Consider the following 55755-nt stretch of genomic DNA (forward strand, 5'->3'; position numbering starts at 1 on the left):
TGTCGGCTCTGGTTTTTATGCCCGCTACATCACTTCCCGCCTGAGGCTCGGTGTAGCAGGCTGCGCAGATTTTCTCTCCCTTGGCAAGTGGTGGGAGGTATTTCTTCTTCTGCTCCTCGTTGCCGAAAGCTAAAATCTGTTCTGAGCCGAAAGTAGTCGAGAGCATCTGTCCCAATCCGCCATCAACCCTCCAGAATTCTTCCACTACAAGGCATGAGTCCAGAACACCCATCCCCTGCCCGCCGTATTCTTCCGGGATCGACATTCCGATAAACCCGAGCTGGGCTGCCTTCTTCCAGAGCTCGAACGGGAACTTCTCCTCTCTGTCGCACTCCTCGGCATAGTTCGGAAACTCCTTCTCTGCAAACTCTCTCGCCGCCTCTTTTATCGCTTTCTGGTCCTCGCTCAGAATGAATTCCGATAGCATAAATCATGTGGTTAGTGGTGGGTATAAACCTTTCGAATTTTGTCAGAATTTCTGGTTGAACTTTATACATGATTTTCCGGTATTCGGTAAAAATTTCGTGTATTAAGAAATGCTTTTGATCTCTTCGTAGAGCTCATCCAGAGCTCGTACAAAATCAACCTCTCCCTTCTCAACCGCATCCATTCTGTTCTCAAGGTCTCTGGTTCTCTTTTCCGAAACAAACTGCGAGTACCTGTCCATGAGGTATGTGTAAACATCAACACCGAGTTTTGTCGGAATGACTCTGCCATATCTGTCCTTCACATAATTACGGGCAAAGAGTCTGTCAACTATCGTGGCGTAGGTGGATGGTCGGCCTATTCCTCTCTCCTTCATCATCTGAATTATTTCCGCCTGAGTTAGGGGATGTGCTTTTGGGACCCTCCTAATTTCAGCCCTGACGACGAATTCTCCTGTGGGTAAATCCTTCCTGACCCAAACCGACCTGTAGAGATCGTACGCTCTACCTCTGGCCTCCACAATCCTTTCTTCCTGCACACTCCTTCCGTCAAACTCTATAACGTACTCCTTTACCCTCACTGTGAAGGGCTTGGACTGTGAGGCCATAAATCTGCGAAAAATTAAGTCATACAGGGCGAAGTGCTCCCAACCAAGTCCTTCAGCAACTATAACACCTTCGTGGATAAGTCTGCGAAGGCCATCCTTGTCGAGGGGTCTTGTTGGTCTTATACATTCGTGTGCCCCCCCTTCTCCCCATCCTCTACCCGAAAATTCTTTTCCGAGATACTCTCTTGCTATCATCTGTCCAGCATCGCTAACCCTTGTTGAATCCGTCCTGTGGTAGGTGATAAGACCGTTCTCAAATAAATCCTGGGCAACCTGCATCGTTTGCTTCACAGAAAGCTTTAATATCCTGTTTGAATCGCTCAGCAGGGTCTCAGTTGTGTACGGTGGTAGTGGAATCCTCAGCTCCTCCCTTTCGCCTTTCAGTTTGATTTTCAATTCAAACTCTTCCCTATCATGCTCAAGAACCAGATCAAGGTCTCTGACAATGGCAATAGTCTTCTTCTCCTTTGAATCCCTGTATCTCTCTATTATCCATCCGAGGACTGGAGTCTGCGCTCTTCCGGCAGACAGGTTGCGATTGTTAAACCTGTTCCACAGCTTCTGACTCAGCACAAAACCTATCCACCTGTCCTCAACCCTCCTCACAATCTGAGCCCTCACGAGATCTTCGTTGATTTCCCTGAGTGAATCAAAAGCTTCGAGAACAGCTTTTCTTGTCACCTCATGAAACTCTGCTCTTTTCACCTCTCCACACCCTGAGAGCAAATTTTTCAGATCCCATGCAATTTTCTCACCCTCGGTATCGGGATCCGTGCCTATTATGATGAACCCGGCATCATGGGCAAGCTTCCTGATGGCGTTGATCCTATCCTTTGAATCGTCAATATCATCGCTGCTGCACTTCGGACAGCTTTTCCTCTCCTCGGTGAACTGGTATCCGCAATTCCGGCATCTTTTGATTGAGGCATAGATGGGTACGAATTTTCCATTCACAACCACTCCATGAAAACCCCTGTTCGTTATGAGGTCTGTGATGTGACCGATGCTCGCCGTGACCATGAGAACATACCTCTCCATTGGCACCTCATAAACAACCGCACCGTTCAGGATCTTAACACTCGGTCTGCCGAAAAAGCGGGAAATCTGTCTGGCCTTCGTGGGACTCTCCACAATGAAAAGAGCTGGTTTTACAAGATCAAACTCTTCTTTCCTCCTGTACCTCTCTCTGCTTTCGTCAACCTCTTTCACGAGAGCATCAAAATCGACTTCTTCAATTTTTTTGAATTCTATGTCATAGTACCTGGCCCTCTCAATGAAAGCTGACAGAAGCTCCGTGTCGTTTTCAAGAAGAAAGGACGCTCCCTTCGTCAGACCACCAGCAAAGAGTCTTGAGGTTCTACCGGAACCCTGAATGTACGTTCTGATATCCGGAAACAGTATTTCATTTTTCCTCACCACCACATCTTTTGCGTCTGGCCTGTAGTTCTCCATTGCCTCTTTCACCAGTTCTCTCAGCTCCTCCCGGGATATTTTTTCTATATACGGCAGAATCCTCTCAATTTCGGGATGACTGCGGTAGATCATGGCCAGAATCCTGAGCATTGGAAGACTGAGAGAATCGAGGTCTCCAACTCTGACTTTAAAGGTGGGACAGCCCACAAAAACGGCATATCTTACTCTTTCAGGGAGATCCAGACCTCTAACCAATTTTCCGTAATAATGAGCGGTACCTATCAGGTAATCGACCTCCCCTCTGGCAAATCTATCAAAATCATCAGATTTTTCGGCAACAACGATTCCAGTTTTGAACCTGTCTTTCAACCTCTCGTATATCGATCTGGCATCCTCTGCACTTCTCGCGTAGATTAATCCACCTGTCCCCATTTTTCCGAGAATATACTCTATCTCCTGTATGCTCTCCTCGTTCACGGCCACATCCTCAATATTTCTGACAGTCAATCTTGATGAACCAATATCAAAGTTAAGAAGGGTTCTGAAAAGTTCAGCCTTTTTTCCTTTTTTCGCAGTTGCAGTTGACACCATGAGAGATCCTTTTGCCTCACCTTTCCAGCTCCTTGTTTTTTCGTTATAATGGAAACCGAGAAGTGCCAGAATTCGGTCAATGTTCTTCGATGCCTTTAGAATTGCGTCCACATCATCAACGAAAATGAAATTGAAGGTTCCCAGACCGGCATAATGCTTTGATAGAAACTGTGTTGTGGTGATAAGAATTTGGAATCTATCCAGGTTATCAAAAAAAGCCTCTTTTTCCTTCTTACCAAGCCTGGCGTGGTAATATCCGATATTAATACCCTCACCAAACTCATTAACGGAAATTTCAAGCTGTGCTTTTTCCGCAAACCCGGAAATTGTTTCCAAAGCCTGATTCACAAGCAATGAAGTTGGAAAAATAAGATAACATCTCTTACCCTTCAAGGCCAGAAAGAGGGAGACAGCTATGCCGAACGATGTTTTGCCGATACCCGTGGGAGCTGTTGCAGCAAAACTCTCACCTCTGAGAACTCTTTTCGCCCAGAGTTTCTGAATCGATCTCGGCTTTCCGACACATTTCTCGAAAAACGATACGAACCTTGCTACCTCATCATCCTCCTCTCTCCTGCAAAGTTCCCCCTTCTTTGCAGTACATACAGCATGCTCGATTTCATCTGAGCTTAAATCACCGCCACAAACGGGGCAGAGATTTGCGTAAAGGACGTCGGGCATGTAATATGGTGACCTTAAAAATATATATTTCGTCCCCAACTTCTGCTGTGAAAACCCTTATTGTGGGTGGTGGACCGGCCGGGTCGCTCACAGCCATAATGCTCGGCAAAAAGTCGGATGTTGTGATTGCCGAGGATCACCAGAGTCCAGGATACCCTGTCCAGTGTGCAGGTCTGATTAGCGACATCTGTTACAAAAAGTACGGAGAGTTTTGCAAAATTAAGAAAGCCATGGAGAACGAGATAAAGGGAGCTTTCTTCTTTTCACCATCCGGGAACCACATTGAAGCTAGGGGAAAGGCGTATGTCGTTGAAAGAAAGATTCTTGACGCCATGCTGTTTGAAAAGGCATCGGAAAAAGCAGATGTTTTTATTAAATCAAAGGTTCGGTTTAATGGCAGGAAGGCTGTAATTGGGAATTCAGAAATTGTGGCAGATATAATAGTGGGCGCAGATGGAATAGGTTCTGCGGTGGCAAAGAACTTTGGGTTCGAACAACCAGGAGTATTTACAGCCGTTCAGGCAGAGATGAAGTTCGAACCCCTCGATGATGGTTTTGTGGAGCTCTATTTCGGCTGGTCTGATTTCTTCGCCTACGCAATACCCCTCGGAGATACGGCCAGAATCGGAGTAATAAGCAGAAACGATCCTTACAAACTCTTCAAAAATCTTATTGAGAAGCATCCATCCGTTTCAGAAAGAATTAAAGGAAGTGTCATCGAGTTAAACGCCGGAGGATTTCCGGACAGACTTGTAAATTTCGTAAAAGGGAATGTGGCACTTATCGGCGACTCTGCAGGAATGGTAAAACCCTACACCGGGGGAGGGCTGTACTATCTGCTTGTTGCCGCAGAAACACTGAATGAGACCTTCCCAAATCTCGAGCTTTACAGGCAACTATACCTGAAAAGACTGGGAAGAGAATACAGGTTCGGAGAGAGAATAAGAAGGCTCTACTCCCTTGACAACAGAAGTATGGAGGAGCTTTTCAGACTGATGCGGGACTTTGATTTCAGGGGTGTGCATATGGACAGTCCGTCAACTCTGCTGGCCTCAACCTTCAAAATCCTCCTGCGACTCTTGAAGAATCCCGGAATTGCTTTTTCTGTAATCAGACTCTTATTATAACAAACTCTCCATCCTCAACAGATCTGCCAACCACCTTCCCATTCTCAATTCTGATTCTCAAAAAATCGCCCGACACTAACCTGTTTATAAGGCCCTCATAGAACTCGTAGTACTCGACAATTTCTCTGCCTCTCTTTGTTAAAATCGTCCTCCCACCTTTGCTTCCACCCTTCGAACTGCTAACCACCGGCCCCACAACCTTTTCCATTTTTTTTATATACCCCCACACATACCTGTAGGACATCCCGAGTTTCTTACATGCGGCAGAAATCGAACCCTCAGTTTCTATGGCTCTCAAAATTTTTGCCCCACCCTTCCCGATCACATGCTCGCCTTCCTTCTCAATCCATATTCTAAATTGAACATTCATAAAGTATTTTTGGGGCCTCGGATTATAATTCGGTTTCTGTGTGGCTTCCTGAAAAACTGAAGAGTGAAAGCTACAGTCCCCTCATCCATTCGGGTTTAAGAACGTCAGGGTGAGAGATAGCATAGTCTATCGCTTTCAGAAGCTCATTTTTATCATCGGGCAGATTCCCCTTCAGGGGAAGATAATTGGACGCATGGTTGCACCTGAAGATCGTTCTTGCCTCGATCCTCTCGACCATCCACCTGAGTTCGAACAGATTTTCAACTGCGTTCGGCAGGATAAACTCCCCCCTTTTTATCTTAACATACAGGGGTGTGTTGGGAACTGGCATGTAGGTGAGGACCCCGGTGTATTCAGGATTGATTCTGTTAAGAAGTTTTGCAGTATTTCTTGCGTTCTCGTAACTCCTCTCTTTCCCGCCAATTCCTGTCATAACAGTTACTGACAGATCAAAACCGCATTCATGGCCTTTCTGACAGGCTTCAGCTATTTCATCTGAAGTTACACCTTTGCGAATTTTTTCGAGAATTGTATCGTCTCCACTCTCAACTCCAACATAAAGAAGTTTGATTCCGGCTTTCCTCAATTTCAAAAGCTCGGATTTACTTTTCTCCAGCAAATCCTGCGGTGTTGCATAACAGCTTATCCTCTCCAGATCGAAAAGCGAATTTGCATACTTTGCGATATCCAGAAGGAAATCCGTGTCAGCAGCCAGAGCGTTGCCATCGGCCAGAAATATTCTGCTAACGTTTCCGTAAATCTTTTTGGCCATTTTGAAATCTTCCTTCACTTCATCACTGTCTCTAACCCTGAACTTTTTCATTTTGTACATCCCGCAAAACGTACATCTGTTCCACGAACACCCGATGGTTGCCTGAACTATAAGGCTGAACGCTTCACTCGGTGGCCGGAATACCGGTTCCTCATATCTCATCAATCATCCAATGACGGAACTAAATAAGACTCTTTCCCAGACAGACGATCTCCTTAAAATGATCGGGGACAAATTTTTCCGCATCGATTCCAGCGGCAATGCTGAACTGATAGACCATTATATAGCCTGCAAGATGGAAAGGTGCCTCCCTAAGCTCTACATCCCTGTCCATGCTCGCCATGCATGGATAGGCGCATTGATGCTGGTGTATTTCTTTCCAAAATTCATTTAGACTATCAATAATAAATCCGCTCATTCTCTTTGCCACATAGAAAGCTGAGCCGCAGGGATCGCTTCTCAAAACCTCGATCCTCTCAATTCTTTTTTCGTTCATTTCAACTCTGAACTCAGGCCTTCCAACACCGAACTCGTTGCAAAATCTGGATATGACCTTTCCTTCAGGGGTTAGCGCACAAAAAGGCTTAGGTGACGAGAACTCAATTCCCTGCTCTTCACATTTCTCTTTCAACTGCTTCCTCAACCCCGGCAGGCACCAGTTCTGGTTGCAGGCGGGAACGATCATGGCCTTAAATTCTCCTATTTCCGGAAGAGAAACAAGAATGTCGGGATGGACATTTATCGCAACAACAACATCACATTCAAAGGGCTCAACAAATTTCTCAGGTTCCTCAATGTAAAGGCCGAGGTCCTGACTGAGTTCCCTCACATAAACAATTTTTGAGCTGTAGTCATGTCTCTTGCAGTAATCACATCCATTGATTCCACACGCCCCGAAAGTCGGGCAGAGATACGGATATGCAAGGTTGCTTACAAATCTTCTTCCAAAGTCACCGCTGTAAACGACCCCGAGACGCACGTTGGTTTTTAGCCTGTGCGGTAATATTGTTTTTGGTGCACATTAGTTTTAAACTCCTGACGTTCAAAATATCCTGACATGAAGGTATTAGTCGAAAGGGTCGGGAATTATGATAGCACTAAAAATTTTGTAGAGAGAGCCTTTGAAACTTTCAATTTCAGGGCAAAATACCTCAAGCCAAACTTTCTCAAACACGACAGTCCTGAAAAAGGATGTATAACTCATCCCGAGTTGATAAGGGCGACAGTTGATGTGGCACGTGAATACGGAATGGATCTGACGATAATCGAAGGAGGGTTCTACAAAAAATCTTCTGAGAAATGCTTCGAGTATTTCGGGTTACGGAAGATTGCTGAATGTGTCAACCTCAACACAGATGAATTCATCGAAGTAAAAATCGGTGGCAAAGTCCTGAAGAAGATAAAGATTGCCAAAACTGCGTTTAAAGCGAAAAAGGAAGGTTACATATCTGTCCCCAAGCTCAAGGTTCATCACCTGACAAAGGTCACACTGGGGATCAAGAATAACATGGGGTTTTTGAAGAAGCCCGCTGTTTATATGCATCCCAACATTCACAACAAGCTTGTCGACCTTCTGAGCTTCATAAAACCCACATTTACAATAATAGACGGTGTTATTGGTGGAACGAATTCAGAAATGCGTCCAAAACCGGTAAAGCATGGAGTTCTGATAGCAAGCGACAGTGTGATAGCTGCAGACGTTGTTGCTGCGAGACTCATGGGCTTTTCTCCAGAAGAGGTGGAGCACATCAGGATCGCCATGGAAAGGTACGGTATTACGGAGAAGGAGCTGGAGATCATCAGCAATCCAGGAATAGAGAAGCTGAGAAAGGAATACTCGCTGTCACTTTCAAGCAGAATGCTGGGCAGACTGAGGATCTAACTCTTTTTTCATCAGATACCACTGTCTGAAACCGAAATTCTTTTCAGCAAATCTGTGATCGATCATCTTCTCAATTTCAAAACCATATTTTGTGAAAAGTCCGATTCCTGCATCGTTATCAACCGACACATAAACCTTCAGTAACCTCAGCCGTTTCTCACTTGCATCCTCAACTATCCTTTCAAGAAGTGCTGAACCAGCTTTACAGTTTCTACGGAGAGGGGAGACCGCAATAAAGTTAATGACACCCTCTCCTCTCTTGGGTTTTGGGCAAAGATAGCGAATTAGGAGTGAAGTCTTCAACCCCCTGACGAATCCCAGTTCCCTCTTCAAGAAATCCGAAATGGGGGTGTTTCCAGAGGAATAGGACGCAAATCCGATAATTCTCCCCTCCTCAACCACGAAGCAGTTTTCAGTGTACTGGCCAAAGAACTTGAAAAAGAGCTCCCTCGCAAGCTCAATATCTCCAAAAATACCGTTTAACTCCCGTTCAAAAGATAAAATCAGAATCCTTGCAGCATCTTTTGAATCACGGGCTTCGAGGTTTCTGACTCTCATACTCCCTAAAAGCTTTTACCGCTTTTTTCAGGTTTTCCATCGAATTTGCATAGCTGATTCGCACATAGGTTTTGTTGTGAGTACCGAAAGGCAGACCCGGTGTAACGGCGACCCCAAATTGCAGCAGCTTCTCGATAAATGCCATGCAATCCTCATTCACATTTACAAACATGTAGAAGGCTCCTTCAGGCTTTACAACCTCATAAATTTCACTCAGTTCTGAGTACACATAATCTCTGCGCCTTCTGAACTCGGAAACCATTTCCGAAACGATTTTGTCAAACAAACCATCTCCAATCACATCAGCGACAGCCTTTTGTGCAAAGGCAGGTGCACACACCCCGTTGACCTGATGAACCTTCAGCATTGAGTCCAATAGGCTCTCACCGGCTATCGTGAATCCTATCCTCCATCCGGTCATCGAGAGGGACTTGGAAAATCCATTCACCACAACGACGTTCTCATACCCGGCCAGAGAAATCGGTTTTGCATCATAGTGTATCTGATCGTAAATCTCATCACTTATCACAACAGCATTGTAGTCCGAGGCTATCTCAACTATTTCCCTTAGCTCCTTTTTCCCGGCCACAACACCTGTCGGATTGTTTGGATAGTTGAGAAAAATCACGCTGACATCTCTATCCATAACCTCGTTTATTCTGTCTGGATCCGGCTTGAAGCCTGTATCGTGTGTCCTGACCTCCTCTATCCTTGCCTCGCATAGTTTTGCATAGGTAAAATAGCTGAGAAAATTGGGTGTCGGGATGATAACCCTACTTCCCCGCTCAATTAGAGCAAGAGAAGCGTTCATCAGTGCCTCACTGCCACCTGCAGTAATCATCACATCCGATGTGGGTACTCCGTACCTCTCAGCGATAACCTCCCTAAGCTCATCAAGACCGAAGTTGGATGTATAATGTGTGTATCCGGAATTCATGGCAGCTACAGCTCTTTCAATAACCTCTCTGGGAGTGCTGAAATCGGGCTCGCCAATGGTCAGACTGACGATTTCTCTGCCCTCTTTTCTTGCCCTTTCAACAATCTCAAACATCCTTCGTATCATTGAGGTTGATATTTCTGATAATCTTGCAGCTTCTCTCATCGTCAGTGAGTTGTTTGATAGTTAAAATACCTTTTTGAAAACAACAAAGCTTAAAAGGCCTCTCAATACTAAGCTCAAAATGTATGAAATTTGACGTCATAATAATAGGCGCCGGACCTGGAGGAATGTTTGCAGCCTACAAGCTTGCAGGAAAGCTTAACACTGCGATTTTCGAGATGGGGCGGGATATTTCAAGCAGAAAGTGCCCAAGTGATCTGTCAGAAAGCTACTGCAGCAAATGCAACCCCTGCAACATCACATCCGGAGTTGGTGGAGCTGGAGGTCTCTCCGACGGTAAGCTGAACTACGTTAACCCCGAGTACCCATCAAGCTTCTCTGTGGGTGGTGATTTTGACTTTCTGGATCCCAAATACCTTATAGAAAAAATGAACGAAGTTGATCAGATTTTCCTTAAACATGGCGCTCCGGACGAGATCTACGGTGAGGATCCGGAAAGAATTAACGAATTTTTAAAGAGGGCGAATGCCGCTGGAATTGAGTTCGTACCTCTCAGACAGAGACACGTGGGGAGCGATGAACTTCCCAAGGTGGTAAAAAGTATCGAGGACAGGCTAAAAAAGGAGGGTGTCAGAATCTACACCCGAAAAACCGTTGTTGACATCGATCCAGAGAAGAAAATTGTCAGAACAGATAAAGGTGAGGAATACGGATACGACCACCTCATAATAGCGGTTGGCAGAAGTGGTGCAAGCTGGCTTGAAAGCTGGACAAAGGAGTACAGTATAGAGGTGGCGGAGAATTCAAAGGCTATCGACGTTGGTGTCAGGGTGGAAGTTCCCGCTTCAATAATGGACGACATCACTTCAACGATCTACGATCCAAAGCTGAGAGTTACAACGAAGAGGCATGATGATTACATGAGGACTTTCTGCACATGTCCGAGAGGGTGGGTAATAAGGGAGGACTACGGCGACTTTTGCCTTGTCAACGGCCACAGCAAGGCTAGGGAGAAGACAAACAACTCCAATTTCGCTCTTCTTGGACACTACGAGTTTACGGAACCTTTTGATGAACCCAACGAGTGGGGTAGAGACCTGGCAAGGATCACAACAAAGCTGGGCGGAGGGAACCCGATTGTCCAGAGGCTGAAAGATCTGAGGCTGGGAAGAAGGAGTACGGAGAGCAGGATAAGAAACAACAGGCTTGTAAAACCAACTTTAAAAACAGCAATACCGGGAGACATCAGCCTTGCCTATCCGGGGAGAGCAATAGATGACATACTCGATGCGCTTGAGAGGCTTGACAAGGTCATTCCGGGAGTGGCTGATGACTCCACCCTCCTTTACGCTCCGGAGGTGAAATTTTACTCCTTAAAACTGAAGGTCGATGAGTGGATGAGGACAAGCATTCCATACATTTACGCTATAGGTGACGGGGCAGGGGTAAGCAGGGGAATTGTTGGAGCAGCGGTAACAGGCCTGATTGCAGCCGAGAGCATATTGAAAGAGAGAGGGATGGACGGATGAATTTTTACGATATCAGAGAGATAGAAGCCACATCCCTCACCATTCAGCTTGAGAACGGAAAAATAGAGAAGCCAAAATACGATCATGCGAAAGCCAAAGGATTCAGGGTTCTGAAAAATGGGTTCTGGGGCATATTTGAAGGTGATGTTCCCGATGAGGTGGGCATAAAAATTGCTGAAGGAAACGCAGTTTTTGAATCGGATTCCGAAATTGCCGAGAATATTTCCGAGGGAAGGTATGTAATGAAGGTGAAGGTCAGACCGGAGGATGTGCCCATTGAAGAGAAAGTTGAGCTTTTAAAAGATCTCGAGAAGATTATAAGAGACGTGTGTGTCAGCACCAAAGTTGTTTACTTTGAAAACAGTCGAGTTTTCCGGTACGTTGATTCGTGCGGGTCTGAAGTCGAATATACAGTTTATCGAACCGGTGTCTCCATAACAGGAGTCGGAAAGGGTAAAACTCTTCAGTTTCTCTCAAGAAGGTTGATGAAAGCAGGTGGTTTCGAAGTGCTGAAAAATGCCGTTGAAACTGCCGAAGAGGTGAGAAAAATACTACCGAAGCTCGCCAACGCTGGTTCTCCTCCTTCAGGAGAGATGAATGTTGTGATGGATCCGAGCCTTGCAGGCGTGTTTGTTCACGAAGCTTTCGGGCATGCTGTAGAGGCTGATCACGTCCTTCAGGGCGCAACAGTTCTTGAAGGCAGGTTGGGTGAAAGGGTTGCAGACGAAAATGTCAGCATCATAGATGACCCCACCCTACCGGAATTTGGCTTCTTCCCCTTTGACGACGAGGGGATTAAGGCAGAGAAGAAGGTTATTGTGGAAAACGGAATTTTAAAGAGCTTTCTTCACAGCAGAGAAACGGCAAAGAAGCTTGGAGGACGGGCGGGAAATGCAAGATCCCAGGGGGTAGAAATTCCGATAGTAAGGATGAGCAACACGTACCTCGCACCTTCTGACTACACTTTTGAGGAGTTGCTCGAGGAGTGTGGAGAGGGCGTCTATCTTGTTGGATCGAGGGGGGGCGAAACCAACCCATCCACCGGCTATTTCCACTTCAACGCACAGTACGGATACCTGGTGAAGGGGGGTGAGCTAAAGGAGATGGTGAGGGATGTCTCGCTGGCCGGAAATACTCTTGACATTTTAAGAAACGTCAAAATTGGCAGCAGAATAGACTTCGATCCGGGATTCTGCGGTAAGGCCGGACAGCTTGTACCCGTTTCCGATGGTTCCCCCCATGTTCTCTGCAAAGCAACGGTAGGTGGAGCCTGATGGACTGGGAGGTGTATCACTACAGAACCAGAGGGATCTCTGCCGAGATCGAAGCGGGAAAACTGAAGGTTATTGAATCATACGCAGAGTCTGGCTTTGCGGCAAGGGTTATCGTGAAAGGGAGAGTTGGATTCGCGTCCTCGGCAAGCAGAGAGGAAGCAATCAAAATGGCTGAAAAGATAGCGAAAATTTCCGAAGACGTTCTGGACGACTTTCCCTCAGGGAGATTCCGAAGAGTCGAGGGGATCTATGACAGAAGGGTTGAGGATATCGATTCAAATTTTCTGAAGGAGGAATATGAAAGATTAGTGAGCTCAATCAGCAGAGCAAAGATTTCCTCGGCAAAGATTGCTCATGAGATCGAAGAGGTAGAAATAGAGAACTCCTACGGACTGGAGTGCTACGAAAAATCCACCATATCGTCAATGCTCGTAGAGACTGTACATGATGGAGGAAGTGGCTATGAAGTCTGCGACAGCAGAACTGCTGAGCTTGAAATAGAGGAAACTGCAAGAAGAGCAGAAGAACTTGCACTTGAATCTTCGAGGGCCAGAAAAATTGAAAGTAGTGTGTATGACATCGTGCTCGAGCCGATAGCCGTTCATCAGCTATTCTTCTATTCGCTCTACCCATCATTCTCTGCCGAGAACGTTGAAAAAGGCAGAAGCAGAGTTAGAATCGGAGATAAATACGGTGAGATAACGATCATTGATGATCCCACAGTGAGGGGCGGGTTGGCAAGCTGCAGCTTTGACGATGAGGGTGTCAATACAGTCCCGACCACGCTTATGGAAAATGGTGTAGTCAGGGGATATTACTCGGACTGGAAGCATTCAAAAAAGTACGGAATAACTGCAAATGGATTCAGAATGGAAAATACGGGCTATCCCTCTCCCATGCCCAGTAATATTGTAGTAAAGGCGGACGATACTGACGAGAGTGAAAAATGTATCATAATTCACTCTCTTATCGGTTCTCACACTGCAAATCCGATAAGCGGAGATTTCAGCCTGGAGGTTATGAACGCAAATTACAGAGGGAGTGCCGTTAAGGGAATGATGATCTACGGCAATATTTTTGACATGCTGAAGAGGCTGGAAGGGGAGCTCGGCGAAGTCAGACAGATCGAGAACACGATCACAAAATCCCTTAAATTTGGCAAGATAAGAATAATCTAAAAAGATTTCAAGAAGAAAATTGTCAGGAAGAGCAGAAAGATCATGACAAGAATCAGAAGAAAAATATCTCTCGTCAGTCTTCCGAGTCTTTTCTTATCCTCTCTCCTCAGAACCTGAAACTCAAGAGTCTTGCTGGTTACACCGTACCCCGCCTTTCCCTTAAACCGCACTTCAAGCTTGTGCTTGGCCGCAAACGACACGGGAAAGGAAAAAGAGAACATTCCATAACTGTTGGTTTCTGCATTGCCCAGCTCCCTACCATCCAGATAGATATAGACTCTGGCATTTTCAAGCGGAATCCATGATTTCTTTTTCTCATCGTAGTAGGTAAGCCATCCCTCCACAGTAACGGTGTCTCCTTCTGCAGGAGCTGCATCCAGGAAGTGGGCCGATATCCTTGTTTTACGGGAGTATGAATCTGAAGAAAACATAAACTATCACCACCAGAATGAAGACATGCTTTAAGCCAGATTCCAGCTTTCCCTCACCCATCAGGCCGGCCATAACTCCAGAGGACGCACCAACAATAAGAGACGTTTCCAGAAACGTTCGTTTTATTTCCGCCATATTGATACTCATCACATTCAGCATGGGTGTTGCCTCAACCGGTGTAAAGACTGACAGCATGTTCTGGATCAGGACATAGGCGGTGTACAGAAAGACAGCAAAAGATAAATAGATAATTATAATGTACATGCTCATCTGTGCCCTGATTCTGTCTCTGACCTCGATTTCCAGCTCGGAATACATGGATGCCGTTATCAGAGCCTCTCTTATGCTTGGGGTGGACTCTATTGCTCTTATAAGGAGGGATATCGCCCTGGTGAAAATGGGGCTTTTCACCCTTCTCTCGATCTTTTCAAGTGCCGATGTTATCAGACCTCCCCATTCGATCTCTCTCTTTATTTTTCTGATTTCTCTGCCCAGAATACCGAGTTCAGTATCAGAAAGGTGGCGTAGAGCCTCAACGACGTTGAGACCCGCTTCGTTTAGAGATGCAAGCTGTTTCAAAAATTCTGGCAGCTCCTTCTCCATTTTTCTCAAAACTCTTTCTTTGTACTCGATGAAAACAATGGATGGAAAGATAACAGTCGAGAGAGTGGCAAAAATCAGAATATCGTAGTCGATTTTTCCGTAAGCAAGGAAGAAAAATATCGCAGCGGGGAGGATCAGGTAAAAGGACAGGGCTCTGAGTGTTAGAGTGTACACTTCCTCCGTAAATGGTCTCGTTAAAAACTTCCATATTTTTCTCAGCCTGAGCCTGAAACTGTCAACCTTAAACCCGGGTGGCCTGTCTGCAATTTTCATGTCAAGAATTTCCACTTCTTCCCTTTTCTCTCCAAATCCTGCCGATTCACTTGGAATGGCCGATCTTATCAACCAGATGACGAGAAGGGTGCCAAGAGGAATAAACGTGTACATGACGAGCTTGAACACGTTGAGCGCACCGCCACCCACAAGCTGAAACACCACAAGCACGGTAAGGAAAAAGAGGGGGGCAACGATGAAAAGCGCCAGGTATATTTCTGCAAACACCTGCAGGGTTTCAAGGAAAAGAGTGTAATAAGTCTCCCGCTCCGACAGAAACTGTTCTGATTTTGCCCTCAAATACTCAACAACATCGCCTCCTCCCTCATATACATTGAGAAAGTTCTCAAGAAACGTTTTCAGCCTGTCAGATGGTGTGGTCTCGGCAACCTGCTTTACGGCTGTGTAAACGTCCGCACCAAATACATCCACCAGAAGGACTATTCTCTCAAACTCCCTGCTGATCTCACCAAAAACGTCCCTGTTCTCCGCTATAAACTTGAAAATGGAAATAAGGGGTACACCACCCTTAGCCATTCCCAGCATCATGTTGACCGCATGGGGTAAAGAGGAGTCAATTTTGCTTTTTCTCACGTTGGTCACGTAGTAAGGATACGAAAGGATGAGATATCTTGTAAATCCAAATGCGAGGATCGCAAATCCCGCACATAGGGCGATTTGGATCTTCCAGTACTCCACCACAAAGCCCCTGATAACCAATAACTCTTCCGGCTTGATTATCTCCGAAATCAGATAACCGAGCATGGTTCCGGGAACCGTGGCAAGAAGTGGATAGAATATGGCAATTGCCAGTATTTCAGATATCGTGTATCGAAGCCTAGACCTTTCAAGTGCACTCAGGAGATCCGAATACTTCTCTGGCTTTCCATTCACACGCTTTCTGTAAAATCTTCGGAGAGATAACGGCGAGTAAAGAATCGGCTCGCTCATACCATCTCACCAAGTCTGGACATTGCCAGTTCCGGATTGCGATAGTAGGCATGGATAAGTTTGGTAACACGTTTGTAGTCCCTAACTCCCTTCTTAACCATCATCTCAAGATACTGCTTCCGATTTTGCAGCTCCTCGTACACCTCCTGAACGCTTGTTCCCATGATGTCAGCAATCTTTTCTATTTTTTTCGGCATTCCCACCTCAACATGCTCATCAGCCTTTGGATCCCATTTAACAAACTGATTTACAAGCAGGTTCTTATCAACAGGGTCAATACCCAGTATTTCGTTTACCTCCTTGGTTCTCCTGAACCTCGTAGCACCTTTCACCCACATCGTCTGAACAAGCGCAATGTCCAGAAACTGGAGCATGCTCCTCGGAACCTTCAATGGTTCGCTTTCTAGTCTGTAAACCATCTGGTTGACATCTCCAGCATGCAGAGTTGAGTAACTTGCATGACCCGTAGACATCGCCTGAAACAGGGTCTGTGCTTCCTTACCCCTCACTTCTCCCACCACAATATAATCCGGCCTCTGCCTCAATGCTGCCTTCAGCAGGTCGTACATGTCTATTTCTCCCTCGCCAACACCCACTCTCGTCACCTCCGCCAGCCAGTTCTCGTGATACAGTTTGATTTCCCGGGTGTCCTCAATTGAAACGATTTTGGCCTCGGGAGGGACGAACATGAGAATGGCATTGAGGGTGGTTGTTTTGCCGCTTGCCGTCTCACCGACAACTATTGCCGAAAACTTGTACTCTATTGCAAGCCACAGATAAGCAAGGACTCCCGAAGGTACGGTTCCCTTTTCTATAAGGTCCACCGGCGTTAGGGGTTCAGCCGTGAACTTTCTTATGGTGAAACTTGAACCGTGAGGGGTTACTTCCGTTCCGAAAGTGGCCTGAAGTCTGCTTCCATCTGGCAACGTTGCATCAACTATCGGACTGGCAAGAGAGATATGCTTTCCACTCCTCTGAGTCAATCGCAAAACCATCCTGTCAAGTCTTTCCTTGTCAAGCACTATATTCGTTTCGATATTTCCGTATTTTTGATGATAGATGTATATGGGAATGTTGTAGCCATCGCAAGAGATGTCTTCAACGTTGGGGTCTTCCATCAGGGGATCTATCACACCATAACCGAAGAAATCGCGGAAAAGATAATAAAGCATTCGTGAATAGAAATTATCATCCAATTTTACAGCATATTCTCTGGAAAGTCTGTTTATATTCCCGACAAGAACTTCCGCCCTCTCCTCAATATCAACAGAAACATCACGAAGCACCAGCACTCTTTTGAGATCTGAAAAGAGGGTTGAGATCATCTGAGCTTCCTCTGGTCCGACGGTTGGCTCCAGTATATTGTAATAATCCCTGAACTCCTCCTCTTTTTCCACGATTACGGCCTTTATGAATGGTTCCTGGATCCAGTACTCATCCACAACTCTGTATTTCTCATCCAATTTTACGGAATCAAGTAAATTTCTGTCCCTTACGTACTTCCTTAGAATGTCATAGTGGTTTCTCACCATTAAAGTGTGTTATAGTTTCAAAAGATATATTTTTTTCTTGCAGATCTACAAGTCCGGGAGGTCCCACCTCTGGCTTGGATCTCCTTTCAGATATTTCTCAACGAGCCTTTCCTCAATGTCCACATCAAAGAGGTTCGCTATACTTAAAACCATAAACATAACATCCACAAGCTCTTCCATCACCATCTTCTTTTCACCCTTCCTCACTGCCTCTGCGAGCTCCCCCACCTCTTCAAAGAGCACTGCCAGTAGGAAAAGCGGTCCACTTTTTGAGTCCACAGAATAGTACTTCTTCCTGATGGCCTTCCGGATTTCCGCTACTTCCATAAAAAAGATTGAGAGTATATGTTTATTTTTGTGGTTCTCTGCCAACACTTTTCGCCCATGTGTAGGCAAGTGTTCTGTAAACCCAGTGGGCAAATTTGGAGTATGGTGCATATGCAACGAGTGAGAAGACCAGAACAAGATGCACCAAGTACATGTAGTACGCCGCAGTGCTCCCTGCATATCTAAGCGCCTCAACTCCAACTCCTGTCAGGCCTACAGCGAAGATTGTTGAGAGAAAGATCCAGTCAAAGTACGTTCCATACCCCACCTTTTCATTGGCAAACCTTGCAACTATAACCCAGCCCGAACCAAAAATCAGCAGGATCGCACCGAGATTGCCGAGAATCTTCACCGGATCGGAGAGCGGTAATGCAAGTTCCTCGACGCCAAATCCATAAATATAAACAATGTCTCCCAGCGTTGCAATGCCAAGAATGATGAACCCCCAGAAAATCATGAAATGTGCAAAAAAGCGATATCTGGAAGTTCCACACTCGGCGAACCGTGAATGTTTCAGAACGTCAATAACCGACCAGAACAAGCATTCGATGAACCTGGGGCTCGCCCGCACCACCTCAAGTTCTGCATTTTCCCCTAGCCTGTACTCGTAAATCTTTGAGACATCTGAGTTCACAGCATTCCAGAACCGATACGCCCCTATCGCTGCAACCAGAAGTGCCCATCCTCCCACGGCAAAACCTGCAAGCTCAACGTGAAGCTGGGGAATGAAGTTGCCTATAACTATCTCTCCTTCCGGAACCTGTGGATTGACAAGTGCCATGTATATCAGTGTCAAAATTACGGGTATTGCAAGGTAAACAACCAGACCATAAGGCCTTAGCAGAATCTTCGCAAAAAAGGATGGGAATGCAAGCTCCTGAATGACCTTTGCCCTTACCGCCCCAAGAACCTCTCCTGGCTTCGCACCTCTTGGGCAGTACTCACTACAATCGTTGCACTGATGACAGAGCCACAGGTCTGCATCCCCGATCAGTTTCTCTTTCAACCCCCACTGAGCCCAGATCATCTCTTTTCTGGGAAACGGATTTTCTTCAGGACTCTGCGGACAGATGACGCTGCAGGTGGCACACTGATAGCACTTTCTAAGCGTTTTACCTCCAAATCCTACCACATCCCTAACAAACTGCGCATCGACCTCCATACTCCACCTCAGAACCCTTTATACGGGTTCGCACCAATTTCCATGATCTGCTTGACGAAATTGTCGATTATTTCTGGAACTTTGTCCCACTCGTTTATAGATATTTCCACGACCTGTACTCTTTCTTTCTCGAGCATCAACCTCTCCAGAGTCTCGGAGACGTTCTCCATTCTCCTGTTGGCAAGCTCACTCCCTCTGATAAAGTGGCACTGGTAGTCTTCCCCATACTTGCACCCGATAAGCAGAATTCCGTCAATTCCCTTCGAAAGGGCATCCGCTATGAACACGGTATTCACCGATCCGAGACATCTTACCGGTATCACTCTTGCCAGCGGACTGTACTTCACCCCGTTCAATGCGGCCATGTCAAGTGCCGGCAATGCGTCATTTTCACAGGCGAACACTACAAAGCGGAACTTGTCCTCTGCCCCCTCGTCCCAGTTGGGATCAGGCACATAGATCGACTTAACCGCCGATGCCATCTGATCAATGCTGTAAGTCTTGAAGCTGATGATCCTTTCCGGACAGGCACCAAAGCATATACCACACCTTCTGCATCTGAGCGGGTTTGGCATTGGGGTACCCTTTTCATCCTCATCAAGGGCACCAAATGGACATTCCTCGGTACACCTCTTACACTGCGTACAGCGCTGCAGGAAGAAGTTTGGAAAGTCTATATCACCTGTTCTTGGAAACGTCGTCTTACCCTCTGCAACCAGCTCTACGGCCTGAATGGCCTTCAAAGCCGCACCTTTGGCATCATCAATGCACGATGCTATTTCCATTGGCGCTCTTACGGCTCCAGCAGCGTAAATTCCAAGTCTTCTGCTCTCATACGGGAAGCAGATGTAATTTGAGTCCGGAAATCCGTACTTGAGCGTCGGAAGTTCCGGGCCCTGCCTGTACTGCAGGTTCAGTATATGGCCGACCTGTTTCAGAACCTCGACATCCTCTTCGCTCTTTATCGAATGTGGTTCGGCAATGTGCTTGTAGGGCACAGTCTTTTCATCCGGGAACTCCTCCTTTACCGTGTACAGCCCCCTGAGAGTTGATACCATCCCAGTTGCGAGAACGACCAGATCCGCTTTTATAGCCACATCCTCTCCAAGCAGGGTGTTCGTAACCTCGACAACGATCTTTCCTCCTTCCTCCCTGATATCCTTAATTTCACCCTTGGTCAGAAATATGCCATCATCCTGCTGCATTTCCTTGTAGAAGTCTTCCCAAAGCCCCGGAGTTCTCATATCCTTGTAAATTATGAACGCATTTCCATCTGAAAGTTCTCTGACGTATTTTGCCTGTTTCAAGCTCACAAGACAGCATACCGAAGAGCAGTATGGCAGGTGGTTTTCGTCCCTCTGTCCGGCACACTGAATGAACACCACATTCTTTGCTTCTCTTCCATCAGACTTTCTCAGGATCTTACCATTTTTTGCCATTTCCTCAAATTCCAGATTCGTCACCACATCGGCGTACTTACCGTAACCGAGCTCTTCAAGATTTGTTGCATCGTAGGGTTTCCAGCCGGTGGCAACAACAATACCACCCGCTCTGAACTCTACCTTGTTACCATCCTGATCAAGGATAACATCAAACATTCCCGGCTGACCGCTGATTGATTCGATCGTGGCCGAGGTGTAAACCTCGATGTTCTCGTTGCTTTTGACCTCATCAATTAGTCTGAAAACAACCGGCTCTTCTGTTTGAAGGAACGGTGGAGTTGTGGGGAGGGTTTTGTAGTATCTGGCAACCCATCCACCAAGTTCTGGCTCCTTCTCAACCAGATATGCTTTGTATCCTGCCTTTGCAATTTCGAGAGCGGCGGTTAATCCGGTAACCCCCCCTCCAACAACAAGTATATCCTTGGAAACTTCCTCTATGTACGGTTCCGGTTTCTCCGCTTTCTGTGCTTTGGTTATCGCAATTCTGATATAATCTTCAGCAAGTTCCTGTGCATGCTCATCAATTTCATGGCTCCATACCACTCCCTCTCTCAGATTTGCCCTCTCCACATATTTGCCATCAAATGCAAAGACCCCGGTTTTTACACGTGGTGAACATGCAGCTATAACAACCGCATCCAGCTCTGAGAGATCAGTCTCAATCAATTCAACTCCTTCTTTTGAGCACAGATGAGGATGAACCTTTGCCTCAATGCCAAATTCCTCTTTTGCAACATTCTTCAGTCTATCGATATCGAGTTTATCAATATCACAACCCGTGCAGATATACACACCCACTTTCTCCATTATTTCACCTCCTAGCGAGCTGTATTGCCTTCAGAGCCGCTGCCGTTGCGCTTTCATTTGCTGAGGCAACCTCCATGGGCATCGCCGCTACCCCTGCAGGGAATATCCCCGGTTTTGGTTTAACAAATCCATATTCGTCAAGATCTATTCCGGGAATTGGATCTATCGCAGGCTGCATTCCGGTGGCAAGTACAACCATGTCCACTTCTCTCTTGGTCTTTACTCCGGTAAGGGTATCTTCTGCTGTAACCACAAGCCTGCCATCTGCCTCCTCAACCTTCGCCACCTTCCCCTTGATCAACTCAATGTTCTCGTCGGCCTTGACTTTGGTAAAGAAGTCCTCATACCTGCCAAAGGCCCTGATGTCTATGTAGAAGATGTATATCTTTGCATCGGGATACTGCTCTCTGACGTACGTTGCCTGCTTCAAACTTGCGAGACAGCAAATTGCTGAGCAGTATGGCAGGTGGTTTTCATCCCTGCTTCCGGCACACTGAACAAAGGCTATTGTTTCAATGGGCCTGCCATCCATAGTCTGTATTTTTCCACCTGTTGGACCGTTGAGTGATGCGAGTCTTTCCATTTCCATGTTGGTGATGACGTTTTTGAATTTTCCATAACCCAGATTGTCGAGTTTGGTTGCATCGTAGGGCTTCCAGCCGGTGGCTACTACGATTGACGAAACATTAAGATCTATGATCTTCTCCTCTTCATTGAGATCAATGGCATTGTATTTGCAGGCAGAAACGCACTCCCCACACTTGTCGCAGTACCTGTCATCAATGTAATACTTAAAGGGCATTGCCATAATCGTCGGAATATCGATGGCTTTTTTCGTTTTCAGGCCAAAGTTGTAGTCGTCAGGCACCTCAACAGGACACACATCCCTGCATGCACCACATGCCGTGCAGTTATCGTTCACGTATCTCGGTTTCAGCCTGACCTTTACAAAGAAGTTCCCCTCCTCGCCAGATATTTCCAGTACCTCTGCACTGGTGAAGTACTTCAGTTTCGGTGTGCTCTTCATCCTTTTGAACAGAATTTCCAGCCCGCAGAAAGGTGGACAGAGCTTTGGAAAGTACTTGTTTAGCTGAGAAACTCTGCCTCCAAGATACGGGTTCTTTTCCACAAGAATTACATCATAGCCGGTTTCAGCAGCTTCAATAGCAGCAGTTAAACCAGCAATTCCGCCTCCTATAACAAGTATCTCGCCAGCCATAGCTAACACCTGACCCCTCTTTCATCCACCCAGCTTGAAGAGAAGTTAATAAATGTATCGAAATTAAGCCGTATTCGAAATCCCGAACTTCTTGAAATTTTCCAGAAAAATTTATAAGATTAATTGTTTATTTGAGAGTGCTTGAGGGCAAAAATATCGTACTGGGTTAACGGAATCGGGAGCAGGATTGACGAGCTGGAAACCGAACTCAAACCAGTGGGATACAGAATGGCTCCAGTAACACAGCTTAAGGCCCTCATTGCAGACGAAGATGTGACAGTAGAAAGGGGGGAGCCTACAATTGTGAAGATAAAACTCATTGAAACGCCAGAAAACACAATAGTGGGACCGCTGCACATCATGAGGCACGCGCTTGGTTCAGTTGTTGATGTTATTGAGTGCGGGATTCCTGGCAGAGTTGAGGATGAAAAATGCATAAATAACGTATTCTTTCTTCCGGTTGAAAGTGGAGAAATTAAAAGGGGCGATTTAATTGGCGTGTTAAAGATATTCTTCGTCAGAACGGGATTGCTCTCCAGATTGATACATTTAAAACCTCCAAAACCGGAAATTACAGGCGAGAGGATAAGAACTTTTCTCACATGGAGGGATGACAGCAACATATACAGAGAGGAAATAGAGGCCGAATTTACAGATTATACCAGAACTCACGTCGGGATGTGGAAACCTATAATTGCAAAAGATAAAATAGCTGTCAGAAGGGGGGAAGTGGTAAGAATTCCTGTTGAAGAAATTGAACTGCCACCAAATACCGTTGTTACACCTCTCGGAATTCTTTTCAATGCATATGGATCTCTGATAGACATTGTGGAGCTTGGAAAACCTTCAAGGGTGGAAAACAGAAAAACGATTAGCCAGGCGGTATTTCTACCAACCAGCGATGGTGTTGTTGAGGAGGGAGATATTATCGGTATCATTAATGTATATTTTGTTGGTTCAGATGCTCTTGAAATACCTGAAGAGGAAAAGAGTGAGGCCCAGATTGTCTACAGAGTCGGAAAGGGTATTGTCAGAATTACCACCACCACAGAACCTCTGGTATTCAGGAGAAAAGATACCGCATACTGGGAAGCGGTAATAGCAAAGGAGGACAGAAAGCTGAAAAAAGGGATTGCGGAGTTCATTTCAATCGAACCCATCAGACTGCCAGGGTATACAATAACATACCCGCTCAATACGATGTGGCACGCATGCGGAAGTATAGTGGACGTGGTCGTGAATGGTCTGAAAAGAGTCGAAGAGGAAAGGGTGGTTGATAAAGTCGTCTTTCTTCCATTAATAGACGGAGAAGTTAGAGAAGGCCAGCTCCTTGGAATACTGAACGTATTTAGAATCGGTATGGCAGAAATGCCTTTTCTTCCGGATTTCTTCCTGAAACCCGAATGGATTTAGCAACATTTATTTTCGGGGGTTGCCTATCTCCTGACGTGAAGGTTTACCTCGGAGGAGAGGCGGAGGTCAGAATTCTGGAAGATGTTGTGATAAAAAAGAGGAAGGCCAAAAAATACAGGATAGAGGAGCTTGACAGAGAGCTGAGATTTCGGAGGACAAGGAATGAGGCAAAGATAATTTCCAGTGCTCGGAGATCGGGCGTTCCAACACCCATTATTCTGGATGTGGATAATGACACCATAGTGATGGAGAGGATAAAAGGTACGCCTGTGAAGGACTGCATGAGCGAAGAGGTGAGCATGGAAATCGGAAAATGCACGGCCAGACTTCACAAAGCCGGAATAATCCATGGCGATATAACCCCCATGAATCTCATTCTGTACGGAGGCAGGATATACTTTGTCGATTTTGGTCTTGCATTTTACGACAGCAAAGTGGAGCCGATGGGCGTTGATGTTCACGTATATTTCGAATCACTGAAAGCAAGCTTTGAAAACTGGGAAAAGCTCAGAGACTCTTTCATAAACGGTTATATCGAGGCTGGAGGCAACATAGAGGTTATAGAGAGGGCAAAAGAAATAGAAGAGAGGGGAAGATACGTTGAAAGAGTTGGAATGGGTTGAGAAGCTTTATATGCTCCCTTTCTGAAAAATACCATGTCCACATATACTGAAAAAGCTTCGTAGGTTGGGATAAGATGAACGTATTTGGTACTTTGCTCAGAGTCACAACATGGGGTGAGAGTCACGGTAAGGCTGTAGGCTGTGTGATCGATGGTTTTCCTGCAGGTTTTAAGATAGATAAAGAATTTATCCGAAGGGAAATGGAAAGGAGGAGGCCTGGCGGTAAGTTTGCGTCCAAAAGGAAAGAGGTGGATGAAGTGGAGATACTGTCGGGGGTGCTCGATGATGTTACACTCGGAACCCCGATATCCATGGTGATCTGGAACAGGGATGTTGACTCCAGGCCGTATGAGGAGCTGAAAACTGTCTTCAGGCCGGGACATGCCGATTTCACATATCATGCAAAATTTGGTATTCGGGACTGGAGGGGTGGCGGAAGGGCTTCCGCAAGAGAGACGGCTGGCAGGGTTGCCGCAGGTGCTCTGGCAAAGCTGCTGTTAAACAGGTACGGGATAAAAATTCTCGGTTATGCACGGGAAATTGCAGGTGTAGGCTGTGAAATTGATGATGTCGAAAAGGCATTCGAAATTGCCGAGAAGAGTCCGCTGAGAATGCCCGACAGAAGTGCAGAGGTGGAGGCTGAGAAAAAACTGAAGCAGGCAATAAGCGAGGGTGACAGTGTTGGAGGTATCGTGGAGGTAGTTGCGAGAAATGTACCTCCGGGAATCGGAGAACCGGTTTTCGGTAAACTCGATGCCTATCTTGCATATGCTGTGATGGGAATCCCTGCAGTGAAGGGTGTCGAGATTGGATCGGGTTTCAAACTTGCAAAAATGAAGGGAAGTGAGAGCAATGATGAAATCGGATTAAAGGATGGAAAAATTAAGTTCAAAACGAACAATGCTGGTGGAATTCTTGGCGGGATATCCAACGGAGAGGATATCGTTATAAGGGCTGCCATAAAACCGACTCCCTCCATATCCAGAAAGCAGAAAACAGTTGACTATGGAAGTATGGAAGAGGTTGAGATAAGCGTTAGGGGCAGACATGACCCATGCATAGTCCCAAGAGCTGTTCCTGTGGTTGAGGCAATGGTTGCCCTGACTATCGCAGACAGCATGATGATTCAAGGGCTCATTCCGAGAAGCTTTCGGTGAAGGAATAAATACAACCTGTTACCTAAAATCTAATGTGTACTGCGGGATCGATGTTGGACTTAAGAGATGTCATGCTGCTGTTATTTCTGACAGATTAGAATTTTCCGGCCTTTTTGAGGAACTCAGGTTAGACAATATCATGGCCGCGGGGATAGATGCTCCACTGAGTTTTCCAAGCAGAGGGTCCTTCAGAGAGTGCGAAAAACTGCTGCTAAAGATGGGAATCCGGCTCTTTCCCTCCGGTGCTCCATTTTTCAGGAAAATCGCCATTAGAGGGATGGAAATTGCCGAAGAACTTAGAAATATTGGGATCAGAGTTTATGAAGTATACCCCTATGCAACAAGAGTGATTCTGAACATAGCTCCCAGAGCCAAGAAACGGAAAAAGGAAGGGCTAATGGAAATTCTTGGCTCTCTTTCGAGATGGGTTGAGATTGATGCCGTCTCACACGATGAAGCTGATGCGATTATCGCCGCATTAACGGTCAAAATGTACGAGGAAGGCAAGGGTGTGATGCTGAAGGGATCGGATGGAGAAATTATCGTTCCGATGGATCCAACACAGTTAAGACTGAGTTCAGATGGTAAAATTAATAATCGCCGTGAGTATGGGAATGTATGAAAATTTCCCCACTCTGCCCATCATGCCTGCTCAGCAGAGTATATTTCGAAGCCAGGCTTGTGACTGACGATGACGAATTGATTTCAAAATGTGTTGACAACTCCCTGAAAATCCTTTCGAAAAATTTTTCGAAACGTCCCGTGAACGCTCACCTTGCAACCAGAATACACAGAGAGGTGTACGAAATACTCGGTGTTGAAGACCCATACGCTCAGGTAAAAAACAGAGCCAACAGGGTTGCAAAGGAAGTTCTCCATGTTGCGGAGAAAACTGTAAGAGAGTCAGATAACCCTTTTAAAACTGCCGTCATCATATCGATAATTGGAAACAACTTTGACTACGGGGTTAGCGGGCACAGGGTTGTTGAGATGAACTTCCATGAGTTTCTGACAAAAAAGCTTGAAGAGGGTCTTGCGGTGGACGATGTTGAAAAACTGGAGGATTTCTGCAGCGGTAAAGTTGTCTATCTCACCGACAACGCAGGAGAAATATTTTTCGACACCCTTCTTATGAAAGAAATCAAAAAAAGATCATCAAGACTCACCGTCGTTGTGAGAGGAAGGCCGATAATCAGTGATGCCACAATAGAGGATGCGAAACTTGCTGGGGTCGATAAAATTGCCGACGAAATTCTGACGAATGGAAAGGGTGCCATCGGGATAATCAGGGAAGAACTACCCAAAAGAACGTTAGATCGTCTGGAAGAGGCAGATATAATAGTCGCAAAAGGGATGGCAAATTACGAATGTCTCTCAAATTCGGAATTCAGACCGATAGCATTCCTTCTGACTGCCAAATGCCATCCGGTCGCCAAGGACATTGGAGTTAAGGTTGGGGAGATGGTGGCGAAGGTGGTGAAATGAATCCACGGGAACGATCCCTGATAGACCTTTTCGCAGCTATGGAAGATTTTGCAGGTCCCGCACTGGAGTGCAACTACTACCCATGTCACTTTGACGGCCAGGACTGCTCCATCTGCTTCTGTCCATTTTACCCCTGTCTGATCTACCAGCTTGGTGGTGAACTGGTAGTGTCTTCGTCAGGCAGATATGTGTGGAGCTGTAAAAACTGCACCTGGATTCATGAGAAGGAAAACGTGGAGGAAATAGTAACCTACTTCACAGCGTTTCCTAGACAGCTTCTTGTTGAGGAGGGGTGGCACTTTTTCAGCAAAAGTCTTCAGGAAATCATTTTTGGAGAAGAAGTTGGGTGGTTCGAAAGCCGGGCATACAACCTGATGCCGGCCAATTTCTTCAACAAAACGTGTGAAACCGTTGTTGAGGGCGAGTTCCTTGATGTGATCCTGCACGGATTTGAGATAATTTCTGTCAGAAGGATTGTATCTCCAGAAGAAGCAGAGGGTGTAATAATCCCCAAAAAGTCTGGAGAAACCCTTATCGGACTTATAGAGGGGGAATTCGTCAGATGTACCTTATAACCACCTCAAGAAGGCCCGGGAGAAAAACAAGAAGATTTGCAAAGGTCATTGCAAGATTTTTCAACTGGAGGTACATCAACAGGGGTAAGCTCAGCCTGAAAGACCTGAAATCGATCTCAGAGGATTTCTGGATTATTTCAGAAGTTAAGGGAAATCCAGCAATAATGATCCTATTCAGAAAAGGTGATGAGGTACTGAGAATGGGCTTTACGGTTAGCAATATCAAAAAGGTCAAAATGGACGACAGTGCTGTAGTATTCAGGGGAAAATCCCAGATAGACCCTCTTATTTTCGGTGCCGTCCCTCAGACCAGGGTTGGAAAGAAACTTGCCAGAAAGGTCAATTTCACAAAAAAAGTTGTGGTCAGAGGCAATTTATGGCAGTTTTTTTATGGTAACGAGTTGCTTATGACGATGAAAATTCTTTATTTCAAAATCCAAAACTCTCACTGAAGTCCATAAACTCTGGTGGAAGCTCATCGTTTCCTGCCTCGTCCATAACCTCTTCCTCAACAAATATCGGGCAGGATAGCCGAAGTGCGATGGCAATGCTGTCACTCGGTCTTGCATCAACCTCTATTGTCTTATCATCCTGCTTCAGAACAAGCCTGGCGTAAAAGGTGTTGTCTATCAGATCATCAATTACTATCTTCTCGACCTTGGCATTCAGCTTTCCTATAACATCCACCATCAGGTCATGAGTCATGGGTCTGGGAGGAATGTCTCCTTGAAGAGCATAATATATCGAAAGAGCTTCGGCTATTCCAATGTATATCGGCAAAATCCTACCATCCTCCGTTCTAAGAACAACTACGGGAGATTTCCCAAAAACACTTTTCACGGCAAACAAACCAAACACTTCTGCCAGCAACACAAATCAATCTACGTTGCAAAAATATTAAATATTTTTTGCTGGGGAGTCAAATGTTTTCTCCCTTATAAATTCCCCGGTACTCCTCAGTTTCGGATGTAAGCCTAATAAACACGAGCTGAACGATTCTGGCGTTTCTCGAAAGCCATATTCCTGCTTCGTTGTAAACCACAATTCCCACCTCACTCCTGCCCTCATATCCGGCATCCCAGACGGCTGTCAGAACGTTTGCCCCGCATCTCACCAAGGTTGATCTCGGCCGTGCTATGGCCATCAAATCCCTTCCGATCTTCACCACCTCGTTAAGATACGCTCTGTAAACCCCTTTTGGAAGATAAACCCAATCTCCGAACTTTATCTCCTCTAAGTCTGGAAGTTCCCTTCTGCTGTTATCGAAATCAACCCTGCCACAACCCCTCAGCTTTGCCACAGCCTTCAATGTACAGTCAAAGCCGTTGGGCTGCAACTGCGTTTCAAGATCCACATAATCCCTGATCAGCCCTTCTTCCACGATCCTTCTCCTGATCTCATCCTTCGATAGAACGGCCATGCAGAAAGTTAAACAGAATCTAATATTTCTTTCTCTTCAGAATATCATCCACAAAATCAACATAAAACGTGTCAATTTCATCGTAACTCTTTATAATTTTGGCAACTTCAACGGCAATTATGTGGGAGCACGGCTTTAACCCTTTAAGATTAACCAGAAAATCAGGGCATGTGCAGGAGTTTTCCTCAACAATGTACTCTTCCTTACCAACCACCACAAAAAAGTCCCTGTACTTCTTAACCCTCCCCTCCCTCACGTACTCAAAAGCCTTCTCGCCTCTCCTGCCAAAATTGAGAAGCAGGGCCTTGTAAAGCTCATATTCATTACTGCTCTTTGCGGCCCTTACGACCTCACTCGGTAGATACATCTATCTTGCTCAATTCCATTACCGAATTTATCGCATCTACCCCGTCAAGCCATATCAGAACCTCGCTATCCTCCGGTAGATCAAGTTCCGGGAGCTGTTCACCCTTAATTACCTTTGCCCCTATCCTCGCAACCGCATCAAGAGAGGCTTCTAGGTTTCCCTTCTTTTCGCCTGCCAGTGCATCCTTTACCAGAGAGGCAAAATCCTTTCTGCTGAACTTCCCCTCAAAGTAATACCTGAACGAGAGCAGTGCAGCCCTAATGCTCTCCAGTGTGAACTGGTAGAGCTCATTTTTCAGTTCATCCCCAAAATCATGGTTTGAGAGGATCCCGGTTATTTTGTCTATTTCCCTCAGAGCATCTGCTTTCTTGATTTCTCGCTCTTTAACGGCCCTGACGAGATTGAAACAGGCAATTATCATATCTTCCAGCATCTGGTCGAATACCGAGAATGTATCTGGATCGTCTTCTTTAATCTCGGTTTCCTCGATTTTTCGAATCCAGTTGTTCAGTCTTGACTCACTGTAAAACTCCATAAAAATAGTTGGTCAGGAGATTATAAGAATTTTGATAAAACTTTTTTAATCTGAATCCATAAAGCCGGTCATGCGTGAGTACAGATTCAAACGGGGATTCAAACCAACACCTGAAAGACTCGAAGAGATGCTGGAAAAACATTTTGGTGGGTTTGAAGTTGATGGCAACTACTACATCGTAAGAGACTTTGGAGCAATAGAAGAACTGAAACTCAAACTGGAAAACAAACGGCTTTACGCAGAGTCAAAAACAAGAATGACTGATGATGACACTGCACTGAAAACACTGAAAACCTACAACAGGTTTCTCGAGGAGCTAACCGGATACACTGCAAAAGAGAGGCAGAAACTGATGAAGAAAGAGGCGGAAAAATCCGGTTAATCCCATCTTACCTCCACATCTTCTATTCTGAAGTCCGGCCTGACATAGGATTTTTCAACGGGAGTTACATAACCATGTTTGTACATTAATAGACCGGTGTAGGCAATCATGGCGCCGTTATCTCCCGCCAGTTCTTTCGGTGGGGTATAAAACCTTGCCCCCCTGTCATCGCACATTACTCTGAGCATTTCCTGAAGTCTCCTGTTCGCTGCCACACCCCCGACAAGCAGTACCTCATTTAAGCCCAGATAGGCAAGGGCTCTTTCAGTAACCTCTGTCAGTATTGCAAACGCCGTTTCCTGAAAGCTGTAAGCCACATCCTCCGGCGAAACTCCAGAATCATATAATTTCTGGGCTGCCGTTACCATCCCGCTGAACGAGAAATCCATGCCCTTTACCACATATGGAAGCGGGTGGTACTTCTTTCCATTCTCTGCCAGTTTTTCAATCTTGGGACCGCCGGGATGTTTTAAACCCATATACCTCGCAAGTTTGTCAAGCGCATTTCCAATTCCGATGTCCAGGGTTTCACCGAAAACTCTATACCTGTTACCCCTTCTTGCAATAACCTGACTGTTGCCTCCGCTGACGTACAGCACAACGGGCCTCTTCGCCCTTGTTTTCCACCTCCCTACCTCAACGTGGGCCAGACAGTGGTTAACGCCAACAAGCGGTTTCTTAAGCTTTACAGAAAGCAACCTCGCCGCTGTAGCAACAACTCTCAGGCAAGGCCCCATCCCCGGACCCTGAGAAAAGGCTATGACGTCTATAGAGTCTCTTTCAACCTTATCAAACAAACGGGAAAGTAAGGGGGCCATTCTCTCGCTGTGATGCTGAGAAGCTTCCCTTGGATGTATGCCCCCTTCTTTAGGCTGATATGGATCGTTCAGCAGTGCAATTACATCATTCTCATTAACCACTCCCACGCTGAGACTCCAGGCGGTGCCCTCAATTCCGAGAGCAATCATTTCTTCTTGAACTCGGTGTACCCGCACTTACCACAGCTTAACCTGTCTTTGTGTTCTGCCAGAAAAACACCTTCTCCGCATCTCGGGCAGAACTTTCTCTTCCTGACGACTTTCTCACCTTTTATTTCATAAAGCCTGTGTATGCTCTCAGCACCTTTTGTCATTACGCTCCCTCCTCAGATACCTCTTCACCTGCTTCTCCCTCACCGGACGCCTTGAGATTTCTCTCTATGATGTGATCTTCCTCAATAGACTTTAAATCGTCCACTGTGTCGTATATCTTAACGTAGCTTTTCGCCTCCGTTTTACCGAACTCGGTTTTTATGTAATCTACTACAACTCTTTCAATCTCCGCATTCATCAGGCCCGCTATTTTCGCTCTGACATCATGTCTTGAAGGCGTCTTTCCCTCAAAGCTAAGCCGGCAGTAAACTTCCCTTCTCCTGAGCAGCGGGTTGTATCTCTCACTCTCCACGTAAACCTCCAATCAAATCACCTCCTGTCAAATACCTTAGCTCCTCGCAATCTTCAACCACTTCCATCCTTCTTAAGAGGTTGAGTATTAGAATTTTCTTGTCAACATCTACCTTCAAAGCGACAACACCCTCTCGAGGCTGACCATAAATAATGAGCGAATTTTCAGGGAGGAGAATCCCAAGAGGAACCACAGCAAGATCTTCCTCTCCGTCTACGAAAACCATGACTTTTTTTCCATCATCAGCCAGTTCCACGGCTTTTTTCAAATCCGAAATTAGTCTGCAGGAAACATATCCGGCAGGATTCCAGGTTTCAATTCTTTCATCAAAAACCTCGGTTTCAAACTCTACGCTATCCTCCCTCAGGGTTTTTCCGTCAATAACTGCAATATCCGGAATCACGCCAACCTTCACGGCTGATGCTGAAACAAGGTCTCCAACACAGCACAGAAGTCTGCAATCACCTATCTCCTCGACCTCAAGTATCAGCCTCTCACCACTGCCCCTGTACAGTTTCCCATGAGGCTTTGCAAACTCTTCTCTCATGTTTTCCGGTAACCTCAGACCTCTGAGCCTCATCTAGCCAACTCTTAAGGCGTATTTACCCGGGATCTTAATTTCCAGTCTTTTTGCTATTTCACTTTTCTCCGGGTCGATTATTACAACATACCCGTACCACTCTTTTGTCAGCTCAGTGCTCCCGCAATTTTTGCAGATTGAGGAATCCATACTTATGAATTTGCAGTTTCTGCATGCAAGCTCAGCCATTACAGTTCACTCTCCTTTTCCATCTTTTCAATATCTTCATCAATCCACTTCAGGGCTCCAAGCCACGGCTGACGCATTGTCAAACCAATTTTACTCTTTTCCGGTTCCCTCTCCTTCAAACTCAAAGAGACGATCCTGGCCCTGACGTGATCGCCTTCCTGCAGTACCTTCTTCGTTTCTCTACCCACAAGACGTTTGTTCTTTTCATCAAAAACCATGTAATCGTCGGTAACCTGGCTCATGTGCAGGAGAGCATCAAAAGGACCGATTGAGACAAAGGCCCCAAATTCAACAATCTCAATTACCTCCCCTTCGACGACCTCCTGATGAATCGGTTTAAAGCATATTGCATTGAAAGTGACATCAAAATAAACAGCTCCGTCTCCTTCTATTATCCTTCCCTCCCCCACGTCCTCTATACTCTCAATTCCAATAATCATGCCGTATTCCCTATCAAGCCTCCCCTCAAACTGCTCCCATAGGAGAGAGTTGATTACCGCCTCGAGATCCTCTCCAAGTTTCGATGGTGGTACCCTTACCGTATCACGGAGCTTTATACGTGCATACATAAAATCATCACCGCAGGTTTTGCTCGTATGTGAGGCAATATAAATTTAACTAAGGCGAGACATGTTGATGATAGTAAGCTTGAGTATTTTTAAAAGATCAGAAAATTTAAATACATACTTTGATAAGCAGAGTCATGGTTGTGAGAAAACACATGCCGGTTATACTGATGCTCATATTAGCACTTGCAGGTGTTTCAGCAACAATGGTGTACTTCTCCTCAAAAATAACAGTTGACATACTCCCGAATGACATGAAGGTGAGCCCATCTTCATTCAGCCTGGATATCGCCGCAGGAGGGCACTACGTTAAGAAAATAACCATTAAAAACTACGGAAAAGAGAGGAGGGTCTATTTTGAGGACACCGTTGAGGGTACGGATCCCACAAAGATCGACATTTCGTACCACAGAGAAGATGGCACCAGCATTTCCAGCAGCAACAGGCTGCTAATCCCTGCCGGAAACAGAGATAATCCATCAGAGATTACAATAAACGTGCATATCGATGTTGATGAAGATGCACCCTCCGGTTCATACTCGATCTTTATCTCCTCAAAGGGCTGACCCCAAAAAATTAAAAATACCTTTTGAGTAAGGGCAAGAATGGGAAAAATAGCACTTGTTTCCCTTGGAGGGGCGGGAACGGCTATAATGAGAGAAATAATCAGACTATCCGAAAAGGATTACGACATGTTCAATGTAAACAGCAGGAAGGTACTCGAAGGACCAAAATTTTACGGGTTTGAGGAGATCGAGGTTCTTGCTGATGAATTGAAGGATTACGAATGCGTGGTCATGACCGCCGGACTCGGATCCACCGGTGGGGATGCGCTCGTTAAGCTTCAATCCTGCCTAAAAGATGTTAGGAAAGTCTGTTTTGTTGTGTCCCCATTTTACTTCGAGATAGACAGGCTTATGAGATCAAGAAGTCAGATCAGCCAGATACTGACCGGAAGTTTTGAGGGGGCTGTGGTGGGGCTGAACTCCATACTATCCGGAGAACTGGAGGAAAACGCAGATACCAGAAAGGCTCTGGAAGAAGCAATAAAAAAGTTTGACAGGGAGATGGCATCAATGATCCTGGACATGATGATGGAACTTGAATGAAAAAGGTTATCTACTTGAATGCAATTTTTCACCGATGATTGACGAAAAAAATCTAAAAATTATGGAAGGTATTGCGAAAGGGTTGTCACTTGATGAGATCGCCGAATATGCCGGGGTATCAAAGAAGACAGCGTACAACAGGATTAAAGTTCTTGAAGACATGGGAGTAGTTAAAAAGGTTAAGAGGACATGGGAAATTGATTACAAAAAGGCCGACTGCGATACGATCGGGATTCTGCTCCTTGGGGTGCACAACGACTACGAAGGTTTGCAGAAGATAACATCGAGACTTCAGAAATTTGACTTTGTAGAGAAAATCTACAAACTTGTTGGATCAAACTACAACCTCCTAGTTGTGGTGAGGTACAAGAATCTCAAAGAACTTGTTTCGGAGGGCGAAAAGTTTTTCGAGTGGCTGCAGAAGAGCGGTATAAAAATAGACTCAATGGCCCAGTTCGTCGGTGAGACGATAAAAGACAGCCAGAGGACGATTCTGGTGTAAACTTTATTACAATTTTGTAGTAAGAAATTGAACTTTTTGAAACCATTTGAGAAATTTTAGCCGGATAAGTGGAATAAATCAAGAAAAATTTAAATATGATCATGATTAAAGCCATCTATGAAGGTTCTGGTTGTTGGAGCAGGTACGATGGGGCATGGAATCGCTGAAGTCTGTGCCCTTTCTGGATTTGAAGTGATTCTGTGTGATATCAATGAGGATGTTCTGAAGAACGCAATGAACAGGATAGTGTGGAGCGTTAGGAAGCTCGAGTCAAAAGGAAAGATAAAAAAGTCAGACGAAATAATAAAAAAGATAAAAACAACCACAGACCTGGCAAATGCTGCGAAGGAGGCTGATTTCGTAATTGAGGCTGTTGTGGAAAAAACAGAGGTAAAGCATGAGATATTCAAGATCCTCGATGAAAACTGCCGAGAGAATGTGATACTATCAACAAACACCTCAACAATCCCGATAACCGACATTGCAAGCGTAACAGGGAGAAAGGACAGGGTTGTTGGACTGCACTTTTTCAATCCTCCAACGCTTATAAAGCTTGTCGAGATCATTAAAGGTGAAGAAACGTGTGACGAGACGGTCAAAAAAACAATAGAGTTCGCAAGGTCTATCGGAATGGATTACGTACTGGTTGAAAAAGATGTTCCGGGATTTTTGATAAACAGAATAAACATAAGGGTGTTCGTTGAAGCCATAAGACTTCTTGAGGAAGGTTTCAAGCCAGAACAGATTGATGCCTCGGTTAAATACAGAGCGGGGCTTCCAATGGGTCTTTTTGAAGTTGTAGATTTCAGCGGTGTTGACACCGTTTACAACGTTCTTCAGGAGGTTAGAAAGAGAGGTTTTGAAGTTGTAGTTCCGGAAATGCTTGAGAATATGGTCAGAGAGGGCAGACTCGGAATGAAAACTGGAAAAGGATTTTATGAATATTCCGGGTTCTACGCCAGGGCAAAAATTTCAAAAGACCTTGCTTACACCATAAATCCGATACAGATTCTCGCACCCGGTATAAACGAGGCAGCATGGTTGATAAGAAACGGGATCGCAACCAGAGAGGATATAGACAAGGCTACGGTTAAGGGAATGGGGTACCCAAAAGGCATTCTTGACTTTGCTGACAGCTACGGACTGGACAGAGTTGTGGTAGTTCTTGAAACGAGGAAGGGGAAAACAGGACTAAAGGAATACATCCCGGACCCGCTGCTTACTGAAATGAAGGAAAAGAAAAAGCTCGGAAAGAAAACAGGAGAGGGTTTCTATAAGTGGAACTACGAACTGCTGGACTTCGGACCTGTCAGATACGAAAAAAGGCATAACTATGCGATGATCACCATGCGTCGACCTGAGAAACTTAATGCACTAAATGAGGAAATGTGGAAAGGGCTGACCGAAGCTTTCAGGAGGGCAAAAGAGGATAAGGACGTGAGAGCTGTTGTTATAACCGGAGAAGGAAGGGCATTTTGTGCTGGAGACGACATAGCTGTAATGGGATCGTGGAAAAGCTTCAGAGATGGGGTTGAGTTTTTCGACAACGTTGCCATGCCGTTAGTTGATGAGCTGGCAAATTACGACAAACCCATAATAGCTCTGGTAAATGGCAATGCTTTTGGAGGAGGAATGGAGCTGAATATGTTCTTCGACATAGTAATAGCGAGTGAAGACGCCAGTTTTTCAATCCCTGAAGGTCTTATCGGTGCCATCCCTCCACTCGCCTCATCTTTCGGCTACGCTCTCTTCGGAAGAAAAATAGCGAAGTATGCACTGACCGGAGACCCTATGGACCCCATGGAGGCCAGAGAACTTGGTCTTGTTGACGTCATTGTTCCCAAACAGTGTCTGGAAGACGCAGGAATAGAGTACGTAGACAAGGTGTGCAGAGTCGCACCTCTCGCAGCCAGGGCGATAAAGAAGTCCATGAACGCAGTCAGACAGCTTTACAGGAATCCACTTGAGATCGCAGGAAGGGAAATAGAGCTTTTGATACCAACTGAAGATTTCTCTGAAGGAATGAAAGCATTTGTACAGAAAAGGAGGCCTGAGTGGAAAGGAAAATAGTTCTTCTTTTTTTAAAAATAGGTTGGTCATTTTCCTTCCAAAATCAAACCTCGGCCAAGCTGCGACAGCATAGCCCCTCGAACATTTGTGTAAGCGTCTTAATGGTCTGTCAATTGTTGATGAGTACCATGTATACATTATGAACACTTGATAAAAAATTTTATATGCAGTTAGATGTCAAAATACAGTGGTGATGGAATATGGAGTACTCGGACATTGTTGAGACCATGAGGGGGCTATACAAAATGGGCTTTGCAAGTGGGAAAACAACCCTGGACCTGATGAAGGTCGGAATGGACAGCTACGTGAACATGTACGGCATACATCTCAGCCATTTTCTGCCTTCTGAGAGCTTTGAGAGTGTGAAAAAGACGATGGATATCTACCTTGACTCGCAGGCGAAAGTTTTGGATAACTTCAAGAAACTTCTGGAACAGATCGAAAAGCAGCAGGACGAGATATTCAACAGGCTGACTGAAATAAGCAAGACCCCGGAGAAGAAAAAATCCAGTTAATTTTTAATTTTTTGGAGGTCTGATCATGATTCAAGACCACGATTATTTCATGAACCCCTTGCCCAAAGAGTCCCTGGAGCTGATCAAGAGAAACATGAAAATAAGAGATGTTTTAAAAAAGATCTATGCAGATTACAGATCCAATCTGAAGCCCAATCCCAAAGATTTTGAGACAATTTTCAACGAGATATTCAGGTACTTCTTCCGACCGCTTGAAACTGCAATTTTGGGGACAATGCAGATGATACTTCTGCTGCCAACAAGGAAAAACATGAGGCTGTTTGAAATATACGGTGATACCCTCCATGCATACGAGGAGCTTTTAAAATCGATAAAAGACCATCTGGAACTGACAATGAAAGCTTACGAAGTGTTTTTTGCGGAACCAATCAAAAATGTGAAAGACTTCATGGTGGATAACGAGCTGGAACTGCACGAGTTTGAAATATACAGACTTGTTGCTGATTATCCATACACCATAACTAACAGGGCAATCATGCATATCTCAAAATCCTTCGATTCGTGGGAGAGATTCTCCGAAGCCTATTTTCTGTTCAAGGGCCTGATGAAGGAGACGTACATGAGAGCCGTGAGTGATTTCATTACTGCCATGAAAGATGGGGTGTTTGAAAATTATTCAGATTTTGCAAATGAATTCTACAGCATTGCTGCGTCACATTTCGACCTGCTGCTGAAATCTGATGAATACCTGGAGGTCCAGAGAGAGATGAACTCAAGTTTAATGGATCACATTTTCCACTTCAGAAGATTTGCCGAAGAAGTCTTGGAAAACAATCCCGCAAGTCCTTTTGCCACACTGAACCAGATCGACGAAGCTTACAGAAGGATATCCGATCTGAGAAGGAAGATTCTCGAACTTGAGAGAAGGCTTGAAACCGGACCCTGAGGTGAAAATTTGCTCCAGCTTCCCGAAATCAAACCGGGAACGTGCGAATATGAACTTGAAATAGAAGACTGGCTGTTCAAACTTGCCCATTTTAAATCAAAACCTCGATACAGGGTGCCGATCCTTATTTGCTACGCCTTCATAAACCGCCCCTACATTCTTGACCTCAACAGGGAGGTCAGTGTAATAAGCAGAATGCTCGACGCTGGTCTCGATGTATGGCTGATAGACTGGGGATATCCCTCAAGGGCAGACAGGTTTTTGGAGCTTTCTGACTATCTGGATTTCATCGAAACCTGTATCGAACACATTACCGGAAAAAAAGGGGTCGAGAGTATAACCCTTCATGGATACTGCCTCGGTTCGACGTTGGCCGTCATATACTCCTCCATATTCCCTGAAAAAATAAAAAATCTCGTCCTTCAGGCACCTGCAGTTGACTTCTACACCACAAACACCCTGGCCCAATGGGCCAGAACAATTGAACCCGAAAAGATAGCCAGAGCTCTGGGAAACGCCACAGGAGATTTGCTGAATCTGTCATTCTTACTTGTTGATCCAATAAGACTGGTGGTCGGAAAATACCAGTCTCTTTTAGACAATTCCGAGAACACCGATTTCTTGAGAACGTTTCTTTATATGGACTGCTGGATCTTCGATTCACCGGCAGTTCCCGGCAACGTCTACGTGGAATACATAACCCGATGGTACCACAGAAACGAGGTGATTGAGGGGTTGTTCGAATACAGAAACAGAAAGGTTGATATCAACAATCTGACCATGCCCACGTTGATCATCGCAGGGCAGAAGGATCACATAACACCCCCCGAATCGGCAAGCTCCTTTTTTGAAAGAATACCATCAAAGGACAAGAAACTGATTCTATCGGACAGGGGTCACATCGGACTGACGGTAAGCAAAAGCTCTCACAGAAAGATCTGGCCAGAAGTTATAAGATGGATTGTGGAAAGATCCCGCTAGCCTGCTGGATTGTAAAATTTTAACTCAAAATCCCGGAAATGTCGGTGGTGCACACTTTCAGAACAAACTCTTTAAAAACCACACCATAATTTCTGCATGCGACGAAGGAGGCTGAGGAAAAAGGAGGCCAGGAGAGTTGTTTCCGAGGTTAGAGAGACTGCAGGAGTTGAGGTCGCAGGCGACATGGATGAGATCGATTTCGGTAACATCAAGATAATCCTGGTGGATAATGAGCCCGTTCTGCTTGAATACGATGGAAAATACTATGTTTCTGTCTATGGAGCCATCAAACTCAAACCTGAGAGATACAGAGTGACCGTAGATGAGGGTGCGCTTAAATTCGTGATGAATGGTGCCGATGTTATGAAACCCGGAATTGTCTTCGCAGATGAAAGGATTAGCGAAGGGGACTTTGTCTACGTCACCGTTGAGGGAAAGGAGAGTCCAATTGCCGTGGGAGTTGCCCTGTGCGATGGAAAAGAAATGGTCGGTGGAAAGGGCAAGGCCGTGAAGAACATTCACCACCTGAAGGATAAAATCTGGAGATATTTCTTTGGGTAAAGTTAAAATTATCTGAAGTTACCTTTTTACATGGCTCTTGGATTCGTCCTAATAAAGGTCTCACCGGGAAAAGAAAGAAGAGTTTACGATACCATTGCCAGACTTGAGGAGGTTGAAGAACTCTATCCTTTGTTCGGGGAATACGACCTGATAGCCAAGATAGTCGTTAGAGATTTCGAGGAGCTGAGCGATGTTGTTGTGAACAAGATAAGATCAGCCGATGGTGTCATTGAAACGAAAACACTGACAGGGGCGAAATTCTGATGTTAAAAGGGCTGAGAATTATAGCCGATAACAGAATTGGGGTACTCAGGGATCTGACGGCAGTTATAGCAGAGGAAGGGGGAAATATCACCTTTGCCCAGACTTTCCTGATTAAACATGGAGAACATGCCGGAAAGGCCCTGATCTACTTCGAAATTGACGGTGGTAATTTTGGAAATATCGTCGAAAAGGTCAGGAAGTTTGATTACATAATAGAGGTTGAGGAAGAGGAACCGTTTGAAAGGGTATTCGGCAAGAGGATAATCATCCTCGGTGGTGGGGCTTTGGTTTCGCAGGTTGCCATTGGTGCGATAAGCGAGGCTGACAGACACAACTTACGGGGAGAGAGGATCAGTGTAGACACCATGCCTGTTGTGGGTGAAGAGGAAATAGCAGAGGCTGTAAAGGCCGTCTCCAGACTTCACAGGGCCGAAGTTCTCGTACTCGCCGGTGGAATAATGGGGGGCAAGATTACTGAGGAGGTAAAGAAGTTGAGAAAAAGTGGAATAAGGGTGATTTCGCTGAACATGTTTGGCAGTGTTCCCCATGTGAGTGATGTCGTCATCAGCGACCCTGTGATGGCCGGTACCATAGCAGTTATGCACATAAGCGAGAAGGCAAAGTTTGACATTGACAGGGTGAAGGGGAGGCGGATTTAAGTAAATTTTATCAAATGCCCACTTAACTTGACCGTGTGAGATTCACGACAACGATCCTTCTGCTCCTGGGCCTCAACTTTGCCGTCATACTGCTAGCCCTGAGTGTGGGCAGCGCCGGTTATGATTATCTTTTCAGAATTATTAGCGGCAGCGCTGACGATACCGCAGTAAAGATAGTCTTCGAATACAGATTGCCCAGACTGCTGCTCGCAATGGTTGCCGGAGCGGCACTGTCATCATCCGGATGCGCAATGCAGGCCCTTTTCAGGAACCCTCTGGCAGAACCGTACGTACTGGGTGTGGCAAGCGGTGCAAGCGTCGGAGCTGCACTGTCCGTGGCTCTCGGCATTGAGGGAATCTATTCGAGAATGGGGCTCGCATTTTCCATAGCTCTACTAACCGCATACATCGTTTACATGATCGGCTCAGCATCCAGATTCAGAGACCAGACTTACGCCATACTCCTTGCCGGAGTGGCCATGGCAAGCTTTTTCTCAGGAGTGACGTCGCTGCTCATTTACTTTTCCACTCAAAACATGCATAAGGTAATATTCTGGCTGATGGGTAGCTTCTCCAATCCATTCATGGAGGAAGTGCTGTTTGCCCTGCCAGTTACAATCGCCGGCGTCATATACCTGATCGTAACGTCCTGGAACCTGAATGCACTGCTACTGGGAGATGAACATGCCAGTGCAGTTGGAATTAACGTCGAGAGATACAGAAGGTCACTAATTGCGGTGGTTGCTCTGCTCACCTCAGCAACTGTAGCCGTGAGCGGAGTGATAGGTTTTGTGGGAATTATAATTCCACACACCATGAGGATTCTGGTCGGAGAGGAGCACCAGAAGCTACTTCCATCAACAGTACTTCTATCAACAGCATTCATGCCTGCAATAGACATAATAACAAGGATCTCAACAAACGGCGAGCTTCCTGTGGGAGCAATTACAGCAATGCTCGGAGGTCCTTTCTTCCTCTACCTGCTGTTAAGGGGATCAGTATGAAGCTTGTAGTTAAAGGAGTTTCGGTAAGGCTCGGAAGCAAGGAGGTGTTGAAAGACGTAACTTTTGAAGTAAAGGAGGGGGAGCTTGTAGCCTTACTGGGTCCGAACGGCAGTGGAAAGTCGACAATTCTCAGAACGATATTCGGTTTGCTCAAACCACTCAAGGGAGTTGTGATGTTTGATGGAAAATGGATTGAAAATATGGAAGAAACAGCCAAGAAACTGGGATATCTTCCCCAGGATACACCTATTACCAACTTAAGAGTTATGGAAGTTGTTCTGCTCGGAAGGACGCCGTACATGAAAGGTCTGAAGAAGCCGGGTGAGGATGACCGTCGTATAGCGTTAAAGGCTCTAAGAGATGTCGGGATGGAGAATATGGCAGACAGATCTTTCTCGGAACTTAGTGGAGGAGAGAGGCAGAAAGTCATGCTCGCAAGAGTTTTTGCCCAGGAACCACAGATAATGCTGCTCGACGAGCCAACAGCCCATCTCGATATTGCTGCACAGATTGAGATAATGGAGATTATCAGAAATAAGGTTGATAATGGAATGGCAGCGATAGTTGCAATTCACGACATTAATCTCGCATCCTCCTTTGCAACCCGTATTTTAATGGTTAAAGACGGCAAGATCGTTCATGCAGGTAAATCCGTGGATGTCATCACCGAAGAGAGTATAAAGTATGTTTTCGGAGCAGATGTGAGTGTAAAAAGATACGGTCGAGGAGTGTACATCGTACCGAAATTCAGGAGGCCAGAGGGGACGGGGAGAGTTCATGTCATATGCGGTGGAGGAAGCGGAATAAACATACTCCACATTTTGAGAGAGGAAGGATTCGCTGTGTCTGCCGGTGTGATCAATGTTCTTGACACAGACTGGGAGATTGCTTCAGAACTTGGGGAGGTTGTAGACGAGGCACCATTTTCCCAGATAAGCGATTTCTCCCATGACCGAAATCTTAAAATGATTGAAAAAAGCGATGTCGTAGTTCTCTCAAACCTGAGTGTCGGATGGGGAAATTTCAAGAACCTGCTGGCTGCACTGCATGCTGCAAACATGGGCAAGCTGGTTGTGGTCAACGAAACCCCATTTAGCGAGCGAAACTTCGCTGGACGTGAGGCAGAAAAAATCTACGAAAAGATTCTGAAAAAGGCAGTTATTGTTAGAAATGAAGGTGAGATGCTGAATGCCATACGAAAATTACTGGACCGATAGCAGAACGCTCATAGTATCGGGAGACTTTTTTGGAGTTAGTACGGGCTTGCTCGGCGGGTGGGGGAGGGTGAAACATGCGTTTAACCACACCGTTGGCGAAGAGTTTTACAGCTCCGACCCAGTTGAATACCTGCGGAAGACTGCAAAATCCTACAATCTCAGATCTTATTTTGGTCTGCTGACCTCCGTTCCGATGGATAAGCTAAGCATCACGGGTTACGACAGGGTCACCGTTTTCACAACTGCTGGAGTTAAAAATCCCAACGAAAGAATTGGGACGATCAACATAATAGCAGTTTTTGAGTGCAGACTGAGCAGAGCAGCGATGTTAAATGCGATAATAACGGCCACTGAAGCAAAAACAAAAGCACTTCTGGAATCTGGATGCAACTTTACCGGTACCAGCACAGATGCTGTTGTTATCCTTAGCACCCAGAGGGGAAAGTACTACAAATTTGCCGGTCCCGGCAGCGATGTGGGTGCTATGCTGTGGAAATGCGTGATCGACACCGTTAAGGAAAGCCTAGCAAAATGGTAGCAAATCAACAATTCTTTACAGAATATCAACTTTCTTGGAAAATTTTTTAAAGCTGATATCAACCATTTCTGACATGAGAAAAATAATATTGATATTAATGCTGTTTGTTCTGACGGTTTGTCTGGCTCAAGCCAGTACTTTTCACGGAGATGACCAGAGAACCGGAAACTTTACTGCCAGTGTCGAGGTGTTACCGTCCCTTAACTGGACAGCTGAGTTGACGGGTCTGGTGGACTCCTCACCCGTTTACTACAATGGCCACATTTACGTCACCAACTGGTACGGCTGGGGAACATGGCAGCCGGGATTGTACTCGCTCAACGCCACTACAGGGGCGGTGGAATGGAAAAATGATTCAATCACAGGTGCATCATCTGTTGCAGTTTTTGGGGACAAGCTCGTTGTTGGGAGCCTCTCAGGAACCCTGTACTACGTCAACATCACCAGTGGGAAAATAGTCAAATCCGTGAAGCTCGAATCCTCGCCATCATGGTGGGGTATAGCCTCCTCCCCACTGGTCTACAATGGATCGGTATACGTTACAACTTTCTCAAATGGAACTTTGTGGAAACTGGATGCAGACGGAAATGTCCTTTGGCATTACACCTCGGGCGGTGAGATCACACCTTACTCCTCTCCATCAGCATACAACGGGCTGATATTTTTTGCAGGTAATGAAAGCGGGAAGCACGTTCTGATTGCCATAAATGAGAGCGGCGATATTCAATGGAAGTTTCCGGTTGATGGCAAGATAACAAACAGCCCGTCAGTTGGAGATGGTAAGGTATTCATCGCAACAAAAAGCAAACTTTACGCCATAAATTTTGACGAAAGTGAAGCATGGAATGTTTCGTTCAATGGTACAATATCTACAGCGGCAATTGCATATGGTAACATATACATAGGATCTTCTGATGGCAAGCTATACTGCTTTGATTCAAACACTGGAAACAAAAAATGGGAATTTGACGCCGGAGGGAAGATTGATTCCTCTCCTGCAGTTGCAAACGGCGTTGTCTACTTCGCAACAAATACCCCACATGGTACTCTCTACGCAGTTAACGCATTCACCGGAGAACTGCTCTGGTACTACCGCCTGACTCCCCCTTCCGGAAGCTATTACAACATCATGTCTTCGCCTTTCATCGCCAACAACAGACTCTTCATAGGTGCTGACAGCGGATACGTTTACTGCTTCAAATCAGGTGTTGTGGAGGTAAACGTTACCCTGTACCCCGGCAAGTATACGGAGAGAGCGGGAACAGGCAGTTACGAGGTCAACAGCACATCAGCCCTTGCGGCACTGCACTACGCTAGTCTTGGAGGAATTTCAGATGGGGCGGAAATCGGATTTAACTATTCCATCAATGATAGTTCTTACACTCAGGACGGCTCTCTGAATGTTTCAGCAATAATGGGCTTGCAGAACGACGGACTCAAATGGAGGTACTGGGTCAACGATGTCTCTCCTGCAGTGTCCCCCAACAAATACGAACTTTCCAACGGCGACACGATATACTACATTTTTGGAACAGACACACCACCGAACGCTCAGATCATGCTGAAGATAAACGCAAAGGTTATGCCGGCTGGTGTAAACGCCATTACAGTTTCAAACGGTGCTAGGGGTGGAAACATAACCTCCTGGGTTAATGTAACCTCCACTACAAGCGGCTGGTTTGTAATTGTTGTTAGCGGTACAAACGATAACGGAGAGGCGATAGCAGGTATTTCAACAGTCAGACTGAATGCAAATGAGGAGACGCGGGTACCCGTGCTGATACACGTCCCCCAGCTTGCAGAAACCGGGACATACACACTTTATGCAGGAGTTTACAGATTCGAGGATTACCCGAACAACCCGCTGGTTATCAGCAGCCCGGTTAGCTCCGAGGTGAGCTGATGCGCTGGAGCCTGATCTTACTATTTCTGGTTTTTCTCCTGCCACATGCATCGGCCCTCACACTTACCGTTAGCGGTGGATGTCTCAACAATCAGGTCACAGTTACAACAGATGAGAAGGCCACGATAATATTCAGAATGAATGGAGGAACTCCAGTTTTTTCAGAATCATCCCCTGACAGTCCAGCGTACTACATTCCCAGAATCACCGGAAATCTCAACATCACCGCCATTTCGGACGGCGATAGTACCACCAAAATTCTGACGATCTCATCATGCCAGAGCAGTGGAGGTGGAGGGGGAAAAGCTGTCACAGTTCAGCAGAACGTCCTACCCTATGGAACGTTTGAAGTTCTCGGCAAGGAAGTTGAGTGGAGAACTGCATATGGAGCACTTAAGAAGGCATCCGAAATCATGGGATTTTCGGTAACTCCCGAACTTACAGACTGGGGGATTTTTGTAAAATGCATTAAAGATCTTTGCAGGGGTGACATTGGTGAGACTTCTGGATGGATGTACTGGGTTGACTATCCGGATAAACCCATGCCCGGCGTTGCGGCAACTGACTACAGGATCTATCCGGGAGATGAGATTGTATGGTACTTTTCCCGCAGCATGAGTGACAGTCCGGAGAGCTCGCCCTACAGAATTTACATCAGCATAGGAGATAATTACGACATCAGCGTGAGTATGGTGTGGCCCTCAAAGGTACCTCCAGTAGCCGATTTTACCTACTCCCCATCCAATCCAATTGCTGGTGAGGAGGTTATCTTCAACGCATCAAACTCCGTGGATGACGGGCAGATTACGGACTACATCTGGAATTTTGGAGACGGCAAAGGTGCCAGAGGTGTAACTGTAACGCACGTCTACACCAACCCCGGCAGTTACAAAGTTACGCTGACTGTTTACGACAACGATGGTCTTTCAGACACCATAACCAAGGAGATAAACGTCAGTCAGCCCGGCATATTCGTCAATACAACAAATCAGACCATAGTCATTCAGCCGGGTAAAGTGAAGATTGTGCTCTCAGACAATGTTACCGAAAACCTGTCCATTACCGGTCTCACTCTTGAATCGGAGAATGCTGCCAGGGTCACCATATCCAAAGCCCATGCACCTCCCGGAATTATATACGGTACATTTTACAGGTGTTTCGAGATAAAAGCAAATGAGTCGCTCAAAGCCAGGATCGATTTCAGAGTGCCGAAAGACGCTGCCGAAGGCAGGAATGTTGTACTCATGAAGTACAACGGAAGCTGGTTCGAACTTCCCACCAAGAAAACGGGCGAGGACAGTGATTACATCTACTACTCTGCTGAAACCCGATCATTCAGCGTGTTCGCCATAACCATCAAATGGAATGACTTTCCCCTGAACTCAAGCAATGTAAGCATTCAGAAAGCATTGAAGTGGCTCAGGTCAATTCAGAACAGCGATGGAGGGTTTGCCAATCCTGGAGAGAACAGCAGCGTTGCAAAAACAGCATGGGCCATCATGGCTATAGTTGCGGCCCATCAGGACCCACACAAGTGGACAAAAAACGGTAAAAGCCCAATTGACTTCATGAGGGAGAGACTGAAAAAGGAAGTGGACACCATGGGTACAGAGGACTACGCCAGAACGATACTGGCTCTTGTCTATGCAGGCGAGAATCCGAAAAACTTTGCTGGAATTGATCTTGTAGGCAAATTGAAGTCCAGCATCAAGGATAACGGACAGATAGGAGACTTCGTATACAAAACAATCTGGGGAATACTCGCACTCACATCAGTTGGTGAGAATGTTTCCAAATCCGCAGAATGGCTGAAAGCGCAGCAAAATCCGGACGGCGGATTTTCATGGAAGGTTGGTGGAAAGAGTGATTTTGACGACACGGCTGCTGCAATAGAGGCATTAATCGCTGCAGGAGAGCCAAAGGATTCAGAATGTATCATCAAAGCTCTGAAATATCTGAAAGAAGGGCAGAACGATGATGGTGGGATGAGATACTTCGGAAGCTCTGCCAGTAATGCGGCAAGTGATGCATGGACAATACAGGCGCTTGTTGCTGCCGGTGTCAATCCCGCAGAATGGAAGAAAAACAACATCAGCGTAGTTGATCACCTGCTGAAACTCCAAACAGAGGAGGGATACTTCAGATACACCGAGTATCAAACTTCAAACCCCGGCTACATGACGGTCAATGCCATTATGGCTCTGCTTGGAAAGCCACATCCCATAAGGATTAACGCCTCAATTGCCACGACTACAGCACCCACACCAACCGTGACCACCACAGCTCCAGAGACAACCCAAACTCCAACGGTAAAGACGACCACCCAGGCCGTTCAAACCGTGACAACTGAAACCAAACCCACTCCCGGATTCTCCGTAATATCTGCCATAATGGCGATAGCTGCAATTACAGCGTTTGGAGCGATTGGGGGTAGAAAAAGATGAAAAAATTTTTCATATTACTTTTAATTTCTGCCCTACTCCTTCTATGCGCTTCAAAGCCCGTTGACAATCATGAGCACAGATTCAACTTAACGGAGATATTAAATGCCACGCCCGTTGATGATACCGGGCATGTCATAAAAAAAGGACACCCCAAACGCATCGTTTCGCTCGCTCCAAGCAACACCGAGATTCTCTTTGCCATCGGAGCTGGAGACAGGGTTGTAGGGGTTACGGACTACTGCAATTACCCACCAGAGGTGATTGAGAGGAAAAAGAATGGTTCACTGGTAAGCATCGGAGGGTACTCGACCATAAACATTGAAAAGATAATATCTTTAAAGCCAGATCTTGTTGTTGCATCCTACGGTAACGGCCTCGAGAACATCGAAACGCTGAGGAGGTTTGGAATCAATGTCATAGCCTTTGATCCGAGGACGATCGAAGACGTAATGAAAGACATCGTTCTGATAGGAATCGCCACCGGAAACTACGAAAATGCCACAAAAGTTGTAAGAGAGATGGCATATAAAATTGAGAATGTGACAAAGTGGGTAAAGAACAAGCCAAAAGTCAGGGTTGCTCACATACTGTGGTACGACCCGATTTACGTCAGTGGAAAAAACACTTTCATCGACGAGGTCTTCACTCTGGCCAATGGGGAAAACGTGTTCAAATTCAGTGGCTGGAAGGTTGTAAGTGTTGAGGATCTGATTGCAGCCAATCCAGACGTCATAATAGTCAGCAGCGGTACGGGTATGAGTGGTGGGAAGGACGTGGTTTACCAGTGGGTCATCAGCGATGACAGGTTGAAGGATATTAAAGCTGTGAAAAACGGGAGGGTATATGTGGTCAATGCAGATATCATTGATCGCCCATCCTACAGGCTTGCAGATGCTGTTGAGATAATAGCGAAACTGATCCACAAGTAAATGCATCCAAGCGGGAAAGTTACTTATATTCACGGAATTATAATTTTTTAGATGCGCCAAAGATTTGTGCTGGACACAACTGCAATAACAGATGCGGGTCTCAGGATTAAGGAGGGCTATGAATCCCTATGTGAGTCCGCCAATGAGATACTGAATCTGATAGCTCTTGCGAGGCTTAAACTGGACATAAGCTGCTACATCCCATATCCTTCAGTGTACACCGAACTGACAAGTTTTCTCAAAAGATACGGATGTGATGAGGATGTTTTTGCAAAACTCGACACATGGCTGGTAAAGAAGACCCCAAACAGATTTGAGGTCAAGATTCCTGCTGCGATATTCTACGACTACATAATAACGGTGAGGCAGAAAATGAACAGGGGCAGAAGACTGGCGGAGGAATACATACTGGAGGCATCTGCCATTACGTCCAAGCTTGAGGACAAAAGCAACATCGAAGTCGAAATTGGAAGCTTAATATCAAAGTTCAGAGACAAGTACAGGGCTGTGATGAGGCAGGGAATTTTGGACAGTGCTCCAGACCTCGATGTACTTCTTCTGGCAAAAGAGCTTGAAGCAGGAGTCGTTAGCAGTGACGCAGGAATCAGAAAATGGAGCGAAAGACTGGGGCTCAGATTTGTAGAAGCTTCAAAGTTTCCAAGAATGCTGAAGGAATATCTGAAATTGATGAATATGGGAGAGTTGAGTGAGGGTGAGGGGAGGTTAGGTTAAAAGACAAAAAATAAAAACTCTTGAGAAATGGTAAGGGTAGAGGTGGTAAAATGTTGAGTGTAAACGAGATTGCCGCAGAAATTGTTGAGGACATGCTGGATTATGAAGAAGAGCTTAGAATAGAGTCCAAAAAGCTTGAAAATGGTGCTGTTGTAGTGGACTGTGGAGTCAACGTTCCGGGGAGTTACGATGCGGGAATAATGTACACACAGGTTTGCATGGGAGGTCTGGCAGATGTTGACATCGTCGTGGACACGATAAACGATGTTCCATTCGCATTCGTGACGGAATATACCGATCATCCGGCAATTGCCTGTCTTGGAAGCCAGAAAGCTGGCTGGCAGATAAAGGTTGAAAAATACTTCGCAATGGGTAGTGGCCCTGCGAGAGCACTCGCCTTGAAGCCGAAAAAGACCTATGAGAGAATAGAATATGAGGATGATGCCGACGTGGCAGTCATCGCTCTGGAAGCGAATCAACTTCCCGACGAGAAAGTTGTGGAGTTCATAGCCAAGGAATGTGATGTTGATACAGAAAATGTATACGTTCTTGTTGCACCAACGGCAAGCATTGTCGGCAGCGTTCAGATATCTGGCAGAATAGTGGAGACTGCAATTTTCAAGATGAACGAGATTGGCTATGATCCCAAGCTGATTGTTAGTGGAGCCGGCAGATGTCCGATTTCACCGATTCTCGAGAATGATCTTAAAGCTATGGGATCAACCAACGACAGCATGATGTACTATGGCAGTGTTTTCCTGACTGTCAAGAAGTACGACGAGATTCTGAAGAACGTGCCAAGCTGCACAAGCAGAGATTACGGAAAGCCCTTCTACGAGATATTCAAGGCCGCAAACTACGATTTCTACAAGATTGATCCGAATCTCTTTGCTCCTGCCCAGATCGCCGTCAACGATCTTTCAACGGGCAAAACCTACGTCCATGGAAAGCTCAATGCAGACGTGCTGTTCCAGTCCTACCAGATTGTACCGGAAGAGTAAACTTCTCTTTCTTTTTAATCAGAAGATTTATCTTTCCACCTGTCAGAGTGTCATTCGTTGCCCCCGTGGGGTAGCGGATATCCTGAGGGGCTGCGGACTCCTCGACCCGGGTTCAATTCCCGGCGGGGGCACTTCCGTGCATTTGCTTGAAGGCCAAGATCCCTAGAGCTATTGCAGATCCAGATTGTCAATAACAGACTTCAATTTCCTGACCTCTTCAACGTACTTCCGATAGCCCAAGCTCTGTTATGGCCACAACAGTTCTGACACCCCTTGACGTTATGGCCTTCTTTCTCTTTATGTATCCTCTTCTTTCAAGCCTTGAAAGATGCGTTGATAAACTCCCCCAATCTATCTTTGTGGCTTTAGCCAAATCCCCCTCTGTGATCTCTCTAAAAAGGAAGAGAACAGTCATAATCAGTATTCTTTTCGGATTTACAATGTCTTCATCAAATATAGATCACTCTCTCCGCTGTTATGAATTCATGAAGGAACGCTACGAGATAAACCGCCAGCATCATGCTGATCGCCAGAAGATTTGCCACAAGCGGTGTCACCGAACCTGCAGGAAGGTAGATAAAGATCATGGAGGTGAAAATCAGCGTAATGCCCGCATACAACATCGTCCTACTCCTCCGTGAAATTAATCCAGCCGCCAGCAATCCAGAACCGAGAGAGGGGTACCATACGACAGAATAGTAGAGCTGCGTGGTGTGAATGACGAGAGGTAGAATTGAATAGGATATCAGAAAGGGGGCTGTCAGGGCTACGATGATGGCAGCAGCATTTTTCTTCCTGACACCTCTGCCAGGCGAAATGTATTTCCAAAGGGCAGTGTAAGCAATAAATCCAATAAAACCGGCCATCAGCAGCGAGATAACTACAACCAACCCGGAGATACCGAGCAGAATTAAAGCGTTGAACAGCATCGTGGAGGAAGCAAATAGTACCCCGAAAATTACCCACGAAAGTGACTGCACAATCCTGACTCTGTATTCTTCCAGCTTTAAAGCCGTCTCACCCAGTTCTTTCATTTTTTCCACTTCTCCTCCTGTCATCACAAAATATATTGCATCTCCGATATATATACATGGCTAAACTTTTAATTCAAGAGTTGCAATAATCCCCATTTCTGCAGTGGAATGACTTTCAGTCGAGCAAAAGCGAAATGGAGAACCTGATACCTTCCATCAGCGCTTCTAGGTCATCTCGAATGCCAGTTCTGGCCCTGAAACTGTCAATATCAAAACATGACTCATAGATCTTTCTGATCTCATCTCGGCTTAGACTCCTGCATACCCTGTTTTTGGCGGTGATGAGCTGAAAGAAGATATCGTTCATACTGTTGTACTCCTCCGCCCCCTGATCCCTCACCCACTCGCCCACATGCCACTCCATGCTCTCTTCATGACCCTTGCAGAACTCCTCCCTCACGAGATAATACTGAATTTGATCACCTACTCTGACTCTAGCGAGAGGATAGAGCCTGCATGCAGTGGGTCGATGTGAGTAAATCGCGCAGCCCTTCTCGCTGACGAAGGGACACTTTCCACTCATCTTCAGAACAACCACAGGCAGACCTGTAGCCGGACCGATGTGCATTTCAGTGTACTTTTCAAGGAACCCGGTTGTAGTTACACCCAACCCTCTTGCCATCCTCAGCACGTCATAGGGGGTTAGTGCAATGTTCAGATTCTGACAGCATTCGTTGAAGCAACTGATTCCGGGATAACAGGAAAATCTGAACTTATCCACAGGCTCGAGTTCCTGGTTCATGAAAATAAAAGAATTTCAAAGCCCAACAAAATCTTCGGGCTTCGGAATTTCCAGCTTCAGACCCTTTCTCTTTCTTACCTCCATAACAAAGTCCGTAACGAGATTCTGCGGAACTATCTCGAATCCTGCATGCTCGGTACTCCAGATTGCCTTTCCTGATGTGGCCCCTCTGATTGCTCCCGCAAATCCGAACATCTCCTTGACGGGTGCTTTTGCTATTATTGTGACCATATCTCCCTCAGTTTTCATCTCAAGAACCTGTCCTCTTCTTCCCTGAATTTCTCTGGTCACCGCACCCATCATTTCCTGTGGTACTGTGATGAACACCTTCTGGTACGGCTCAAGAAGTGACGGGTTCGCCTGAAGTATTGCTGCAAAGATCGCTGATCTTACCGCAGGAATTACCTGTGCAGGACCTCTGTGAACAGCATCTTCATGCAGCTTACAATCAACGAGCTTCACCTTCAATCCCATGCACGGTTCTCTTGCAAGCGGTCCCGCCCTCATGGCCTCTCTGAAACCCTCAAGGATGAGCTCCATGGTCTCATTCAGGTACTGTATACCCTTTGTAACATCACAGAAGAGGTTGCCTTCGTAGTACTCCACTGCTCCAGCAGCCTCCTCTCCCGGTAAGCCAGCCTCCTGCAAAATTCTTCTCCTCTCCTTCTTATCCATCCTCATGTCGACCGCACCTTCTTTGAAAAGCTGCAGTACCTTCTCCGGGAGAGGCTCAACTACAATGTAGAACCTGTTATGCTTGTTTGGCGATTTGCCCTCAACAACAGGGGATGTTGACGTTACGGTCTCTCTGAAAACCACAATTGGTGGCGAGGTTATTACCTCGAGGTTGTAGTCCCTTCTGATTCTCTCAACCTTAACTTCCAGATGAAGCTCACCCATACCGCTGATGAGGTGCTCTCCAGTTTCCTCATTCAGAGTTATGTGGAGTGTTGGATCCTCTTTGGCTATCTTCCTTAGGACTTCAATCAGTTTTGGCAGATCCCTCGGATTTTTGGCCTCGATGGCCATCGTAACCACGGGTTCGCTGTAGTGCTTTATGCTCTCGAAAGGTGTGAAATCCTCAATGTTCGTGCATGTTGATCCTGCCACTGCATCCCTGAGCCCAATAACGGCAACGATGTTGCCCGCTGGTATCTCGTTAACCTCAACCCTCCTCGGACCCATGTAAAGTCCTACGGTCTGTATCCTGTTCTTCGCCTTTCTGTCAACAATGAACAGCTCCTGGCCGGGCTTTAGGGTGCCGCTGAATAGCCTACCTACGGCAATCTCACCTGCCTGAGGTTCAACAACGATTTTTGTTATCATCAGAGCTATGGGGCCCTTGGGGTCACACTTAACCATTGCCTGTCCAACCTCACTGCTGATATCTCCTTTCCATATAACCTTAATTCTCTCTTTCTGTGCCTCAATCGGTGAGGGGAGATGCTTGATAACCATATCAAGGACAACACGATATAGCGGGGATTTCTTTGCCAGCTCCTTCACTTTCCCCTCTTTAAGATACTCATAAACCTCTTTGAATCCGATTCCGGTAATTTTCTGAGCTGGAACGCTGACCGCCCAGTTGTAAAGAGCCGATCCGAATGCAACACTGCCCTCAGAAACCTCAATCTTCCATTCCGAATACTTGTCGGGCCTCATTGATTTGATTAGCTTGTTGACCTCCGTAATGACTTTGATTAGCTTCTCCTGCATCTGCTGCGGTGTCAGCTCAAGCTCTTTTATCAGCCTGTCTACTTTGTTTACAAAAAGAACCGGTTTAACGTTCTCCCTCAAAGCCTGTCTCAGAACTGTTTCTGTTTGTGGCATCACTCCCTCGACTGCGTCCACAACCACAATTACGCCGTCTACAGCCCTCATTGCCCTTGTAACGTCTCCGCCAAAATCAACGTGTCCCGGAGTGTCTATGAGATTTATGAGATAATCCTCACCCTCATATTCGTGAACCATCGAAACGTTGGCAGCATTAATCGTTATACCTCTCTCCTGTTCCTGTTCGTCAAAATCGAGATATAACTGCTGTCCCGCGAGCTCCTCACTTATCATCCCCGCCCCTGCGAGCAGGTTATCGCTCAACGTGGTTTTTCCATGGTCAATGTGTGCAACAATACCCATGTTCCGGATTTGCTCAGGTTTCCACATCAACTCCTTGATTTTATCGACTTTCTTGGCTCTTGCCAATCCCATCACCTCGCTGACTTGGCTACTCTCTCAACTTCCTCTTTCTTCGAAACGGCGTAACTCCTGCTTTCATTATTGGCCGCAGCAATAATCTCATCAGCAAGACACTGAGCTATGCTCCTTTTCGACTTGAACGCCGCTCTTTTAGCCCCTTCTGCAATATTCCTGAGAGCTATATCGACCCTTCTTGAGCTTGAAGTGTCAACTGCTTTTGGAACTGCAATTCCACCATACTTCAGCCTGACCACTTCTTCTCTTGGTCCTGCATTGATGATAGCATCAACGAGGACCTGAATCGGATTTTTCTTCGTCTTCTTCTCAATAATCTCAAATGCCTCCTTAACTATATTGTAGGCGAGAATCTTCTTTCCGGTATTGTAACCTCTCCTCATCATTTTGTTTATCAATCTCTCGACAATGAATACCCTTTGTTTTGCAAAGGGCGTGTTTGCATGCCTCCCGTGATTGTGGGGAACAAACTTCGGTTCCAGGCAGATGTATCCTTCCAGTGCAGGGTCACCTATCTGAACCTCCTCTGGATCGTATTTTCCAAACACCAGAAGCTCTTCCTTTGTAAATCCGTATTTCATTGCCTCACCTCAGTCTCTTTTCTTTTCTTCCCCTCACAAGCTCTCTCAAACTTGTGTTGTTTACCTTTACCACTTTGTACCTGACTCCTGGAATATCTCCCATGCTCCTGCCCATTCTTCCTCCAATTTTCTCAACAATCACTTCATCGTGTTCATCAATGAAATTGATTGCACCATCTCCGGGACAGAATGCTGTTATCTGCCTACCATTCTTTATCAACTGAACTCTAACAGCCTTTCTGATAGCCGAGTTCGGTTGCCTTGCCTCAATTCCGATTTTCTCAAGCACAATTCCCCTCGCCATTGGTGCACCCTCAAGCGGATCAGCTTTTGCAGCCAGTCCGAGAGTTCTCCTTACAAACCTCCTGTCACTCCATCTGAACTTCTTCTTCGTCTCGATGAGCTTTCTTGCTGCAAATAACCCTCTACCCATATCCATCACCTTACGATCACATCTTCAATATCGTGATGCCTTTTAGCCAGTTCCTTGGCTTTATTAATGTTTTTACCTCCTTTCCCAATCACTATTCCTTTTAAATCCGGACTTACACTAACCTGGGCGATCTTCACTCCACCTTTATCCATTAACTTGACGTTAACCTTTATGGGTTTAAAAATGTTGGCTATGAACTCAGCAGGATCTTCAGAATGCTCGATAATCTCTATCCTTTTTCCTATGAGCTCTTTTGCTCTTTCTACATTTATGCCTCCCTTCCCAATTGCAACACCCATGTCACCTCTTTTTACAACGAAAACCACTTTGTCGTCGTAAACCAGGCAGTCCTTTACACTCGCTCCTGTAAGGTTCTCAAAAAGTGTAAGGTATCTGATGCTCTCCGCTGAAAGCTTGACTCCCATGCATGACCCTCACAGGGGTTACTCTATCTCTTCCGTTATCGC

The 55755-nt window shown here is 45.8% G+C and carries 63 protein-coding genes and 1 tRNA gene (1 of these 64 only partly in view); 32 read left to right on the forward strand and 32 right to left on the reverse strand.

What is annotated here, in order from left to right; all coding sequences use genetic code 11:
- Positions 1–427, reverse strand: a 427-nt coding sequence (locus JFQ59_RS05320) for an acyl-CoA dehydrogenase family protein (protein WP_202319384.1), incomplete at its 3' end; no start/stop codon positions are given.
- Between the two features lie 102 nt (positions 428–529).
- Positions 530–3718, reverse strand: coding sequence for a reverse gyrase (gene rgy / locus JFQ59_RS05325; protein WP_202319385.1), 3189 nt, complete (start codon positions 3716–3718; stop codon positions 530–532).
- 47 nt (positions 3719–3765) lie between these two features.
- On the opposite strand from rgy, the gene JFQ59_RS05330 reads away from it, so the two are divergent.
- Complete coding sequence (locus JFQ59_RS05330) at positions 3766–4845, forward strand: NAD(P)/FAD-dependent oxidoreductase (protein ID WP_202319386.1); 1080 nt, start codon at positions 3766–3768, stop codon at positions 4843–4845.
- On the opposite strand, the gene JFQ59_RS05335 is transcribed toward JFQ59_RS05330, so the two are convergent.
- The 3 genes from JFQ59_RS05335 to JFQ59_RS05345 all read right to left on the reverse strand — a co-directional run bounded on the left by JFQ59_RS05335 (position 4829) and on the right by JFQ59_RS05345 (position 6966).
- Positions 4829–5215 carry a winged helix-turn-helix domain-containing protein gene (locus tag JFQ59_RS05335; protein WP_202319387.1) on the reverse strand — a complete coding sequence of 129 codons (387 nt, stop codon included), beginning with the start codon at positions 5213–5215 and terminating at the stop codon, positions 4829–4831. The two genes, JFQ59_RS05330 and JFQ59_RS05335, sit on opposite strands and share 17 nt — an antisense overlap.
- Before the next feature lie 70 nt (positions 5216–5285).
- Positions 5286–6149, reverse strand: a complete 864-nt coding sequence (locus tag JFQ59_RS05340) for a radical SAM protein (protein ID WP_202319388.1) — start codon at positions 6147–6149, stop codon at positions 5286–5288.
- A gap of 19 nt (positions 6150–6168) precedes the next feature.
- A complete protein-coding gene (locus tag JFQ59_RS05345) occupies positions 6169–6966 on the reverse strand; it encodes a DUF166 domain-containing protein (protein WP_202319389.1) in 798 nt (265 codons plus the stop codon).
- A gap of 78 nt (positions 6967–7044) precedes the next feature.
- Between JFQ59_RS05345 and JFQ59_RS05350 the strand changes: the two genes are divergently transcribed.
- Positions 7045–7869: a DUF362 domain-containing protein gene (locus tag JFQ59_RS05350; RefSeq protein ID WP_202319390.1), complete on the forward strand. Its 825-nt coding sequence runs from the start codon at positions 7045–7047 to the stop codon at positions 7867–7869.
- On the opposite strand, the gene JFQ59_RS05355 is transcribed toward JFQ59_RS05350, so the two are convergent.
- Positions 7837–8427, reverse strand: a complete 591-nt coding sequence (locus JFQ59_RS05355) for a GNAT family N-acetyltransferase (protein WP_202319391.1) — start codon at positions 8425–8427, stop codon at positions 7837–7839. The genes JFQ59_RS05350 and JFQ59_RS05355 overlap by 33 nt on opposite strands.
- The gene (locus tag JFQ59_RS05360; protein ID WP_202319392.1) at positions 8399–9529 is read right to left on the reverse strand and encodes a pyridoxal phosphate-dependent aminotransferase; all 1131 of its coding nucleotides are present in this window, start codon (positions 9527–9529) and stop codon (positions 8399–8401) included. The genes JFQ59_RS05355 and JFQ59_RS05360 overlap by 29 nt, the downstream gene beginning before the upstream one ends.
- A gap of 83 nt (positions 9530–9612) precedes the next feature.
- Here JFQ59_RS05360 and JFQ59_RS05365 point away from each other — a divergent pair, with 83 nt between their 5' ends.
- Genes JFQ59_RS05365 through JFQ59_RS05375 form a run of 3 tightly spaced genes read left to right on the forward strand, consistent with a single transcriptional unit; the run spans position 9613 to position 13468 of the window.
- On the forward strand, positions 9613–11016 hold the full coding sequence (locus JFQ59_RS05365) for an NAD(P)/FAD-dependent oxidoreductase (protein ID WP_202319393.1): 1404 nt from the start codon (positions 9613–9615) through the stop codon (positions 11014–11016).
- Positions 11013–12290 carry a TldD/PmbA family protein gene (locus tag JFQ59_RS05370; protein ID WP_202319394.1) on the forward strand — a complete coding sequence of 426 codons (1278 nt, stop codon included), beginning with the start codon at positions 11013–11015 and terminating at the stop codon, positions 12288–12290. The genes JFQ59_RS05365 and JFQ59_RS05370 overlap by 4 nt, the downstream gene beginning before the upstream one ends.
- Positions 12290–13468 (forward strand): TldD/PmbA family protein, encoded by a 1179-nt coding sequence (locus tag JFQ59_RS05375; RefSeq protein WP_202319395.1) that lies wholly within the window; start codon positions 12290–12292, stop codon positions 13466–13468. The genes JFQ59_RS05370 and JFQ59_RS05375 overlap by 1 nt, the downstream gene beginning before the upstream one ends.
- Here JFQ59_RS05375 and JFQ59_RS05380 read toward each other — a convergent pair.
- The 7 genes from JFQ59_RS05380 to JFQ59_RS05410 are packed head-to-tail and all read right to left on the reverse strand — an operon-like array spanning position 13465 to position 22216.
- Positions 13465–13899, reverse strand: coding sequence for a hypothetical protein (locus JFQ59_RS05380; RefSeq protein WP_202319396.1), 435 nt, complete (start codon positions 13897–13899; stop codon positions 13465–13467). The two genes, JFQ59_RS05375 and JFQ59_RS05380, sit on opposite strands and share 4 nt — an antisense overlap.
- A complete protein-coding gene (locus JFQ59_RS05385) occupies positions 13871–15727 on the reverse strand; it encodes a type II secretion system F family protein (protein ID WP_202319397.1) in 1857 nt (618 codons plus the stop codon). Before JFQ59_RS05385 ends, JFQ59_RS05380 begins: the two co-directional genes overlap by 29 nt.
- Positions 15724–17259 carry a type II/IV secretion system ATPase subunit gene (locus tag JFQ59_RS05390; RefSeq protein WP_202319398.1) on the reverse strand — a complete coding sequence of 512 codons (1536 nt, stop codon included), beginning with the start codon at positions 17257–17259 and terminating at the stop codon, positions 15724–15726. Before JFQ59_RS05390 ends, JFQ59_RS05385 begins: the two co-directional genes overlap by 4 nt.
- A gap of 45 nt (positions 17260–17304) precedes the next feature.
- Positions 17305–17586 (reverse strand): MazG nucleotide pyrophosphohydrolase domain-containing protein, encoded by a 282-nt coding sequence (locus tag JFQ59_RS05395; RefSeq protein ID WP_202319399.1) that lies wholly within the window; start codon positions 17584–17586, stop codon positions 17305–17307.
- 22 nt (positions 17587–17608) lie between these two features.
- On the reverse strand, positions 17609–18748 hold the full coding sequence (gene qmoC / locus JFQ59_RS05400) for a quinone-interacting membrane-bound oxidoreductase complex subunit QmoC (protein ID WP_202319400.1): 1140 nt from the start codon (positions 18746–18748) through the stop codon (positions 17609–17611).
- Positions 18749–18756: 8 nt separating this feature from the next.
- The gene (locus JFQ59_RS05405) at positions 18757–20997 is read right to left on the reverse strand and encodes an FAD-dependent oxidoreductase (protein WP_202319401.1); all 2241 of its coding nucleotides are present in this window, start codon (positions 20995–20997) and stop codon (positions 18757–18759) included.
- A 4-nt stretch (positions 20998–21001) separates the two neighbouring features.
- On the reverse strand, positions 21002–22216 hold the full coding sequence (locus JFQ59_RS05410) for a CoB--CoM heterodisulfide reductase iron-sulfur subunit A family protein (RefSeq protein ID WP_202319402.1): 1215 nt from the start codon (positions 22214–22216) through the stop codon (positions 21002–21004).
- A gap of 141 nt (positions 22217–22357) precedes the next feature.
- Between JFQ59_RS05410 and JFQ59_RS05415 the strand changes: the two genes are divergently transcribed.
- The 7 genes from JFQ59_RS05415 to JFQ59_RS05445 all read left to right on the forward strand — a co-directional run bounded on the left by JFQ59_RS05415 (position 22358) and on the right by JFQ59_RS05445 (position 27921).
- Complete coding sequence (locus JFQ59_RS05415; protein WP_202319403.1) at positions 22358–23629, forward strand: DUF22 domain-containing protein; 1272 nt, start codon at positions 22358–22360, stop codon at positions 23627–23629.
- 35 nt (positions 23630–23664) lie between these two features.
- Positions 23665–24252 carry a Kae1-associated kinase Bud32 gene (locus JFQ59_RS05420; RefSeq protein ID WP_202319404.1) on the forward strand — a complete coding sequence of 196 codons (588 nt, stop codon included), beginning with the start codon at positions 23665–23667 and terminating at the stop codon, positions 24250–24252.
- Positions 24253–24326: 74 nt separating this feature from the next.
- Positions 24327–25409 carry a chorismate synthase gene (gene aroC, locus JFQ59_RS05425; protein WP_202319405.1) on the forward strand — a complete coding sequence of 361 codons (1083 nt, stop codon included), beginning with the start codon at positions 24327–24329 and terminating at the stop codon, positions 25407–25409.
- Between the two features lie 34 nt (positions 25410–25443).
- Positions 25444–26031, forward strand: coding sequence for a DUF429 domain-containing protein (locus JFQ59_RS05430; RefSeq protein WP_202319406.1), 588 nt, complete (start codon positions 25444–25446; stop codon positions 26029–26031).
- Positions 26028–26894 carry a damage-control phosphatase gene (locus JFQ59_RS05435; RefSeq protein ID WP_202319407.1) on the forward strand — a complete coding sequence of 289 codons (867 nt, stop codon included), beginning with the start codon at positions 26028–26030 and terminating at the stop codon, positions 26892–26894. Before JFQ59_RS05430 ends, JFQ59_RS05435 begins: the two co-directional genes overlap by 4 nt.
- Positions 26891–27469, forward strand: a complete 579-nt coding sequence (locus JFQ59_RS05440; RefSeq protein WP_202319408.1) for a cysteine-rich small domain-containing protein — start codon at positions 26891–26893, stop codon at positions 27467–27469. The genes JFQ59_RS05435 and JFQ59_RS05440 overlap by 4 nt, the downstream gene beginning before the upstream one ends.
- Positions 27457–27921 (forward strand): Brix domain-containing protein, encoded by a 465-nt coding sequence (locus JFQ59_RS05445; protein ID WP_202319409.1) that lies wholly within the window; start codon positions 27457–27459, stop codon positions 27919–27921. Before JFQ59_RS05440 ends, JFQ59_RS05445 begins: the two co-directional genes overlap by 13 nt.
- Here the strand turns inward: JFQ59_RS05445 and JFQ59_RS05450 are convergent.
- The 4 genes from JFQ59_RS05450 to JFQ59_RS05465 are packed head-to-tail and all read right to left on the reverse strand — an operon-like array spanning position 27899 to position 29791.
- Complete coding sequence (locus tag JFQ59_RS05450) at positions 27899–28342, reverse strand: bifunctional nuclease family protein (RefSeq protein WP_202319410.1); 444 nt, start codon at positions 28340–28342, stop codon at positions 27899–27901. The two genes, JFQ59_RS05445 and JFQ59_RS05450, sit on opposite strands and share 23 nt — an antisense overlap.
- Positions 28343–28388: 46 nt before the next feature.
- Positions 28389–28889 carry a deoxyuridine 5'-triphosphate nucleotidohydrolase gene (locus JFQ59_RS05455; protein WP_202319411.1) on the reverse strand — a complete coding sequence of 167 codons (501 nt, stop codon included), beginning with the start codon at positions 28887–28889 and terminating at the stop codon, positions 28389–28391.
- Between the two features lie 19 nt (positions 28890–28908).
- Positions 28909–29256, reverse strand: a complete 348-nt coding sequence (locus JFQ59_RS05460) for an SWIM zinc finger family protein (RefSeq protein WP_202319412.1) — start codon at positions 29254–29256, stop codon at positions 28909–28911.
- Entirely contained in the window at positions 29240–29791 is a 552-nt protein-coding gene (locus JFQ59_RS05465) for a DUF2150 family protein (protein ID WP_202319413.1), read from the reverse strand. Before JFQ59_RS05465 ends, JFQ59_RS05460 begins: the two co-directional genes overlap by 17 nt.
- A 70-nt stretch (positions 29792–29861) precedes the next feature.
- Here JFQ59_RS05465 and JFQ59_RS05470 point away from each other — a divergent pair, with 70 nt between their 5' ends.
- Entirely contained in the window at positions 29862–30173 is a 312-nt protein-coding gene (locus JFQ59_RS05470) for a DUF5611 family protein (protein WP_202319414.1), read from the forward strand.
- Here JFQ59_RS05470 and JFQ59_RS05475 read toward each other — a convergent pair.
- From JFQ59_RS05475 to rpoE, 6 genes are read right to left on the reverse strand one after another with little or no spacing between them, the layout of a single operon-like run.
- Positions 30170–31141 (reverse strand): bifunctional N(6)-L-threonylcarbamoyladenine synthase/serine/threonine protein kinase, encoded by a 972-nt coding sequence (locus JFQ59_RS05475; protein ID WP_202319415.1) that lies wholly within the window; start codon positions 31139–31141, stop codon positions 30170–30172. The genes JFQ59_RS05470 and JFQ59_RS05475 overlap by 4 nt on opposite strands.
- Positions 31138–31305 (reverse strand): 30S ribosomal protein S27ae, encoded by a 168-nt coding sequence (locus JFQ59_RS05480; RefSeq protein ID WP_202319416.1) that lies wholly within the window; start codon positions 31303–31305, stop codon positions 31138–31140. Before JFQ59_RS05480 ends, JFQ59_RS05475 begins: the two co-directional genes overlap by 4 nt.
- Positions 31305–31628 (reverse strand): 30S ribosomal protein S24e, encoded by a 324-nt coding sequence (locus JFQ59_RS05485; RefSeq protein ID WP_202319417.1) that lies wholly within the window; start codon positions 31626–31628, stop codon positions 31305–31307. Before JFQ59_RS05485 ends, JFQ59_RS05480 begins: the two co-directional genes overlap by 1 nt.
- A complete protein-coding gene (locus tag JFQ59_RS05490; protein ID WP_202319418.1) occupies positions 31606–32196 on the reverse strand; it encodes a GTP-dependent dephospho-CoA kinase family protein in 591 nt (196 codons plus the stop codon). Before JFQ59_RS05490 ends, JFQ59_RS05485 begins: the two co-directional genes overlap by 23 nt.
- Entirely contained in the window at positions 32197–32385 is a 189-nt protein-coding gene (spt4, locus tag JFQ59_RS05495) for a transcription elongation factor subunit Spt4 (RefSeq protein ID WP_202319419.1), read from the reverse strand. It lies immediately after the preceding gene.
- Entirely contained in the window at positions 32385–32954 is a 570-nt protein-coding gene (rpoE, locus tag JFQ59_RS05500) for a DNA-directed RNA polymerase (RefSeq protein WP_202319420.1), read from the reverse strand. Before rpoE ends, spt4 begins: the two co-directional genes overlap by 1 nt.
- 134 nt (positions 32955–33088) lie before the next feature.
- Here rpoE and JFQ59_RS05505 point away from each other — a divergent pair, with 134 nt between their 5' ends.
- The 19 genes from JFQ59_RS05505 to JFQ59_RS05595 all read left to right on the forward strand — a co-directional run bounded on the left by JFQ59_RS05505 (position 33089) and on the right by JFQ59_RS05595 (position 50418).
- On the forward strand, positions 33089–33517 hold the full coding sequence (locus JFQ59_RS05505; RefSeq protein WP_230972326.1) for a DUF4832 domain-containing protein: 429 nt from the start codon (positions 33089–33091) through the stop codon (positions 33515–33517).
- A 39-nt stretch (positions 33518–33556) separates the two neighbouring features.
- Positions 33557–34060, forward strand: a complete 504-nt coding sequence (locus JFQ59_RS05510; RefSeq protein ID WP_202319421.1) for a hypothetical protein — start codon at positions 33557–33559, stop codon at positions 34058–34060.
- Positions 34061–34094: 34 nt separating this feature from the next.
- The gene (locus JFQ59_RS05515; RefSeq protein WP_202319422.1) at positions 34095–34562 is read left to right on the forward strand and encodes an HTH domain-containing protein; all 468 of its coding nucleotides are present in this window, start codon (positions 34095–34097) and stop codon (positions 34560–34562) included.
- A 117-nt stretch (positions 34563–34679) separates the two neighbouring features.
- Complete coding sequence (locus tag JFQ59_RS05520) at positions 34680–36632, forward strand: 3-hydroxyacyl-CoA dehydrogenase/enoyl-CoA hydratase family protein (RefSeq protein WP_202319423.1); 1953 nt, start codon at positions 34680–34682, stop codon at positions 36630–36632.
- A 200-nt stretch (positions 36633–36832) separates the two neighbouring features.
- On the forward strand, positions 36833–37147 hold the full coding sequence (locus JFQ59_RS05525; protein ID WP_202319424.1) for a hypothetical protein: 315 nt from the start codon (positions 36833–36835) through the stop codon (positions 37145–37147).
- Positions 37148–37172: 25 nt separating this feature from the next.
- Positions 37173–38054, forward strand: a complete 882-nt coding sequence (locus JFQ59_RS05530; RefSeq protein ID WP_202319425.1) for a poly(R)-hydroxyalkanoic acid synthase subunit PhaE — start codon at positions 37173–37175, stop codon at positions 38052–38054.
- 9 nt (positions 38055–38063) lie between these two features.
- The gene (locus tag JFQ59_RS05535) at positions 38064–39035 is read left to right on the forward strand and encodes an alpha/beta fold hydrolase (protein ID WP_202319426.1); all 972 of its coding nucleotides are present in this window, start codon (positions 38064–38066) and stop codon (positions 39033–39035) included.
- 96 nt (positions 39036–39131) lie between these two features.
- On the forward strand, positions 39132–39596 hold the full coding sequence (locus JFQ59_RS05540) for a PUA domain-containing protein (RefSeq protein WP_202319427.1): 465 nt from the start codon (positions 39132–39134) through the stop codon (positions 39594–39596).
- A 30-nt stretch (positions 39597–39626) separates the two neighbouring features.
- A complete protein-coding gene (locus JFQ59_RS05545; RefSeq protein ID WP_202319428.1) occupies positions 39627–39860 on the forward strand; it encodes an Lrp/AsnC ligand binding domain-containing protein in 234 nt (77 codons plus the stop codon).
- Positions 39860–40519 (forward strand): DUF5612 domain-containing protein, encoded by a 660-nt coding sequence (locus tag JFQ59_RS05550; RefSeq protein WP_202319429.1) that lies wholly within the window; start codon positions 39860–39862, stop codon positions 40517–40519. The genes JFQ59_RS05545 and JFQ59_RS05550 overlap by 1 nt, the downstream gene beginning before the upstream one ends.
- A gap of 35 nt (positions 40520–40554) precedes the next feature.
- Positions 40555–41523, forward strand: coding sequence for a FecCD family ABC transporter permease (locus JFQ59_RS05555; RefSeq protein ID WP_330999849.1), 969 nt, complete (start codon positions 40555–40557; stop codon positions 41521–41523).
- Positions 41520–42740, forward strand: a complete 1221-nt coding sequence (locus JFQ59_RS05560; RefSeq protein ID WP_202319430.1) for an ABC transporter ATP-binding protein — start codon at positions 41520–41522, stop codon at positions 42738–42740. The genes JFQ59_RS05555 and JFQ59_RS05560 overlap by 4 nt, the downstream gene beginning before the upstream one ends.
- The gene (locus JFQ59_RS05565) at positions 42712–43278 is read left to right on the forward strand and encodes an adenosylcobinamide amidohydrolase (RefSeq protein WP_202319431.1); all 567 of its coding nucleotides are present in this window, start codon (positions 42712–42714) and stop codon (positions 43276–43278) included. Before JFQ59_RS05560 ends, JFQ59_RS05565 begins: the two co-directional genes overlap by 29 nt.
- A gap of 73 nt (positions 43279–43351) precedes the next feature.
- Complete coding sequence (locus JFQ59_RS05570) at positions 43352–45181, forward strand: outer membrane protein assembly factor BamB family protein (protein ID WP_202319432.1); 1830 nt, start codon at positions 43352–43354, stop codon at positions 45179–45181.
- The gene (locus tag JFQ59_RS05575; RefSeq protein ID WP_202319433.1) at positions 45181–47625 is read left to right on the forward strand and encodes a PKD domain-containing protein; all 2445 of its coding nucleotides are present in this window, start codon (positions 45181–45183) and stop codon (positions 47623–47625) included. Before JFQ59_RS05570 ends, JFQ59_RS05575 begins: the two co-directional genes overlap by 1 nt.
- The gene (locus tag JFQ59_RS05580) at positions 47622–48554 is read left to right on the forward strand and encodes an ABC transporter substrate-binding protein (protein WP_202319434.1); all 933 of its coding nucleotides are present in this window, start codon (positions 47622–47624) and stop codon (positions 48552–48554) included. Before JFQ59_RS05575 ends, JFQ59_RS05580 begins: the two co-directional genes overlap by 4 nt.
- A gap of 51 nt (positions 48555–48605) precedes the next feature.
- Complete coding sequence (locus JFQ59_RS05585) at positions 48606–49286, forward strand: RNA ligase partner protein (RefSeq protein WP_202319435.1); 681 nt, start codon at positions 48606–48608, stop codon at positions 49284–49286.
- A 50-nt stretch (positions 49287–49336) separates the two neighbouring features.
- Positions 49337–50287 (forward strand): methenyltetrahydromethanopterin cyclohydrolase, encoded by a 951-nt coding sequence (gene mch / locus JFQ59_RS05590; protein ID WP_202319436.1) that lies wholly within the window; start codon positions 49337–49339, stop codon positions 50285–50287.
- A 59-nt stretch (positions 50288–50346) separates the two neighbouring features.
- Positions 50347–50418 (forward strand) — tRNA-Arg (locus JFQ59_RS05595).
- An 86-nt stretch (positions 50419–50504) separates the two neighbouring features.
- On the opposite strand, the gene JFQ59_RS05600 is transcribed toward JFQ59_RS05595, so the two are convergent.
- The 8 genes from JFQ59_RS05600 to JFQ59_RS05635 all read right to left on the reverse strand — a co-directional run.
- Positions 50505–50744, reverse strand: coding sequence for a transcriptional regulator (locus tag JFQ59_RS05600; protein WP_330999853.1), 240 nt, complete (start codon positions 50742–50744; stop codon positions 50505–50507).
- Positions 50737–51321, reverse strand: coding sequence for a hypothetical protein (locus JFQ59_RS05605; RefSeq protein ID WP_202319438.1), 585 nt, complete (start codon positions 51319–51321; stop codon positions 50737–50739). Before JFQ59_RS05605 ends, JFQ59_RS05600 begins: the two co-directional genes overlap by 8 nt.
- A 115-nt stretch (positions 51322–51436) precedes the next feature.
- Positions 51437–52063 (reverse strand): YkgJ family cysteine cluster protein, encoded by a 627-nt coding sequence (locus JFQ59_RS05610; protein ID WP_202319439.1) that lies wholly within the window; start codon positions 52061–52063, stop codon positions 51437–51439.
- A 15-nt stretch (positions 52064–52078) separates the two neighbouring features.
- Complete coding sequence (locus JFQ59_RS05615; protein ID WP_202319440.1) at positions 52079–54265, reverse strand: elongation factor EF-2; 2187 nt, start codon at positions 54263–54265, stop codon at positions 52079–52081.
- Positions 54266–54270: 5 nt separating this feature from the next.
- Entirely contained in the window at positions 54271–54855 is a 585-nt protein-coding gene (rpsG, locus tag JFQ59_RS05620) for a 30S ribosomal protein S7 (RefSeq protein ID WP_202319441.1), read from the reverse strand.
- A gap of 4 nt (positions 54856–54859) precedes the next feature.
- Positions 54860–55288 carry a 30S ribosomal protein S12 gene (locus tag JFQ59_RS05625; RefSeq protein WP_202319442.1) on the reverse strand — a complete coding sequence of 143 codons (429 nt, stop codon included), beginning with the start codon at positions 55286–55288 and terminating at the stop codon, positions 54860–54862.
- A gap of 5 nt (positions 55289–55293) precedes the next feature.
- Positions 55294–55713, reverse strand: a complete 420-nt coding sequence (locus JFQ59_RS05630) for a NusA-like transcription termination signal-binding factor (protein ID WP_202319443.1) — start codon at positions 55711–55713, stop codon at positions 55294–55296.
- Positions 55714–55731: 18 nt separating this feature from the next.
- On the reverse strand, positions 55732–55755 hold the end of the coding sequence (locus JFQ59_RS05635) for a 50S ribosomal protein L30e (protein WP_202319444.1). 240 nt of this gene lie beyond the right edge of the window; the window shows 24 of its 264 coding nt (coding positions 241–264); its start codon lies off the right edge, out of view — the gene reads right to left on this strand; the stop codon is at positions 55732–55734.

The organism is Archaeoglobus neptunius, from assembly GCF_016757965.1.
Classification (GTDB): Archaea; Halobacteriota; Archaeoglobi; order Archaeoglobales; family Archaeoglobaceae; genus Archaeoglobus; species Archaeoglobus neptunius.

Excerpts from the sequence above, each read along its gene's own strand:
- JFQ59_RS05385 (WP_202319397.1), bottom strand. The coding sequence starts at position 15,727 with ATGAGCGAGCCGATTCTTTACTCGCCGTTATCTCTCCGAAGATTTTAC.
- rpsG (WP_202319441.1), bottom strand. The coding sequence starts at position 54,855 with ATGAAATACGGATTTACAAAGGAAGAGCTTCTGGTGTTTGGAAAATAC.
- JFQ59_RS05560 (WP_202319430.1), top strand. The coding sequence starts at position 41,520 with ATGAAGCTTGTAGTTAAAGGAGTTTCGGTAAGGCTCGGAAGCAAGGAG.
- JFQ59_RS05465 (WP_202319413.1), bottom strand. The coding sequence starts at position 29,791 with ATGGAGTTTTACAGTGAGTCAAGACTGAACAACTGGATTCGAAAAATC.
- JFQ59_RS05505 (WP_230972326.1), top strand. The coding sequence starts at position 33,089 with ATGGTTGTGAGAAAACACATGCCGGTTATACTGATGCTCATATTAGCA.
- JFQ59_RS05360 (WP_202319392.1), bottom strand. The coding sequence starts at position 9,529 with ATGAGAGAAGCTGCAAGATTATCAGAAATATCAACCTCAATGATACGA.
- JFQ59_RS05335 (WP_202319387.1), bottom strand. The coding sequence starts at position 5,215 with ATGAATGTTCAATTTAGAATATGGATTGAGAAGGAAGGCGAGCATGTG.
- aroC (WP_202319405.1), top strand. The coding sequence starts at position 24,327 with ATGAACGTATTTGGTACTTTGCTCAGAGTCACAACATGGGGTGAGAGT.
- JFQ59_RS05530 (WP_202319425.1), top strand. The coding sequence starts at position 37,173 with ATGATTCAAGACCACGATTATTTCATGAACCCCTTGCCCAAAGAGTCC.
- JFQ59_RS05410 (WP_202319402.1), bottom strand. The coding sequence starts at position 22,216 with ATGGCTGGCGAGATACTTGTTATAGGAGGCGGAATTGCTGGTTTAACT.
- JFQ59_RS05565 (WP_202319431.1), top strand. The coding sequence starts at position 42,712 with ATGCCATACGAAAATTACTGGACCGATAGCAGAACGCTCATAGTATCG.
- JFQ59_RS05395 (WP_202319399.1), bottom strand. The coding sequence starts at position 17,586 with ATGGAAGTAGCGGAAATCCGGAAGGCCATCAGGAAGAAGTACTATTCT.
- JFQ59_RS05455 (WP_202319411.1), bottom strand. The coding sequence starts at position 28,889 with ATGGCCGTTCTATCGAAGGATGAGATCAGGAGAAGGATCGTGGAAGAA.
- JFQ59_RS05550 (WP_202319429.1), top strand. The coding sequence starts at position 39,860 with ATGTTAAAAGGGCTGAGAATTATAGCCGATAACAGAATTGGGGTACTC.
- spt4 (WP_202319419.1), bottom strand. The coding sequence starts at position 32,385 with ATGGCTGAGCTTGCATGCAGAAACTGCAAATTCATAAGTATGGATTCC.
- JFQ59_RS05445 (WP_202319409.1), top strand. The coding sequence starts at position 27,457 with ATGTACCTTATAACCACCTCAAGAAGGCCCGGGAGAAAAACAAGAAGA.
- JFQ59_RS05480 (WP_202319416.1), bottom strand. The coding sequence starts at position 31,305 with ATGACAAAAGGTGCTGAGAGCATACACAGGCTTTATGAAATAAAAGGT.
- JFQ59_RS05605 (WP_202319438.1), bottom strand. The coding sequence starts at position 51,321 with ATGAAAGAACTGGGTGAGACGGCTTTAAAGCTGGAAGAATACAGAGTC.
- JFQ59_RS05525 (WP_202319424.1), top strand. The coding sequence starts at position 36,833 with ATGGAGTACTCGGACATTGTTGAGACCATGAGGGGGCTATACAAAATG.
- JFQ59_RS05365 (WP_202319393.1), top strand. The coding sequence starts at position 9,613 with ATGAAATTTGACGTCATAATAATAGGCGCCGGACCTGGAGGAATGTTT.
- qmoC (WP_202319400.1), bottom strand. The coding sequence starts at position 18,748 with ATGGAGGTCGATGCGCAGTTTGTTAGGGATGTGGTAGGATTTGGAGGT.
- JFQ59_RS05630 (WP_202319443.1), bottom strand. The coding sequence starts at position 55,713 with ATGGGAGTCAAGCTTTCAGCGGAGAGCATCAGATACCTTACACTTTTT.
- JFQ59_RS05575 (WP_202319433.1), top strand. The coding sequence starts at position 45,181 with ATGCGCTGGAGCCTGATCTTACTATTTCTGGTTTTTCTCCTGCCACAT.
- JFQ59_RS05405 (WP_202319401.1), bottom strand. The coding sequence starts at position 20,997 with ATGGAGAAAGTGGGTGTGTATATCTGCACGGGTTGTGATATTGATAAA.
- JFQ59_RS05580 (WP_202319434.1), top strand. The coding sequence starts at position 47,622 with ATGAAAAAATTTTTCATATTACTTTTAATTTCTGCCCTACTCCTTCTA.
- JFQ59_RS05570 (WP_202319432.1), top strand. The coding sequence starts at position 43,352 with ATGAGAAAAATAATATTGATATTAATGCTGTTTGTTCTGACGGTTTGT.
- JFQ59_RS05490 (WP_202319418.1), bottom strand. The coding sequence starts at position 32,196 with ATGAGGCTCAGAGGTCTGAGGTTACCGGAAAACATGAGAGAAGAGTTT.
- JFQ59_RS05370 (WP_202319394.1), top strand. The coding sequence starts at position 11,013 with ATGAATTTTTACGATATCAGAGAGATAGAAGCCACATCCCTCACCATT.
- JFQ59_RS05610 (WP_202319439.1), bottom strand. The coding sequence starts at position 52,063 with ATGAACCAGGAACTCGAGCCTGTGGATAAGTTCAGATTTTCCTGTTAT.
- JFQ59_RS05510 (WP_202319421.1), top strand. The coding sequence starts at position 33,557 with ATGGGAAAAATAGCACTTGTTTCCCTTGGAGGGGCGGGAACGGCTATA.
- JFQ59_RS05470 (WP_202319414.1), top strand. The coding sequence starts at position 29,862 with ATGCGTGAGTACAGATTCAAACGGGGATTCAAACCAACACCTGAAAGA.
- JFQ59_RS05350 (WP_202319390.1), top strand. The coding sequence starts at position 7,045 with ATGAAGGTATTAGTCGAAAGGGTCGGGAATTATGATAGCACTAAAAAT.
- JFQ59_RS05355 (WP_202319391.1), bottom strand. The coding sequence starts at position 8,427 with ATGAGAGTCAGAAACCTCGAAGCCCGTGATTCAAAAGATGCTGCAAGG.
- JFQ59_RS05380 (WP_202319396.1), bottom strand. The coding sequence starts at position 13,899 with ATGTTTTCTTCAGATTCATACTCCCGTAAAACAAGGATATCGGCCCAC.
- JFQ59_RS05460 (WP_202319412.1), bottom strand. The coding sequence starts at position 29,256 with ATGTATCTACCGAGTGAGGTCGTAAGGGCCGCAAAGAGCAGTAATGAA.
- rpoE (WP_202319420.1), bottom strand. The coding sequence starts at position 32,954 with ATGTATGCACGTATAAAGCTCCGTGATACGGTAAGGGTACCACCATCG.
- JFQ59_RS05390 (WP_202319398.1), bottom strand. The coding sequence starts at position 17,259 with ATGGTGAGAAACCACTATGACATTCTAAGGAAGTACGTAAGGGACAGA.
- JFQ59_RS05440 (WP_202319408.1), top strand. The coding sequence starts at position 26,891 with ATGAATCCACGGGAACGATCCCTGATAGACCTTTTCGCAGCTATGGAA.
- JFQ59_RS05340 (WP_202319388.1), bottom strand. The coding sequence starts at position 6,149 with ATGAGATATGAGGAACCGGTATTCCGGCCACCGAGTGAAGCGTTCAGC.
- JFQ59_RS05585 (WP_202319435.1), top strand. The coding sequence starts at position 48,606 with ATGCGCCAAAGATTTGTGCTGGACACAACTGCAATAACAGATGCGGGT.
- JFQ59_RS05515 (WP_202319422.1), top strand. The coding sequence starts at position 34,095 with ATGATTGACGAAAAAAATCTAAAAATTATGGAAGGTATTGCGAAAGGG.
- JFQ59_RS05520 (WP_202319423.1), top strand. The coding sequence starts at position 34,680 with ATGAAGGTTCTGGTTGTTGGAGCAGGTACGATGGGGCATGGAATCGCT.
- JFQ59_RS05540 (WP_202319427.1), top strand. The coding sequence starts at position 39,132 with ATGCGACGAAGGAGGCTGAGGAAAAAGGAGGCCAGGAGAGTTGTTTCC.
- JFQ59_RS05375 (WP_202319395.1), top strand. The coding sequence starts at position 12,290 with ATGGACTGGGAGGTGTATCACTACAGAACCAGAGGGATCTCTGCCGAG.
- JFQ59_RS05625 (WP_202319442.1), bottom strand. The coding sequence starts at position 55,288 with ATGGGTAGAGGGTTATTTGCAGCAAGAAAGCTCATCGAGACGAAGAAG.
- JFQ59_RS05435 (WP_202319407.1), top strand. The coding sequence starts at position 26,028 with ATGAAAATTTCCCCACTCTGCCCATCATGCCTGCTCAGCAGAGTATAT.
- JFQ59_RS05475 (WP_202319415.1), bottom strand. The coding sequence starts at position 31,141 with ATGATTGCTCTCGGAATTGAGGGCACCGCCTGGAGTCTCAGCGTGGGA.
- JFQ59_RS05545 (WP_202319428.1), top strand. The coding sequence starts at position 39,627 with ATGGCTCTTGGATTCGTCCTAATAAAGGTCTCACCGGGAAAAGAAAGA.
- rgy (WP_202319385.1), bottom strand. The coding sequence starts at position 3,718 with ATGCCCGACGTCCTTTACGCAAATCTCTGCCCCGTTTGTGGCGGTGAT.
- mch (WP_202319436.1), top strand. The coding sequence starts at position 49,337 with ATGTTGAGTGTAAACGAGATTGCCGCAGAAATTGTTGAGGACATGCTG.